Source organism: Pseudorhizobium tarimense (genome assembly GCF_022968135.1).
Lineage (GTDB): Bacteria > Pseudomonadota > Alphaproteobacteria > Rhizobiales > Rhizobiaceae > Neorhizobium > Neorhizobium tarimense.
In genome coordinates this window covers 1-51,573 of sequence record NZ_JALJRA010000026.1, presented here as the reverse complement: position 1 = coordinate 51,573, position 51,573 = coordinate 1, and the positions used below count along the sequence as shown (strand labels likewise).

Genomic DNA, 51,573 nt, shown 5'->3' with positions numbered 1-51,573 from the left:
AGGGTGATCCCGTGATCGACGTACCAGCCGTCACCATGAATGACGATCTGCTCGAAGGTCTTCTCCCCCGAAAGGACCGGTGAGAGCATGATGCGGTCGTAGTTTACCCGCGGCTCGGCATTGAAGATGGCCACCTTGTAGCGGCCCGGCGCCTGCTCGAAGAGGTGTTCCAGCATGCGGCCCGGAGCCATGCCATTGCCGATGATTACGAGTTTCTCAGTCATGGTGTTTCCTTACAACTATGCTGCGACGGCGGAGACGGCGGGGCGCTGCATCTGGCGGATGGAAAGGTGCATCCAGATCAGTGAGATGGCGACGACGACGAAAAGCAGCAGGAAGCAGCTCGACCACAGGCCGGTTGCATCCTTGAGGAGACCGAAGGCGATGGGCAGGATAAAACCGCCGAGGCCACCGACCATTCCGACGACACCTCCAACTGCGCCAACGCTGTCGGGATAATAGGCCGGGATGTGCTTGTAGACTGCCGCCTTGCCGAGGCTCATCACGAAGCCGAGAATAAAGACCACGACGATGAAAACCCCCGGCGTGATGCCTGACGGGAGCGACAGGATAAGCGTTGCCACTGCAGAGACTGCGAACACGCAATACATGACCGAGCGCGCACCCTTCCGGTCCGACAGCATGCCTCCCAGCGCCCGAAATATACTGCCGGGTACGGAATAGGCGGCGGCGACCATGCCAGCAGTAGCGATATCGAAGCCATAGACGCCGACGAGGTAGCGTGGCAGCCAGAGCGCCAGCGCAACAAACCCACCGAAGGCGAAAAAGTAATACAGTGAAAAACGCCAGACCTGGGCCTTCTTCAGCGGCGCAAGCTCTTGAAGGAGGCTGCGCTTGGGCGTCTTGCCGTCGCGACGGCTCCGGAAGGCCGGGTCGTCACTCGTGATGAACCAGAAGAGGCAGGCGGTGACGATCAGCACGACCGCCCAGACTTGCGCCACCATTTGCCAGCCGGCGGCGACGAGCACGAAGGGCGCGACGAATTTTGTGAGCGCTGCGCCGACATTTCCGGCCCCGAAGATGCCCAACACAGTACCCTGTTTCTCTGCCCGAAAGAACGGCGAGATATAGGCGACACCGACCGCAAAAGATCCACCGGCTAACCCCACACCGAGGCCGGCAAGCAGCATCTGCGGGAAGGTCGTGGCGTGAGAGAGCAGGAGCGTGGATACGGCCGCCGCCAGCATCGTCAGCGTGTACACGAGGCGTCCACCAAAACGCGGTGTCCACACACCGAGCAAAATGCGCACCAGCGACCCGCTCAGGATTGGCGTGCCAACGAGCAGGCCGAACTGCGCTTCCGACAGGCCGAGGTCTTGCTTGATGCGAATGCCGATGATCGCAAAGATCGTCCAGACGGCAAAACAGATGGTGAAGGCGAAGGTGGACAACCAAAGCGCGATAGCGGGTTCGCGTGGGGATGAGAGCTGTTTGATTTCAGACATGGCTTCTCCGAGGCCCGACAAGGTCGTGCCGCTCCATCTTGGGATTGAAAAACAAAAAGCCGCTGGCCAGATCCAACCCGCACGGTAAATCCATGCGTGTGGTCCTGGTCAGCGGCTTTGCTGGCGAAGCGCCCGTCGTTGGACGCCAATGTCGTGGCCCGAGGGCCTGATCCCCAAAAACGCAATCGGCGTGCCAGTTCGACAGGGCATTGATTTAAAACAAGAAAGGAAGGTCGATAGGTTCGAACATTCTCACAGCGGTTCACAGCCGTGCAACGCGGCGCCATTTTTTGTGCACTGCGCTTAAATCAAGCGCCGCTTATTCGTCCGCCAGACCGGCAGGGGATGATGACCGACCGAAGCGTGTAAAGCGAGTGGTACTAACGCCAGAGGCTCGGACTGGTGACGTGACGAAACAGCTCGCCCCCCTGAATCGAGGTAGAACGGGGTCGTGGCCATACCCGGCGTGGTCATCCTCTCCACCATCGCCAGCGAACCAGCTCCCGCGCCGAAGGCCTCGATGGGAGCATCCGCTGCACTGGGATGGCGGGTGGAAGATAGGTACTGGAGCAGTTCGATCACTGCCGCGCTCAACATCATCGCAGTAGCAGTGAGCAGCCAATGACGAGGGAAGGCGACCACGAACAACATCGCCATCACTGCGTATGCCCCGACCCAATCGATGGTCACCGACACGAGATCATTTGGCCGCACGTCGATAGGCGACACGGTCATGAACAGGACTGCGCCCAATGAGAGCAAAGCATGACTTTCAGAGCACGATCAGCCATTGTGTCGACCTTGCACAAGGGGGCGGTGCGGTACAATGCTGAAGGACTATGCCTGGTCATTGGCAGGCACGATAGAAGCGTTAACAAACCACCTCCACGCTCAAAGGGGCCGATGGGATGAATGTGGTTAGTCTCGAGCAACGCGCTTGTTAAGCGTCTTCGCTTTAAAGAAATCTGAACTCTTCCCCTGGCGGTGTTCGTCGTCCCAGACTTGAACACCCGCTTTACCCTTCTCGCGAGCCTCTCCACCCAATTCAGCGATTCAGACCCTCTCAGGATCAACGAACAGCTCCGAAAACTTTAGCCGGCGCGGCGTCATCTTCTGGTTGTCTGCGGCGCGAGCAAGGGCCTCGATGCTCGGCATGTTGTCCGCAAGCCCATAAGGCAGCGGATCCGGCCCAACGATCTTGCTGAGCTTCCTGTATTTCTCGTTGAGCTTCGAGCTGGAGGTGCCGGAGCGGAAATCCTCTAGCCACAGCACTTTGGCCTTGGTGAAGGCATCAAAAAGGGACCTTGCTACCCAAGGGTGCTCCGCAAGGACTGCGTCCTTCACAACGATCATACCGTGGATCGGGTAGATCCCCGTCCTCTGAAAATATTCCTGTTCCACAGAGGCAGCACTCGGGAAAAGCGGCGGATAATCGGTTTCGACGACCTGCCACCTTCCACCAGTCGGCGCACCGGTGCGCCCTACTCCGGCATTACCGGCGAAAGCAGCTATCAACTCGCCGTCAGCCATCATATCGGAAAGTGTACGCCCGTTCTGGGTGTGGATGACGTTCGGTGGCAAATCAAGTTCTAGCACGTGCTCCTCGTCGTCCACGACCCAGGTAACCTTCGAGCTGTCCAGACCGAAATCTTCGATCAAAGCTGCGCGAAGCCAAACGCCTGTCGTGACCGAATAGGCTCGCACGCCGACCTTGTGTCCTTCCAGGTCCTTCGGCACCTTGATCCCCGCATCTGGTCGAACCAGCAATGCGCTGTGGTTGAACTGACGCATCAGGAAGATCGGAAGCCCGACGAAAGGCGCGCCGTAGGCGCGGGCGATGATGTACGTCGTTGGGGCGATTTCGCACACGTCGAATTCGTGATTGCGAACCATCCGGCGGTAGGCGCCGATCTGCGGCTTGACGCTGATGAAGTTCGGCTCGACGCCTTCTATTTGTATTTCTCCGCTGATGATCTTTTCGGTATGCGGATATTCAGCAATCGAAATGTCGAGTTTGACTTTCGAAACCAAGACAACCTCCATATTTCTAAACAACGGCGGCGAGTTCTCCGAAGCCCACTTCGGGCGCGACGCACTTCGAGGCGAACCTTTCCTGACCGTCACTTCTCGCGAGTTCTTCGCCTGCCTCGGCGGCAAGGTGATTCACGTCTCCTCAAGGCACGACAGATGAAACCGTCTCTTTCAGCGCCTTGAGCGGCCCGAAATTGCGCGGTGCGGCGCACATCAGGAAGCGGAAGCCTTGCTCCACAAGGCGCGCAGCGTTGCCAGCACTGGCATGAGGATGGCCGGCGACTACCCCGTGCTCCTTGCAGATGCGGGCTATTGCATCGATAGCTTCAAGAACAGCCGGATGTTCGGCCTCGCGGGGATGTCCGAGTTCCTGGCTAAGGTCTCCCTCGCCAACGAGGATCACTCCTATACCTGGAACATTGCGCAGGATTTCCGGCAAGTTGTCGATCCCTGCGGTATCTTCGATCTGCAGAATCGTCAGGATCTCTCCCTCGCGATCCAGCGGCCATACATCCGACCGCCTGTAATACTCCTGCTGCGAGATCCCCCAGTAGCTTGCCGCGGCCATTGGCCCATCCCCACGCAGCCCGGCAGGCTGATGAAGGGCCCTGTCCTTCAGCCGCGGGTAGCGGCAGGCTGCGACCGCGTTGTAGGCCTCCCTCACAGTGCTCACGTGAGGCCAGACGACGCCGTAGCAGCCGATATCCAGAGCCTGTTTCGCAAGGAACTGGTTCCGCTCTGCCCCGTTGGCGGGAATGCGCGCAAGGGGCGTGATCGCCGGAGCAGGCGTCCCTTGTCGCAATATCTGCTGGCGGTTAAGCAGGTACTGCAGGCTGTCGCGCAGGCCGTTGATATCCCATCCACGGTGCTCCCCCTCAAAGACCACACCATCGTAAGATGAGACCTGCAGCTCCACGGCTACTTCGATGCTTGTGGGAGCGAAAAGGGAGTAGGCGACGTCGCCAGCCTCCAGCTTCGCGATCAGACCGTTTAACCGAGACTGACTGCTCATGCGGAGACGCCCTGTCTTCCACAGATGTTTTCCAAGCGTCGCTTCAGTCGGGGATAGACCCGGAGGGCGTTGCCTTCGAAGATCTTGTGGCGCTGCTCGTCATCTAGCCCCTGAAGGGCATCGATGTATCGCTTAGTGTCGTCGACGTGGTGCCCGGTATCCGGATCGATCCCCTTGACGGCGCCGAGCATCTCCGACGCGAACAGGATGTTGTCGATGGGGATTACACGTGCGAGGAGATCGATGCCCGCCTGGTGGTAGACGCAGGTATCGAAAAAACACGTTGTTGAGCAGGTGCTGGTCAAGTGTCGGCCGCTTCAATTCCTGCGCCAGGCCGCGGTACCGCCCCCAGTGATATGGAACTGCTCCGCCACCGTGGGGGATGATGAACCTGAGCGTCGGGAAATCCTTGAAGAGGTCGCCCTGGATGAGCTGCATGAACGCCGTGGTATCGGCGTTGATGTAATGCGCGCCGGTGGCATGGAAGTTGTGATTGCAGGACGACGACACGTGGATCATCGCCGGGACTTCCAGCTCGCAAAGCTTCTCGTAAAGGGGATACCAGGAGTGATGGGTGATCGGGTCACCTGACCAATGCCCGCCTGAAGGATCGGGATTGAGGTTGACACCGACAAACCCAAGTTCATTGACCAGATATGTTGCGTCATGCGGTTTAACGCAGATTATTTTGCCTGTTTGGCATCTACGGTAGTGTCAACGCGGGGTTGATCCGAACCTCCGGAAAAGCCGTTGCTTCAGGCACTGGCGTCAGCGCCAGCCCGCTCGAAAACCAACTCAGCACATTTTCGATCACGAGATTGGCGACGGCAGCTCTAGTGTCCACAGTAGCGGCAGCTATATGCGGCAGCAAAGTGACGTTGTGGAGGTCCAGCAATCGCTGCGGGACGTTGGGTTCATCGGCAGACACGTCCAATCCCGCAGCAGCGATGGTGCCATCGCGCAGCGCATCGATCAGCGCTTCCTCATCAACCGTTGATTCCCGTCCGACATCGAATGAACACCTCCCGCGGTCGGAGCGCCTGGAAAATCTCCCTGTTGATGATCCGGCCCGTCAATGCACTGCCGGGGATAAGTGAGATCAACGTGTCGCAGGCCTGAGCCAACCCCGCAGCTAGGAGTGATAGAGATAGCTCACCTCCCCCTATCGGACGCCTAGTATGATAAGCAATCGGAATTCCAAAGACCGCGGCCCCAATGGCCTGACCGAACCCAAGCCTCGGCCATTGGAAATTGCCGAACAGAGTTGATCAGCACCCCCATTGTCGCATCAGCCACCTCTTCGGTAAGGACGTCCGGCGTGTCGGTAACCACGACCCCTCTTGTCGCCGCTTGTCGTGCATCGATGCCGTCATAACCGACTCCAAAGGTGGCAATCAGCTCCAGGTTCGGCAGCTTTTCTAAGTGCGCCGTGTCGAACTGGCCGATGCAGTCCGCTGCCCGCACGCTTGCTGCCGCATTGGGCGGCAAGCGTGCGATGTCTGCCCCCTCGATTTCAATCAGGTTGAAGCGGTCTCGCAGACATGGCTTCACGGCGTCGCTTATAGATTGATGGATAAGAATGGTTGGTTTCGACCCAGTCTCCACAAGACCCTCCCAATGATCCGGACGGCAACAGCTTTCTAGCGGACTCCAAACAGATACAGAGACCCGAGGCTAATCATTGGAACGTAGGTAATGAACGCGAGGCAAAGCACGATGACGCCCACCAAAGGCACGAGGTAGGGCACCATCCTGTGAAGCGAGATCTTTGCAACGGCAGCGGCCGCGAATAGATTGACGCCGAATGGGGGCGTGATCATTCCGAGCGCGAGATTGGTGATCATGATCATTCCGAAATGGACAGGATCGACGCCATAACGGGCGGCGACCGGCGCCAATATCGGCGCGATCACGACAATCGAGGCAGACGTCTCCACGAACATACCGATCAAAAACAGCAGTATGTTGACCGCCAGCAGGAATGTGAGGCCGCTATCGAAAGTCTCAGCGATCCACGCGCTGATCGCTGCGGGCACGCCGGCACGCGTAAGCACGAAGGAGAACAAGCCCGCCATCGAAATGATGAACATGATGATGGCGGAGGAAAGGGTGGACCGTCGCAGAACGTCCAGAAGATCCCTCAGGCTCATCTCGCGATAAATCAGCAGGCTTACAGCCAGTGCGTAGAATACCGCAATGACAGAGGCTTCGGTTGGTGTGAACACGCCGCCGTAGATACCGCCGAGAATGATGACCGGCATCGCAAGCGCAAGGATCGAGCGGCGCAGACTTGGCAGGAACTCCTTCTTCGCCAGCTCAGAGACTACCGGCTGATGCCTGGTGCGCGCCCACATGATCACGAACAATCCGAGCGCCATAGCGATCAATACTCCGGGACCAAGCCCGGCAACGAAGAGATCGCCAACTGGCGCATTTGCCGAAACGCCGTAAAGAATCATCGGGATTGACGGCGGGATGATAACGCCCAACTCCGCAGAGGTGGCCTGAAGCGAGGCGGCAAACCCGACCGGGTAGTTCTGTCGCACCATGGCCGGGATCAAGATCGCCCCGATTGCGTAGGTGGTGGCGACACTCGATCCAGAGACAGCCGCAAATATCATGCAGACGACGATGCAGGTCAGCGGCAACCCGCCGCGGGTCTCGCCCATCACGCTTTCGACGAGGTCGACCAGCCGCGAGGATATACCGCCTGCCGCCATCAGGTTACCGGCCAGGATGAAGAAAGGAATGGCAGCGAGCGGAAATTTGTCGAGCGCAATGAATGCCTGCTGTGGCACGACAATTAGCGGCAGGTTCGAAAAGCTGACGGTTCCGAGAATTCCCGCTAGCCCTATGGCAACTGCTACCGGCACAGAGAGCGCCATCAGCAGCACCAGCGAAAAGATCATCAACAGAAGCATGGCGGTCTCCTAGCCGGCGTTTTCTGTGCGATGGTCGCCAGTTTCGCTCGGATCGAGAACGTGAGCGACGAGTGCAAGCGCCGAAAGGACCGAACCCACCGGAAGCGCGGCATAGGCCCAGGAGGCGGAAATGCCCAGCCCTGCCATCGTCTGAGAGCGAACCCGCCAAACGAGCATGGTGCCGAACCAGAACAGCACTGCCAGAAGAGCCAGAATGGAAACGGTGATGATCGCCTTGGTCAGCCGTCTCAATCTTCCAGTGCTGACGCTCAGCATCAGATCGACCGAAATCAAGGTTCCGGTGCGAATAGCGCCAGCAAGCGCAACATATGTCATCCAGATCAGGGTCGCTTGTACGAGCGGTTCTGACCACGATGCGGGAGCGTGAAGGACGAAGCGGGAGACAACCTGATAGAGACCGACGACAGATGCGATCGCAAGTCCGGCGGTGCCTAAGGCCACCGCCGCCTGCGTTACCCGGCCTTCCACGGCGAGGAAGGCCGAGACAAGAGAAGACCGGAGGGGCATCACTTGGTCTCGCTGATCGCGTCGAGCTTGTCCTGCCCAAATCGCTGCGCAAAGTCGCGATAGAGGTCATCCAACTCTGCACGGAAGGCCGCCTTATCGACGTCGGTGGTCACCGAGACACCTTGAGACTCAAGGGTCTCGATCCCGGTCTGCAGGACCGCGTCGACCTCCTTGCGATTGCGTTCCATGGCGTTCTTGGCCGCGGTCACGAAGATCGCCTTGTCCTCGTCCGACAGTGACGAGTAGACGCTCGGCGAGACGAGCAGAACCAGAGGCGTGAACGCGTGGTCGGTGAGGCTCATGTATTTTTGCACTTCGCCAAAGCGGTTGTTGATGATTGCCCCAACGGGGTTTTCCTGGCCATCCACCACACCCTGCTGAAGCGCCGAATACACCTCTGGTATTGCCATTGGCGTCGGCAGCACGCCGAGGTCTCTCCAGACGGCAATATGGAGGTCATTCTGCTGAGTGCGGATCTTCAGACCCTCAACGTCCGCGGGCGTCTTGACGGGACGAACATTATTGGTGAGCTGACGAAAACCCATTCCGCCGAAGGCGAGCCCGACCAGTCCCTTGTCCGGCAGCCCATCGAGCATCTCCTGTCCAACCGGGCCACCCAAAACGGCTTCGGCGTGGTCGAAGTCGCGAAACAGGAACGGAATGTCGAACAACGCGAACTCTGGAGCGAAGTTGACGACGATCGAGGTGCTTACGACGGTCATGTCAATGACGCCGAGCTGAACCCCTTCGATCACCTCCCGATCCCCACCAAGCGCGCCGCCACCCTGCAGGCGCACGGCAAGCCGTCCATTGGTTTTGTCCAGCACCTCTTCGGCGAATTGCCCCATCGCGATCGCCTCAGGCGCATTCGCCCCGCCGACGAAGCCGAGGTTCAGTGTTCTTACCGGATCAGCATGGGCTGCATTTGTCATCCCAAGGGCTAAGCAGGCTGCGATCAAATACCGTTTCATGTCGTTTCTCCTCCTCACAAAATTGCTGGACGATTGTCAAAGCTCCAGCACCCAATAATCCTTCACATGCTCGGCCAAACGGTCGATATCGATCTCCACGCCGAGTCCCGGCCCGTCCGGAATCGCAAGTCTGCCGTCAGCGTCCGGCATGGCGTCGTAGATCAGCGCCCGCAGCGGGTTGAAGCTCATGTCGTATTCAAACAGCGGAAACGGGATACGACCCTGGCGCGGGCTCAAGACAGCTGCGTACTGCAACGAGGCCAGAAAATTGACGCAAGATCCCCAGACGTGTGGCGCGACCGGCACTTCGAATGCATCGGCCAGACCGGCAATGCGCATGCCTTCAGTAATACCGCCACACAACGCCAGGTCTGGTTGCACGACGTCGAGCGAACCGTCGCAAAGCACATCACGGAAGGCCTGGACGCCGCAGAAGGATTCGCCGCCGGCGAGTGGGACCGGCAAAAGTTTTGACAGGCGTTTGTAGGCAGGAAGGTTGTCGTGCGAGACCGGCTCTTCGAGCCAACCGAGGTCGGCGTCGCTTGCAGCTTGAGCGAGCAGCACCGCATCCCTTACGTTCGACGATTCGTTGAGGTCGGCCATCAGGAAAGCTTCCTTACCAAGGATAGCGCGCGCTTCCCGGATCACCCGTAGATCCTCACGCATCGAGGCGCCGATGCGGATTTTAACCGCCTGAAATCCGGCTTGTACGTAACGCGTTATTTCGTCAGCGAAACCCGCGTACCGGTCATCACCCGCCGGCAGCAGCGGACCGCTGGCATAGGTCATGATCTTGTCGCGCACCGCGCCGCCAAGAAGCGCGTGGATTGGCCTTCCCACCACGTGTCCGAAGGCATCCCAAGCAGCGATATCGACGGCGCTGACGGCCATATGCGCCTGCCCGCGCCGATCCGGTACGGCGACCTTGAGCATCCGCGCCTGCAGGGCTCGCGGGTTGGTGGCATCTGCTCCCAAAACGATGGGTGCGAGAGACGTCTTGATCAAAACGCTCGCCGGACCTGGGTAGGCCCAGGTCTCCCCCCATCCCACGGCACCGGACGCTGTTGTCAGCTTGACAAGTAAGACTACGCGCTCCTTGAAGACCCGCAGCGCGTTCCCGGCTACAGTGGGCATCTTGCAACGAAGCTCGAAGCCTTCCACTTTGACAACACGCGCACTGTCCGACACTCAGCCCCTCCCGTCCGAACTTGTCCTCAGGGGCTTAGCGATTTAATTTTCCAGGAACAAATTAAATTATGTCCGCCCTTCCCATTGAGAAAGCCAATGAGTCGCATCACGGTAGCACAACTGGAAGCCTTCTATTGGACAGCGACTTTGCAGTCAGTAGACCAGGCTGCAAGGCGCCTCAATCTCTCACAGCCAACGATATCGCTTCGTCTGAAATCTTTGGAGACGGAGCTTGGAGCAAGTCTGTTCGACCGCATCGGACGGGGGATACGACTGTCTTCGAACGGATTGGCATTGCTTGAAGATGCCAGAGAGGTGTTGGATGGGGTGGAGAAGATCGCCTCGCAGAAACACGGGCAGCGGGTCGGGGGACGAATCCGCGTGGGCTTTTCCGAAGGCTTTGCCATCATTTGCCTCTCGCCGATCTTGGCAAAATTGCACCAGTACTATCCTGACCTCAGCCCAGAACTGATGGTTTCGACCACGCCGTTCATCGAGCCAGATCTTCATGCCCGCGAACTGGACCTCGCCTTCCTGGTCAACCCGACGGAACATGAGGATTTTCGGCTGGTGCCGCTGGGCGCTCAACCCACATCATGGGTGGCGTCCACGCGATGGAACCTCCCAGCAATGGTGACCCCCCGTGACCTGATGATACATCCGATCATCTCCAACCCGATAGGGAGCATCAACTATCGGCAGGTGAGAGGCTGGTTCGCCAGTGCCGGCCTCAGCCCAAAACGGCTCGACATCTGCAACAGCGTCGCCATGCTTGCCCATCTCGTCAATACGGGAGTGGCCATCGGCGTCTATCCAAGCAAGATGGCTGACCGGGAAGTTGAAGACGGGTCAGTCCGCCTGCTAACCACAAACCCTCCTATCCCAGACACTCCGGTATTCGCCAAGTTTCCCGCGCGCGCCGACAGCTCTAACATCCGTGCCTGCATCAACACAGTGCGCGAAGTCTTGACTGAGTTGGACTATCTTACGGCGACCGACATCTAAGTTCGCGCTCCCCAATCATTCCTCTATCGCGGGTATTTCCCGTGATGCTAGGATTTAGGAAGCGATGTGCCGGTTCTGGTCCTTCAGGCGGTGAGCGAAGGCGGCGGCTACAGCCAATTGTTGTTCATCTAAGGCTGTACAGTAGCCGAGATGGCGTAGAAGCGCGTCAACCTTAACAGTATCAAAGTTCCCTTTCGCTCCTGGTGCATAGGGGCAGCCCCCCAACCCAGCGATGGAACTGTCGAAGACACGCAGTCCCTTGATCAAGCTCACCTCGATGCTCTCTGCCGCACGACCATTGGTGTCGTGATAGTGGCCGGCAAGGCGGCTGACGGGTGCGATGGCAAGGACCGCATCCAGCAGCGATGCAATGGTATCCGGCCGGCCTTTGCCGAGAGTATCCCCGACTGACTTCGTGGCATCCAAGGGCAAAGAGGCCCCGACGACCCGCGCCACATGCCGGCTCGACTGGTCCTTCGAAGGGACATTCCACGACACACGAGACATAGCCTCGTAGCGGCAGCGCCGCAGCTTTCGCGGCGTCTGCAACTGGGCTAAAGCGCTTCAGGCTTTCTGCGATGGAGCAGTTGATGTTCTTCTGGCTAAATGTCTCAGAGGCTGATGCCAAGATCGCCACCTCATCGACAACATGTGCGGCGACGGCTGAGGTGAAGCCCTCGAGGTTAGGAACCAGCGCCGAATAGACGATGCCCGGCCTGCGGCTGATCCCTGCCATGACCTCGGCCGCATCTGCCATCTGAGGGACCCAGCGTGGTGAAACGAAACTCGCTGCCTCATCCGAGAGAAGCCGTAGCGGCTTAGCATGTTCAGAAGTTCGGCTTGATAGACCTTTCGTCCCAGTCACCGGCTGCCTGGGCAGAGGAGATTGATCAGGTGGCAGTGCCGGGCGTCGCCGGCTTCTGCGAGATCTGTTTCTATCAGCGAGCAAGCCGGACGCTTATCCTGACCGACCTGGTGCAAAACCTGGAACCAAAGCTCTCCGAGTTGTTCCGCGGGATGGCAAGAGCCGCCGGTGTAGTTGCTCCGACCGGAAAAGCGCCAACTACTTGCGCGCGATCCTGAGGCTCAAAGGACATGCGACGAAAGAAGCAGCGCGTCGGTTGGTGGCACTTGACCCAGCAGTCATCCTCTTTGCACACGGTCGACCGTTCGACCGGAATGCGAGGGAGCAACTGGAAAAGTCTTTGAGCTGGCTGCTTAGATGTTGCGCGGCGGGTGCCGCTGAGGCGCTTGCTTAGGCGCCCTGCCCCCAATTCATCACGAGGCTCGATCAATGGTAAAGCTTTGTCCCGTCAGGTAAGCGGCCTCGTCGGGCGCCGATAAGACGACCTAGGCAACGGTTGAGCCCCAACCTCGTCTAGGTTGTTAGCTATCGGCCAAGTAGATGCCACGCATGACAAGCACAAGTTTCAGACGGTTTGCGATCTGTTCCGTTTTTCGATGAGGATGTGTCCTGTGGGGCGCCTCAGCCGCTGCCTGCACTTCGTTCAGTCTCACCTTGCGTGCGCCACAACGATCTACCCCCGCATTCATGGCCTGCTTCAACTTTCAACCAAGCATCACCGACCGGACAGCTTAGCGGCGGGCGGCGATCAAGGGCGTGTCAGAACGCGGAGAGTGAGCTAAACTGCTCCCCACCTGACGCAGCGCCCAAGTGGCTGACGGAGCGGGTTGACCGTCGGCTGAGCGGCTTCTCGCGTATGCGCCAAACGGCACTAACCGCTAGAAAAGCATCCCTCCCATGTCACACCGTGCGATGCTGCCTCGTCATGTTGTCGTAACTCCAACAAAGGACATGACCATGACACCGAGACTTGATCCCTTTGCCGCATCTCCCGCCCTGATGAAGAAGTGGATGAGCCTGTCGATGGATGTAGCCGCAAGCCTGGAATGGAACCTCATAGAACTTGTGAAGATCCGCTCCTCGCAGCTCAACGGCTGCGCCAACTGCATCAACATGCATACGTCCGAGGCCCGTGCCAAGGGTGAGACGGAGCAGCGTATTTATCTGCTCTCGGCCTGGCACGAGGCGCCGTGCTACACGCATCGCGAACAGGCCGCGCTCGCCTGGACTGATGCTCTGACGCGGCTCTCGGAAGGTCCTGCGCTGGAGGCTGCACGCCAAGCGCTGGAGGCGGAGTTCACGCAGGAGGAACAGGTGAAGCTAACCCTGATGATCAATGTCATCAACGGCTGGAACCGATTGGCAGTCGGCTTTGGACTGTGGGTCGATACGCCCGCCATCCCCGACGCAGCGAAGGCCGTCGCCTGATGGAGAGCGTCGGCCGCCAAGATCTTCAGGAGGATGCCGCAGCAAGTTTCGCGCCGCTGCGTCCCAAGCTGATCCGCGTCGCCTATCGCATGCTGGGGTCGGTGGCCGATGCCGAGGACGTGGTGCAGGAGGCCTTCATCCGCTGGATGACGGCCGACAGGAGCGAGGTGCGCGAGCCAGAAGCCTTCCTGCGCCGCACTGTCACCCGGCTCTGCCTCGATCAGCTGAAGTCGGCGCGGAAGAAGCGGGAAACCTATATCGGCCCCTGGCTTCCCGATCCTGTCGTGGAGGAGGAGGAAGAGGAGGACGTGACCCTGCCGCTGATGCTGGCGCTGGAGCGTCTCTCGCCGTTGGAGCGCGCTGCTTTCCTGCTGCACGACGTCTTCGGGTTGGAATTCGAGGAGGTGGCAGCCTCCATCGGTCGTGGGCCGCCTGCCTGCCGCCAACTCGCGGCACGAGCACGCGCTCATGTGCGCGAGGCGCGCAGCCGGTTCAAGGTCGACAAGAAGCGTGGACTGGAAATTGCCCAGGCCTTCTTCGCTGCATCGCGTAGCGGCGACATGACGACGCTGTCCGCCATGCTCTCGGCCGATGTCAGCCTGCATTCCGATGGTGGCGGCAAGCGCCCGGCAGCCCTTAGGCTGCTCTTCGGCCTCGACGACGTCATGAAGGTCCAGCGTTCGCTGGTGCGCTTCTTCGAGAAAGGCGGCTGGGAACTTGTGCGGATCACCATGGTCAATGGCCTGCCCGGCTTCATCACCCGCGAGGCGGATGGCGAACTGCAGACCACGGCGCTCGACATCGAAGACGGCAAGGTGACTGCGATCTATGTGATGCGCAATCCGGACAAGCTGAGGCACCTTCACTGAGCGGCAGAGCGCCTAGGTTATCAGGTGCTCAAGCAGTGTGATGAGGGAACCCTTCCTCCGCCTGCTTCAAGGTCACTTACGGAGCGTCGGATCTGGCAGCCCACAGCACCGCATGAGCGCTCGCGCCGTTGATCAACCGTGCGGTGATGCTACAGGTTTCGCGCAATCACCATCCGCTGCACATAGCTGGCGCCTTCGTAGATTTGGCAGATGCGCACATCCCGGCAGATGCGCTCAATGGGATAGTCGCGCATGTAGCCGTAGCCACCATGGATCTGGATCGCATCCGAGCAATCTGTTGGAGGTCAGCCTGCCACCGTCGAACTGGCAGGAGCGGGCCGTAACGTTGAATCTACGATCGACGTAGTTCATCCAGTCGCGGACGTTGCCGAACAGCACGCCCAGATCGTACCGCACTCCAGGAGAAGCAGACGCCAGCTCATCCCTTCAGCTGGACGATCCTGCTGACGCATCAGGTTGTGGAGGAAATCCATCTTCGCAGTTGTTGAACGATGAAGATCAGGCACGGACTTAATGAGGCGCGAGGATGTTGTCGGCCCCAGAGGCTCTTGCCCCTCGACTTGCTGCAAAGCGGCCATTGCGCTTCCTCCTTCTTGATTTCGACATCCGCCGTGGATCAATACAGGTCAGGAAGATCGGTCGGTGGCTCTTCGGAATCTTCCCATGTACAGAAACATCTCGGAGACCAGTTGCGAAGCAAGACCGTGCTTCGCAATCACGGGGCCATGTGCAGGCGGTGACAGCAGAGCCTATCCTGACTTGCATAGGTATTTTACGGCAAAGTTAGTCCCAAGACCAGTCTCTCGGTGAGGCCGGCGGGGTAAGAGCCGTTCCGGACCACCTGACGAATTGCACTGGCGTCTCAGACGTCAAGCGGTGACCCATGCGCTGACTCCAGATTGGCGAGACGCACTCCACGTGCATTCAATGTGCAGTAACTCAATGCGCGGCCTGCTGAAGAGGAGTAAACCTATTCATGGTTCGATGATCGGGAATGCAAAGCCAGCCTTCACCCGGTCCATCACCACCATCGTCTTGAACCCTTTGATGTCATGATTTTCGTAGAAGAACCGGCGGGTGAAGGCTTCATAGTCCTCCATGTCCTTCGCGGTGATGACCAGAATGAAATCGGCGTCGCCCGTCACGTAGTAGCCGATCATCACTTCCTTCGTCGCACGGATCGCTGCCTTGAAACGGTCAACGATGTCTGCTCGCTCTCGCTCAAGCGATACAAGAACGATCATTGTGATGCTGCGCCCGGCAGCCTTGGGCGAAATGATGGATACGTCCGCCTCAATCACGCCCTCCTCACGCAGCCGCTTCAATCTTCGCTGGCAGGCGGTGGGTGAGAGATTGACGATCTGGGCCAGTTCTTCCGACGTCAGTCGGTTGTTCTTTTGAACAGCATCAAGAAGAGCCCTGTCAGCTCTATCGAGTACGGGCATGCGGAATTCCTGCGTCTAGCTCGGAAGTTAGCCAAATTCCTGCGCCTCCTAGCACGGACACGCAGCGCCATGATCATCACTCACAACTAGACTGCGTGTAAACCCTTGGAGGCCTCATGCACGGTATCGCTATAGCTGCCCTTAGAGATTTGAAGCGACCGGATCTGTTGGAGCGCCGCGCCTTCTTATGTGGGGGATGGGTGGAACGTCGCGAAACAATGCCGGTCATGGATCCCGCCACTCAGGATCATCTCGCCGACGTTGCTTCCTGCTCCCTGGAAGATGCGGACACTGCCGTGGAAACGGCCAAGCGCGCCTTTCTCGACTGGCGCGAGAGGCTACCGGCTGCACGCGGGAAGATCCTGCGAAAATGGGCCAGGCTGATGCGTGAGAATGCTCAGGACCTCGCCAGCATCATGACGTGCGAACAGGGCAAGCCCCTGGCGGAATCTCTGGGCGAGATTTCCTATGCTGCGAGTTATTTCGACTGGTTCGCTGCCGAAGGCGAGCGGGCCTATGGCGAGACGATTCCGAGCCATCTGCCCGGTAGCCGCCTTTCGGTGCAGATGCAGCCCCTGGGCGTTACCGTTGCCATCACACCCTGGAACTTCCCCGCCGCCATGATCACCCGCAAGGTCGGCGCCGCTCTCGCGGCAGGCTGTACGATGATAGTCAAACCGGCACCCGAAACACCACTCTCCGCGCTAGCCCTCGCGAAGCTCGCCGAACACGCTGGCATCCCTGTAGGCGTCTTTCAGGTTCTCACCGGCGAAGCTGCGCCACTTGCCCGGCGCCTTCTCGAGAATACCGACGTGCGAGCGTTTTCCTTCACCGGTTCGACGGAGGTGGGACGCATCCTTCTCGCCCAATCTGCAGCGACCGTGAAGAAAGCGTCGATGGAACTCGGGGGCCATGCGCCTTTCATCCTGTTCAACGATTACGATCTTTCCAGATCCGTCAGCGACTGCATCAAGGCAAAGTTCGCCACGTCCGGCCAAGACTGCCTTGCGGCCAACCGCATCTATGTCCAGCGCAGCATCTACGATCGTTTCGTTGATCGGTTCGCGAAGGCCACGCGCGAACTCAACGTCGGGCACGGCCTCGAGCCCGGCGTCGAAATCGGCCCGATGACGCGCCCCTCCGTTGCCGGAAAGTGCCGCCAGCAGATTGCGCAAGCCTTGTCGGCTGGCGCCCGTCTCGTTTGTGGCGGCCAAGACAGCCCGCTTGGCGGCAACTTCGTCACACCGACCGTGCTTGCCGACGTCACCGACGACATGGTGATCGCGCACGAGGAGACCTTTGGTCCCGTGGCTGCGATCCTCTCCTTCGATGACGAGACGGACGTGCTTTCCCGTGCCAATTTCACGGAGATGGGCCTCGCAGCCTATGTCTATACCAACGATCTCGGACGGGCGATGCGTCTGACCGACCGGCTCGAATACGGCATGGTTGCCGTCAACACACCGAAGTTCACCGGTGCACCGATCCCCTTTGGGGGCTGGAAGCAATCCGGCCTCGGCCGTGAAGGGTCACGCCACGGTCTGCTGGAATATCTCGAAGCAAAATACGTCTGCTTCGGCAACCTCGCTGCATAAAAGGAGCCTCCCCATGACCATCAACCTCGACCAGATCGCCGAAATGGACCGTAGTTCGGTCCTGCATCCTTTCACGCAGCTCAAGGACTTCGCCTCAGGCAAGATGGGCAACCCGACGATCGTAGAGACCGGCAAGGGCATCCGTATCCAGGATGCACATGGCAAGGAGCTGATCGACGGTTTCGCCGGGCTCTACTGCGTCAATGTCGGATACGGCCGGACGGAAGTCGCCGAAGCCATTTCCCGCCAGGCCTACCGGCTCGCCTACTACCACTCCTATGCCGCCCACACGACGGATGAACTGGCGATTCTCTCCGATCGCCTAGTGAGGATGGCACCGGGCAAGATGAGCAAGGTGTTCTATGGGATGTCCGGCTCGGACGCCAACGAGACCCAGGCCAAGCTCGTCTGGTACTACAGCAACCTGCGTGGCAAGCCGAACAAAAAGAAGATCATTTCCCGCGAGCGTGGCTATCACGGCTGCAGCGTCGTTTCCGGTTCGATGACCGGCATGAGCTTCTATCACGACCACATGGACCTGCCGCGGGCAGGGATTCTCCATACTGGAGCGCCACATCATTATTGGGGCGCGGAAGCGGGCGAGACGGAGCAGGAATTCTCCAAGCGCCGCGCAGATGAGCTCGAGGCTCTGATCCTGCGCGAGGATCCGGACATGATCGGCGCCTTCATCGCCGAACCGGTCCTCGGAACCGGGGGTATCACGCCGCCGCCGCAGGGCTATTGGGAGGAAGTCCAGACGGTCCTCAAGAAGTACGATATCCTGCTCATCGCCGACGAGGTCATTACCGGCTTCGGGCGCACCGGCTCCATGTTCGGATCGCAGCATTACGGCATCGAACCCGACCTGATCACCGTCGCCAAGGGGCTGACCTCCGCCTATTTCCCGCTCTCGGGCGCGATCGTCGGCGAGAAGGTGTTCAAGGTGCTGCAAGACGGGGCCGACGGCGTCGGCGCATTTTCCCATGGCTATACCTATTCGGGCCACCCGATCGGCGCCGCCGCGGCAAACGCCGTCCTCGACATTGTGGAGAAGGAGGACCTTCCGGGCAATGCCCGCACAGTGGGCAGCTATTTCCAGGAGCAGCTGAAGGCGAGGTTCGCCCAGCTTCCGATTGTCGGCGAAGTGCGCGGCGTCGGACTGATGGGCGCCATCGAATTCGTAGCGGACCGGGAGAAGAAGACGCGGTTCAAGCAGAACCTGTCGGTCGGAGCACGCGTGTCGAAGGCGGCGCGCGAGCGCGGCCTCATCGCCCGCGCCATGCCGCATGGCGACATCCTTGGTTTCGCTCCGCCGCTGGTGACGACGAAGGCCGAGGTCGACGAGATCGTTTCCATTGCCGAAGCCGCGGTTCGTGCCGTCATGGACGATCTGGTGCGAGTCGGGGAAGCGGTTTGACTAGACTAATCCGGACCGGCGGCCTTTCACCCCGGCCGCCATCTGCTCCATCCACAGCACATTGCTTATGAGGAAGGCAAAGACAATGTGCGACTGCATAGTGCTTCATCTTTTGCACTGAAGCATGCATAATGTCATGAAATTAGGTTCTCGAATAACGAGGCAATTTCATGCGTCGCCAAGCCAATCCCCACACCACCGGTCCCGTTCTCACGACGAGACCGGTGGTGTGGCGGCCGGACCTCATCAAGCAGAAGGGCGTGACGAAGCACGCGGCGCTGACCGAGCGCATCATCGCCGATATCGATGCTGGCGTGCTGAAGCCGATGGATCGCATGCCGACGCACCGCGACCTGGCTCGCGATCTCGGTCTTTCGGTCCAGACCGTCAGCTTATCATACAAGGAAGCGGAACGGCTGGGCTTCCTCAGCGGCGAGATCGGCCGGGGCACCTTCGTCAAGGCCCGCGTGACCGACCGCGCCGGGCGCATGATGCTCGATCACAGCCCCAACGAGGTGCTCGACCTTTCCATCATCCGCGGAGTGTATATCGACGAGCATGAGGCGGCCTGCCGCGAGATCTTCCACCAGCTTGCCGAAAGCGACACTGCAAGCTTCATGCGCCCCTGTCGGCCGATTGCAGGCCTTGACCGGCACCGCGAGACGGCGCGCCTCTGGCTGCGCAGACTGGGCGTCACGGCCGGTGCCGATCGCATCCTCGTCACCAATGGCGCAGCCCACGGCGTCTTTCTCGCGCTCAGCTGTATCGCGCGCCCGGGCGACGTGATCCTGTGCGAAAACCTGACCGATCACGGCATCATCGGCCTGTCCAACGTCCTGGGCTTCAGCCTGAAGGGCCTGCCCACGGACGGCGAAGGCATCTTGCCTGACGCACTGGAGTCGGCCTGTGCTGCCGGCGGAGTACGCGCGATGGTCCTGATCCCCACCCTCAACAATCCCACGGGGCACGTCATGGGAGCCGTACGGCGGAAGGAGATCGCCGCCATTGCCGCTCGTTACGGTATTTTCGTCGTGGAGGACGAGGTGTGCCGCCCGATGGTCGACGAGGATCTCCCGTCGATGGCAGAAATGCTGCCGGAGCTCGGCTTCTTCGTCACCAGCTTCACCAAGACGGTGCTGACGGGACTGCGCGTCGGCTATCTGGTGGTCCCCCCGTCCTATTCGATCCGCGCTGCGTCGATCCTGCGCGTGTCGAGCTGGAGCGGCACCTATCTGAGCGGTGAGATCGCGACCCGCTGGATCGAGAACGGTACGGCCCAGAGGCTGCTCGACGTCCAGCGCCGAGAGGCGCGCGCACGCCAGTCAGTCGCGGCGACAGTCCTTGAGGGGCATATCGCCTCCAGCCACCCGCTCGCGCTCTGCGCTTGGCTGAAGGTTCCGGCTCACTGGACGGAAGACAGGCTGGTGCGCGCCCTCGCAAATCAGAACGTCGCCGTTTCGCCGTCGGAACCCTTCATCGCCGGTGCCGGCCACGGCGGCGGCATCCGCATCTGTCTTGGCGGACGGATGAGCCATGCGACACTCAGCAATGCACTGACGACCGTGCGCAACACTTTCGAGCAGCTGCCGCCGGTCTATGATATAGGCTCCATCGGCTGACGCTCGCGATGAATCATTGCATCATGACAATATAACAATTGACTTGATTTTTCTTCGCTCGCAACATGACAATCATGAAGAGCGCGTGCCCGTCCAGAATGATCGAGAATACTGTTCTGCCGGTTTCGCTGGCGGACATTGAACGGGCTGCCACACGCATCGCGGGCCGGGTGGTGCGCACGCCTCTCACCCCTTCTCCCACCTTGTCCAAACGCGCCGGCCAGCCCGTTCATCTCAAGCTCGAGACGCTGCAGCCGATTGGCGCTTTCAAGCTGCGCGGCGCCATGAACGCGATTCTGTCGCGCGACAACGCGGCGAGGCGGCGCGGCCTCGTCACCGCCTCGACCGGAAATCACGGTCGCGCCGTCGCCTATGCCGCACGTGAACTCGGCGTGCCGGCCACCATCTGCATGTCGTCGCTGGTTCCGGCCAACAAGGTCGAGGCTATCCGTTCGCTCGGTGCCAATATCCGCATCGTCGGCGTCTCCCAGGACGATGCGCAGGATGAAGTAGAACGTCTGGTGCAGACTTTGGACCTCACTCCGATCCCGCCCTTTGACGACGTCGACGTTGTGGCCGGTCAGGGTACGATCGGCCTTGAACTCGTCGAGGACCTGCCGGATCTCGCGACCGTGCTCGTTCCCCTTTCCGGCGGCGGGTTGGCGGGTGGCATTGCCGTCGCGGCGAAGGCCTTGAAGCCGCAGGCACGCATCATTGGGATTTCCATGGAGCGGGGTGCGGCCATGTATGCCGCCGTCGCCGCCGGCAAGCCCGTAGCGGTCCGCGAGGAGGAGACGCTGGCGGACTCGCTCGGAGGCGGCATCGGGCTGTCAAACCGAGTCACCTTCGCGCTCTGCCGCGCCCTTCTCGATGACGTCGTCCTGCTGACCGAGGACGAGATCGCTGCTGGTATCCGGCATGCGGCACGAGAAGAAGACCAGGTCGTGGAGGGGGCGGGAGCAGTCGGCATGGCCGCCATCCTGGCGAACAAGGTTCAACTCCTTGGCCCTACTGCCGTCATCGTTTCCGGCCGCAACATTGATCCTGCGATACACCGGAGCCTCATCGGGAGGAGCACCCGATGAACCGTATACGCATCCTGACGGAAGGCGATCTCCGCGCCATCGTGAAGCTCGACGCTTCTGCCGTCGATTGCGTGGAGCAGGCTTTCGTGGCGCTTGCCACCAAACCTGTCGCAATGCCGCCGATCCTGCGCCTCGACATCCACGAATTTCGCGGCGAAGTGGACGTCAAGACCGCCTACGTACCGGGCTTCGACAGCTTCGCCATCAAGGTCAGCCCCGGGTTCTTCGACAATCCCAAGCTCGGCCTGCCCAGCCTCAACGGGCTGATGATCCTGCTGAGCGCCAAAACCGGGCTGGTCGAGGCCCTGCTGCTCGACAACGGCTATCTCACCGATGTGCGCACGGCCGCCGCGGGTGCTGTCGCGGCACGCAATTTGTCGCGCGAGGACTCCTCGGTTGCCGCAATCTTCGGCGCGGGGATGCAGGCGCGGTTGCAGCTTCAAGCCCTGGCGCTGGTGCGGCCGATCCGGTCGGCCCGCATCTGGGCACGTGATTCCGGGAAAGCGCATAGGCTTGCCGATGAATTCGAACGCCAGAACGGCATCGAGGTCACTGCCGTGGCCGACCCGCGCGAGGCGGCAAGCGGCGCCGACATCATCGTCACCACCACGCCGACGGATAAGCCGATCCTGATGGCGGAGTGGCTGGAGCCGGGCCAGCATTTGACTGCAATGGGCTCGGATGCCGAGCACAAGAACGAGATCGATCCAGCGGTTTTTGCTCGGGCAACCTATGTGGCAGACCGCATCACGCAGACCCGCATCCTCGGCGAATTGCATCATGCCATCGAGGCTGGGACCACAACCGTGGACCAGCCGTTTGCGGAACTTGGAGCCGTCATCGCCGGCAAGGCCAGGGGCCGGATCGGGCCCGACGACATCACCTTCGCCGACCTCACCGGAACCGGTGTGCAGGATACCGCAATTGCCAATCTCGCGCTCGCCCGCGCAGCAGATGCAGGATGTGGCCAAACAATCGAGAATGATGTGAACATGGGAGATGCGGCGTGAGCGTGACGCTGAACTTTACGCGCCAGGAATATGCCGAGCGCTTGTCCAAGACCCGTCGCGCCATGGAAAAGGACGGGATCGACCTCCTCATCGTCACCGATCCGTCCAACATGCACTGGCTGACCGGATATGACGGCTGGTCCTTCTACGTGCATCAATGCGTCCTGGTGCCGCCGAGCGGCGAGCCGATCTGGTATGGTCGTAAGCAGGATGCCAACGGCGCCAAGCGCACCGCCTATCTCGACCATGCCAACATCATCGGCTATCCCGACCATTACGTGCAGTCGACCGAGCGCCACCCGATGGATCTGCTGTCGCAGATCATCGACGAACGCAAATGGTCCAGCCTCACGGTCGGCGTCGAGATGGACAACTACTACTTCTCGGCGGCCGCCTTCGCTTCCCTCCAAAAGCATCTGCCGAATGCTCGCCTCAAGGATGCGGCTGGCCTCGTCAACTGGCAGCGCGCCGTGAAGAGCCCGACCGAGCTCGACTACATGCGCAAGGCTGGCAAGATCGTCGAACTGATGCACAAGCGGATCGTCGACGTCGTCGAGCCGGGTATGCGCAAGTGCGACCTCGTCGCCGAGATTTATGATGCGGGCATACGCGGCACCGCGGAGTTCGGTGGCGATTACCCGGCGATCGTCCCGCTTCTGCCTTCCGGGGCGGATGCATCCGCTCCTCACCTCACCTGGGACGACAAGCCAATGCGCTCGGGTGAGGGCACGTTCTTCGAGATTGCCGGCGCCTACAAGCGCTACCACTGCCCGCTCTCACGCACCGTCTTTCTCGGCAAGCCGACGCAGGCCTTCCTCGATGCGGAACAGGCGACCCTGGAAGGGATGGAGGCAGGCCTTGCCGCCGCAAAGCCCGGAAATTCCTGCGAGGACATCGCCAATGCCTTCTTCGCGGTGTTGAAGAAGTACGGGATCATTAAGGACAACCGCACCGGCTACCCGATCGGACTTTCCTACCCGCCGGACTGGGGCGAGCGCACGATGAGCCTGCGCCCCGGCGACCGGACGGAGTTGATGCCCGGCATGACGTTCCATTTCATGACAGGTCTCTGGCTCGAAGAAATGGGACTGGAAATCACCGAAAGCATTGCGATCACCGAAACCGGCGTCGAATGTTTCTCCAATGTGCCGCGCCAGCTGTTCGTGAAGGCATGACATAATGCTAACCACCGCGCCCCGCCCCTCTCCCATCGCTCCTTCAGTCGATTTCAACATGAAGGGTTCGCAGCACGGCCATCTGCGGTTGCCCTACAGCCGCGATGACAGCGCCTGGGGCTCGGTGATGATCCCGATCTGCGTCATCGCCAATGGCAGCGGGCCGACGGCGCTTCTCACCGGTGCCAACCATGGCGACGAGTATGAAGGCCCGGCCGCTCTCTTTGAACTGGCGCGGACACTTGATCCGTCGCAAGTGAGCGGGCGCATCATCATCGTGCCGGCGCTGAACTATCCGGCCTTCAGGGCCGGCACACGGACTTCGCCGATCGACCGAGGGAACCTGAACCGAAGTTTTCCGGGCCGGCCGGACGGCACTGTGACCGAGAAGATCGCGGACTACGTGACACGTCACCTGATCCCGTTGGCGGACATCGTGCTCGACTTCCATTCGGGCGGAAAAACCCTCGACTTCCTGCCCTATGCCGCCGCCCACGAACTGACGGACAAGGCGCAGGAGGCACGTTGCTTCGAGGCGGTCGCGGCCTTCTCCGCGCCGTACTCGATGAAGATGCTGGAGATCGATGCGGTCGGAATGTTGGATACGACAGCCGAGGAAATGGGCAAGGTCTTCGTCACCACAGAGCTCGGTGGTGCCGGCACGGCGAGCGCCCAATCGATCGACATCGCCCGCAAGGGCACCCTCAACCTCCTGCGCCACGGCGCAATACTGAAGGGTGCGCCGCAGATCCGGCCGACCCGTTGGCTGGACATGCCGTCGAGTGACTGCTTCACCTTCGCGGAAGACGACGGGCTGGTTGCATTCGTTCGCGATCTTGGCGATCCGGTCGCGGCGGGCGACGTGATCGCCCGCGTCTACCCCGTCAGCAGGACCGGCGTCCCACCCATTGATTACCGCGCCGCCATGGATGGCGTGCTCGCGGCCCGACACGTTCCCGGCCTTATCAAGGCCGGCGACTGCCTCTCCGTCATCGCAACGATCACGGAGTAGATTGACCGGAAGTACGACGTGAGACCCGAAAACGGGCCACGAAAAATGCTAACCAGAGGAGAATAGACATGCAGATCTCAAGACTCTCCGGGCTATCCGCCCTTGCGCTCGTGATGGGCGTCACGTCCGCCAACGCCCTTACCGTCGAAGAGGTGAAGGAGCAGGGCTATATTCGCGCCGCGACGGCGAACGAAGTCCCATATTCTTACATGCAGCCCGACGGCACCTCGGCCGGCATCGGACCGGACGTTGCGAACGCCGTCCTGAAATCCATGGGCATCGAGGAGGTCAACTGGACAGTCACGCCGTTTGGGACACTCATTCCGGGCCTCAAGGCGAAGCGTTTCGACTTCGTTGCGGCCGAGCAGAACATCTCTCCGGAGCGCTGCAAGCAGGTTGCCTTCACAGAGCCAAACTCGTCCTACGGTGAAGGGCTCCTGGTCAAGAAGGGCAATCCCAAGGGACTGACGACCTATGCCGACATTGCCAAGGATCCTTCGCTGACGGTTGCCGTGGTTTCCGGTGCCAACAACGTTGACTTCCTGCGCGCCGTGGGCGTCAAGGACGAGCAGATCGTCTTCATCCAGGCGAACGCGGACGCCATCCCGACCGTTCAGAGCCGGGTCGACGCCTATGCGGCCACTGAGCTGACGGTTTCCGAGCTCGCAAAGGGCCAGGAACAGGTTGAGCAGGTTTCGCCGTTCGAGGATCCGATCGTCGATGGTGCACCAGTGCGCAACTATGGCGGCTTTGCTTTCCGTCCGGAAGACAAGGATCTGCGCGATGCCTTCAACGCAGGCCTAGTCGAGTTCCGCAAGACGGACGAGTACAAGGCGATCCTTGGCAAATACGGCCTATCGGAGCAGAGCATTGCGGCCGCCGCCGCGAAGAACGTCGCAGATCTCTGCGCTGGGAACTAGCAACGGTCGGCGCCCGGGCCTCCCGGGCGCTACAGCTTGCAAGGGAGACACCCGAATGGACTGGAGTGCATACCTGCCGATGATCCTGCAAGGTGCTGGCGTCACCATGACGATCACGCTTGCCTCGATCGTTATCGGCGCGGTACTTGCGTTCTTCTTCGGCATCCTGCGCGTCGAAGGCGGGCCGGTGCTGTCTACGATAGCGCTGTGCTACACGGAGGTGTTTCGCGGCACCTCCCTGCTCGTCCAGCTGTTCTGGTTCTATTACGCGCTGCCGCTGGTCGGCCTTAGCTTCGAGCCTATCACGACCGGAATCTTGGTTCTCGCTGCCCATGCCGGCGGCTACGGTGCGGAAATCGTCCGCGGTGCCCTATCCTCCGTCTCCACGCAGCAGCTGGAGGCTGCCCGCGCCTTAAACTTCAATCGTTTTCAGACACTGTTCCGGATCTCACTGCCACAGGCGATCGTCGAGATGATGCCCGCCTTCGGCAATCTCGCGATCGAAACGCTGAAGCTGTCCTCGCTCGTCTCGCTGATCTCGATCGCCGATCTTACTTTCACGGCGCAGTCGATCCGCAATCTGACCTTGGACAGCGCAAGCATCTATTCCGTCACGCTCCTCTGCTACTTCGCGATGTCCCTAGTGCTGATGGTTGCCATCCGTATCATCGAACATGTCGTCAGGCGCGGCGATGTCTTCCCCCGCTCGGCCCATTCCTGAGGAAGTGTCGATATGATGTACGGCTACGAATGGGATACGACCACCTGGCTCACCTACACGATTTCGATCCTTCCGATCATCCTGATCGGCCTGACGGTGACCTTGAAGGCGGCGGCAGCGGGCTTTGCCATCGCGCTGGTGCTTGGCCTCGTGTTCGCGCTGCTACGCCGCAGCCGGGTAAAGGTCATCTCCTGGACGACAGCATTCGTGGTCGAATTCCTTCGCGACACGCCGCTCCTGGTGCAACTCTTCTTTCTTTACTACGTGCTGCCGAACTTCGGGATTGTCCTTCCCGCCTTCCTGACGGGGGCGCTGGCACTCGGGCTGCAATATGCCGCCTACACCTCCGAGGTCTATCGCGGCGGCATCGAGGCGGTGGGCCGGGGCCAGTGGGAAGCAGCCACCGCGCTGAACCTCACCCGGATGCAAACTTACCGCGACGTCATCATTCCGCAGGCCATCCCGCGCATCGTGCCGGCCATGGGCAATTACCTCGTCGCGATGATCAAGGAAACGCCGGTGCTTTCCGTCATCACGGTTCTTGAGATGATGGGGCTCGCAAACATGATCGGCGAACGCACCTTCGAATATCTCGTGCCGCTGACCCTCGTTGGCCTGATCTTCCTACTCCTGACGCTGATCTGCTCCGCCGGTCTTCACCGGCTGCAGAAGGCTCTCCCAAAAGCAGGAATTCCCTTGCGATGAACGAAACCAACGATCCGCACATCATCGAGTTTTCGGACGTCACGAAGCGTTTTGGCATCCTTACGGTGCTCGACAACTTCAACTTCTCGGTGGCGAAAGGGGAGAAGGTCACGCTCATTGGCCCCTCCGGCTCTGGCAAATCGACGGTGCTGCGCATTCTGATGACGCTCGAGCCGTTCCAGGAGGGCAAGCTGACGCTCGCGGGCACCTCCTACCACGAACCCGGTGGCAAAGGACCTTTCCAGGCGTCGGAGACGCACCTGCGACAGATCCGCAACCACGTCGGCATGGTCTTCCAGAGCTTTAATCTCTTTCCGCACATGACCGTCCTTCGCAATGTTGTCGAGGCCCCTGTTCGGGTCCTCGGGATGGCGCGGGCGGAGGCAGAGGCGCGGGCGATCAAACTGCTGCAGATGGTGGGACTGGCAGACAAGAGGGACCACTACCCGGTGCAGCTATCGGGCGGACAGCAGCAGCGGGTGGCGATCGCCCGGGCGATGGCCATGCGGCCACGCGTGCTGCTGTTCGACGAGCCGACCTCCGCACTCGATCCGCAGCTGGTCGGCGAGGTGCTGTCGGTCATACGCGACCTGGCGCACGAGCATGACCTGACCATGTTGCTCGTGACCCACGAAATGCGATTTGCGCGCGAAGTGTCCGACCGGGTCTGTTTCTTCGATAAGGGGCGGATCTGCGAACAGGGCGCGCCGGACGAAATCTTTGGCCAGCCTAAGAACGAGCGGACACGCGAGTTTCTAGCTTCGGTGTTGGGTTAGGCAGCCCCGTCTTCCGGCCCTTACTAGTGCCTGATTCGTTCGCATTGTTCAAATGTAACCACAATTGTAGCACTTGGCGGAACCCGATTATGCTAAGGTATAAGGGGCGTATCGGATGAACGGGAGATTACCATGATTGAGATGAGCCCTCTACGCCAGCGGATGATCGAGGACATGACGATCCGCAATCTGTCGTCCGCCACACAGCGATCCTATCTGTATGCGGCGGTAACGAAGTTCTCGCGCTATTTTGGGCGATCGCCAGACCGTCTTGGGCTGGAAGACGTGCGCGCATACCAGGTGCATCTGGTGTCGATTGGTCTCTCCTGGCCGACTCTGAACCAGACAGTCTGCGCGCCGCGGTTCTTTTTTGGCGTAACACATGGGCATGATGAGATACCGGAGCGCATCGCCTATGCCTGTACGCCATCCAAACTGCCGACAATCTTGCATGGTGACGTGCGCTTTCTCGAAGCGATACCAAGCCTGAAGACAAGAACGGCGCTGACGACGGCTTAGGCGGCAGGGCTGACATGCCATTCATACGTTAAAGTCGAGATCCGGCCCACATGCTGTGATGCGTACAAAAATGGTCTGGGCCGACTGACCGGTGACAAGCTCTGCGGGGGTTCGCGTGAACCCTCTGACGGATCATTGGGCAACTTTGACGTAAGCCATCGTCGTTCTGGCGGCCATCAGGAAGTCGCGTTGCCGTGAATGCTTTCACGCCCCATGCCATACGGGTCGCTCAAATAACCAGATGTATGTGCAGACGGTCAATGACCAGGGTTCGCGTACTCGATTGGCGTTGTATCAGACCAATATGCCTATGGACCTGGGATTCTCGAAGATACGAAAGCGACATCATTCTGGACGCTTGATCGAACGGAGCCAATAGATCCTCCGATAGCACTCCCGGATATGGCATCTATAGCGTTCTCGGCGGAACGGACGAGAGTCCGGGCTGCTTCCAGCCTGGCCGCCTCAAGCCTGTCCAAAATCGCCAGTCAAGGCGGCTGTCTCTTTCGCAAGGCACAGGTTTTCAACACAACCGTCTCTGTCGGCGATTATGAGCAGGGTTGCGAGGCAGCGCAAGGTGGGCGCCGCGGCTTCTTCTGTCACGGCGGGAAGATATAGATCGGAGCCCGCCTTCGGCTGAAGACGGGCTTTGGTGAACGGAAGCTTAGAAGTCCATTCCGCCGGCAGGCATTGCCGGGGCGGCTTCCTTCTTCGGCTTCTCGGCGATCATGGCTTCCGTCGTGACAAGAAGGCCAGCAACTGACGCCGCGTCTTGTAAAGCGGTGCGAACAACCTTGGCCGGATCGATCACGCCCATGGTGTACAGGTCACCATACTCGTTGGTCTGGGCGTTCCAGCCAAAGGAGAAGTCTGCCTTCTCGCGCAGCTTCCCGACGATGATGGAGCCTTCAGCCCCAGCGTTCTCGGCGATCTGGCGCACCGGAGCCTCTATCGCCCGGCGGACGATCTCTACGCCCACACGCTGGTCGGCGTTCGGCGTCTGCAAGTTGTCCAAGGCCTTCACAGCGCGCAGCAGTGCAACGCCACCGCCCGGCAGTATGCCTTCCTCGACGGCAGCGCGGGTCGCATGCAGAGCGTCGTCCACGCGATCCTTCTTCTCCTTCACCTCGACTTCGGTCGAGCCACCAACGCGGATCACGGCAACGCCGCCCGCGAGCTTGGCAAGACGTTCCTGCAGCTTCTCCCGATCGTAATCGGACGTCGTCTCCTCGATCTGGGCGCGGATCTGGTTGGCACGACCATCGATCTCGGCCTTGGAGCCGGCGCCGTCGATGATGGTCGTGTTTTCCTTTTCGATCGACACCTTCTTGGCGCGGCCGAGCATGTTGAGCGTCACGTTTTCGAGCTTGATGCCGAGGTCTTCGGAGATGACAGTGCCGCCCGTCAGGATCGCGATGTCTTCGAGCATGGCCTTGCGGCGGTCGCCGAAGCCCGGAGCCTTAACGGCAGCGACTTTGAGTCCACCGCGCAGCTTGTTGACGACGAGCGTTGCAAGAGCTTCGCCTTCGACGTCTTCCGCGATGATGAGCAGCGGCTTACCGGACTGAACGATAGCTTCCAGAACCGGCAGCATAGCCTGGAGGTTGGAGAGCTTCTTCTCGTGGATAAGGATATATGGATCCTCGAGCTCTACGCGCATCTTGTCCTGGTTAGTGACGAAGTAAGGCGAGAGGTAGCCGCGGTCGAACTGCATGCCTTCGACGACTTCCAGTTCGGTCTCGGCGGTCTTGGCTTCTTCGACGGTGATGACGCCCTCGTTGCCGACCTTCTCCATGGCTTCTGCAAGGTAGCGGCCGATCTCAGTGTCGCCGTTCGCGGAAATGGTGCCGACCTGGGCGATCTCCGAATTGTTGGAGATCTTGCGTGCGTTACTCTTGAGCTCGGCGACCACTGCGTCCACCGCAAGATCAATGCCACGCTTCAGGTCCATCGGATTCATTCCCGAAGCAACAGCCTTCGCACCTTCCTTGACGATGGCCTGTGCAAGAACCGTCGCGGTTGTGGTGCCATCACCTGCCAGATCGTTGGTCTTTGACGCGACCTCGCGCAGCATCTGCGCACCCATGTTCTCGAACTTGTCTTCCAGCTCGATTTCCTTGGCGACGGAAACACCGTCCTTGGTAATGCGCGGTGCGCCGAAGGATTTGTCGATTACGACGTTACGACCTTTCGGTCCAAGCGTCACCTTCACGGCATTGGCAAGAACGTCGACCCCACGCAGCATGCGTTCACGGGCATCGATGTTGAACTTGACGTCTTTAGCAGCCATGGTTCACTCCTCTATAGGCAGCTGGTTATGACTGAAACTGCGGCGCCCTCAGGCGGCCTTCTTCTCGGCGACCTGGGCTTCGATAACACCCATCACGTCACTTTCCTTCATGATCAGAAGGTCCTCACCATCGATCTTGATCTCGGTGCCGGACCACTTGCCGAACAGGATCCGGTCGCCGACCTTTACGTCGAGAGCGACGACCTGCCCCTGTTCGTTGCGGGCACCCGGACCCACGGCGATGACCTCGCCTTCCTGCGGCTTTTCCTTGGCAGTGTCGGGAATGATGATGCCGCCTTTGGTCTTCTCCTGCGAGTCAACTCGGCGCACCAGAATGCGATCATGCAGCGGTCGGAACGTCATGTTTTCCTCCTGGACAAACGATGATGATCAATCCCCCTACCGGACCGGATGACCAATCCGGGCGGGTGCCGTCCTCTATGTGAGCAACCAGCGGCAATCGATTTGGTTGGGCGAGAGTCAGGATTCAAGATGATGAAGCTAAAAAAGTTAGCAGTCCAGGAGATCTGCTGACAAGTGCCTGACGGCTATCGTCTTTTTATGCTTGCTTTGGCTCTGCCAGTTGAAAATCGCTTGCCTTTGCGGCAGGCTTGTCTGTCGTGGCAAGGAGATACAAGAATGCGATTTTCGTCCGATATCGAATGCCAGCTGAGCGGCTACGGGCTGACCACCGCCCATATTCTCTATCATATCCCGGATTTTGAATCGGTACTGCAGACCTATGTCTGGCAGGACTATGATCGGGCACCGGACTTCCCGGAGATGCGACGTTTCCTTGACTTCTGGGCCAGCGAGCTAGACGGGCCGCTGCACTCGGTGCGCTACACCCACCGGCGGCTGATCGGCCCTCAGGAGTGGCGGCAGATCAACGGCGAATTCAAGATTCACTAAGGGAAGAATGCGGCCTGCTCCCATTCAAACCGGCAGTTGCTGCATGGCGCTTATCCAGTTTCAGCTGTTGCCGCGACCGCGGACGGAGGGACCTCTTATTCAAGCAGGTCGTAGCTGCGAACAATGACGACATGCTCCCGTTCGATGCTGGCTTGTCCACCACTTCGCATCGAGCGCTTTCGCCGGCGCGGCGATGGCCGCGGTCGAAGGAGGAGGCAACGTGTGATTGATGACCGAGAACCACCGAAGCCTGCGTGCTACGCTGGGCTAACGTTGGAGGACAGCGAGCCTTCGCCTTGAACGGAATTGAACGCGCGAGCGATCGTCTAGCCGCCAATCTAGAAGGCGGCTTTTTCAAAGAGTGATCCGATCACCTCACGCAGCCAGCGCTGTGCGGGGTGAACGTCGTTGCGCCTGTGCCATGCCATGTCGAACTTCGCTGTACCAAGCTCCATGGCGGCTTTAGGACACGAAGCTGTTCGCGATACCCGAAGCGTAAACGACGCCCTTCATCAGCGTCGCTATAAGGTCGAACGACGCGACGAGCGGGGGCGCCGCGTACATCTGCGGCAGGGTCAGCGCGAGGCGCCGCCGCAGCCCAGCTTCCCAAGCGCGGCATCCACCATCCCGAAGCGCTCGTTTCCCGGGGATACCAACAGATGCGACATCTGAAGAAAGACATCGAGCGTCAGCTCAGCGTCTGCTTGCGGATGCTCCTTGCGAAGGAGCAGACGAAAGCTTCCTCGAACAGATGTTCGCTCAGGATGCGGCCGGCAGGCGTGTGCGGCACTCCGACCGTCAGATCTAACTCTCCTGAATCCAGGAGCGAGATGACCTCGTTGCGGTGGTCGAAATTGCGGATCCGCAAAACGATGCCCGGCGCCCGAGCCAAGATGGCAAGCAGTTTTGGCAGCACAACGAATGCTGCGTGCTCGGAAAGGCCAATCGATAGGTTCACTGTTGACTTCGAGGGGTAGAACACCTGCGTAAACTCCAGCGTTCGCTGAATTTCCGCCAGCGCGCATGGCCAAGCGGTTCGGCCAGATCAAGCGCCCGCGGCGTTGGCTGCAACCCCTCTGGGCCACGGATAAACAACTCATCCTGCAAGAGAGCACGCAGACGAGACGCTTGTCCCCTCCCCTTTCTCGAGCAAAAAACCTCTTCCATGCCCGAGTTACATTTACTGACCTTCTTAACGTGTTTACCGGGCCCGCTCAGCGTGGAACGGCTGAACTGGCAAACGCAGTGCAACGGTCGCATTCCCATCATTAGCTGCCAAGCGACACCTGTCGATCCGTCCAAAGATGGAAAAGCCGATCCAGTCTCTGGTGAAGCGCCGACGCCTCGCCGCCGGTCGAGCGCTTACGCCCCCGCCAGCCCCCTAGGCCGCGCATCCGGTTCGCGTGAAACACGTTTTTGTCTGACCTCTGCCAAATGCTCCGCCAGCCGAAGGGCGAGCGCCACGGCGGGCAGCGTTGGATTGGCATGTCCTCCGGTGGGAAACACGCAGGCGCCGGCTAGATACAGATTGCTGATCCGGTAAATCCGGCAGTTCGTGTCAACGACCCCATCCTTCGGATCGGAGGCCATACGGGCGAGTCCAATCTGGTGATACCCGTCGAAGGCTTGAGCAAGCACGCTGCGAAACCGCTCCTCTTCGGGTTGGAGATAGTCCAGCTTGCCGTAGCCTTTCGCCCTCAGCCACTGGTCGAGAAGATGGTGCGCGTGAAGGACGGAAAGGATATCCGCATCCTGGACGCGATAATCGACCTCCAGAGTTAATGCTTCTCCGGGCTCCCCTTTCAGCTGAACGCGACTGACCGGATTGGGCGCCTGTTCGGCGTGGTATCGCAGGAGAAATCGACCGGAAGGGTTGGTCAGCATGCCGCGCTCGCCGTCCTTCCAGATCTGCCGAAGCATCCCAATCATTCGCGCCGCCGATGCATCCTGGCTGCGGATGTTTCGCAGATGCCGGAGGAACTCGCCTTTCCTTCGTGGCCCGGAACGCGGCGCGAGCCCTCTGGAGAGCCAGCGATAGGTGCCGCTTGCCTTAGCGAGAAGGTAGAGGAGCGAGAGGCTTCCGGAGCCGTGGGACGGATCCGAGATCGAGATTGCGTCGAGCCAGAAGACAATGTTGAGGAGCCGCTCGCTTTTCTGGTGCTCCGGAGCAGGCTGCAGCCGCCGGCGGTAAAGATAGCCATTGGCATCTACGACGAGAGACATGTCGGCAATTGTCTGCTCGTCATTCAGATGAGCCACCGCAAGATAGCCGGTCAGATGGCCCTGATAGAAGCGGCCGAGCGGCCCTTCCAGGCCGCCGAACAGGGCAGGATGGTCCCTCTGCATCCCCAGCAGAAGCCGCGCGATTTCAAGGCCGCCCGCGGCGAAGACGACCTCATGGGGCGTAACAACCTCCCTCCCATCGTCCAGTCGGAGCGCATCCACGCGACCGTCCTCCCCAAGCGCCACGCCGATGACGCTGGCGTTGGTGAGCACGGTGATGCTCTGAGACCGAGTCAGCCTCTGCTCATAGACTGGCGCGATAACAGGGGTCCTGCTCCATCGCTCCACCGCATCGAGCGTAAATGCCTCGCCCGCGAGTTCCGTTACCGACGGCAAGTCGCCCTGCCCCGCCTGCAGGAACTTCGCTGCAGCGGGATAATGCGTAGAGAGAGAAGCGTGCGGTATGGGCCATCCAGAATGAGGCACATGCTCCCGCTCCTCGAAGTCGAGGTCGTCGAAGGGAACGCAGCGTCCGCCCCACAAGGCAGAGGTCCCACCGATCCCGCGATACGTGGATGCGCGCGGGTGAGCGTGGTTCCCTGCGAGGAATTCCGTCGAGGTGGCTCTTGAGCCTGAGGGGCCGCTTTCGAGGATCAGAACCGAAAGACCCAGCTCCTCCAGCCTGAGCGCCAGTGCAAGACCGACAGGCCCCGCGCCGACAACGCAAACATCTGCCGTCGGAAGGGGAGCCGCTCGGTCAGACACGATCATCGAGCATCATTCTTGAAATGCATGGCCTCGGCCACCTGGTGAGTTTGGTTCCGCTGGTATCTAACGGAGGATCGATAGCAGGAAATGCGTTCTTCAGTGGATATCGTTTGAACGACCGCGAAATGTAGAGCTTCGGCTGAAGCTTGGGGCTCATCTTTTCCAATATTCCACCCTACGAAGAACCCGTCCACAGCCGACCGCGCCGGCTATATGAGGAGGTAGCACACCGACAAGGTCTTCAATAACCTGCCATCTCGCGCGATCCTAATATGGACAGCATGCACTTGCCACGAAATTGCAACGGCGCTTGATGCGATGGCCCTTACCGACTCCATGGAACAGAACGACATCTTTTGCTTTTTGCTTGCTGAGGTCGCGTGCTGTGTCGACTCGACCGGACGTGACAGGGACGACGAACTCCTCATCGCGGCCAACGGATTGGCAGCCGAGAGTCAAACCTGTCCGGCCGCGCCTCATCCCCGTCGTCATCCGACACGGGAGGCGGATTTGTACCGGGACTGCCATGCCCAGCGACAAGCTCTCGACCTATACGCAGAAGCGCGATTTTCAGAGAACGCAGGAGCCGAGCGGTGCAGCGAAACTGAAGGCATCGAACCGTAGGCGCTTCGTCATCCAGAAGCATGATGCGACGCGGCTTCATTATGACTTGCGGCTCGAACTCGACGGTGTCTTCAAGTCCTGGGCGGTGACCAAGGGGCCATCGCTCGATCCGCACGACAAGCGTCTCGCCGTCGAGGTCGAGGACCATCCGTTAGACTACGGGGACTTCGAAGGTACTATTCCGAAAGGCCAATATGGCGGCGGCACGGTCATGCTCTGGGACCGGGGCTATTGGGAGCCGGAGGGCAATAAGACCCCGGAGCAGGCACTCGCCAAAGGCGATTTCAAGTTTACGCTGGAGGGCGAGCGGCTGCATGGCAGCTTTGTGCTGGTGCGCATGCGCAACGATCGCGACGGCGGCAAGCGGACTAATTGGCTGCTGATCAAGCATCATGACGATTTCTCGGTCGAGGAGAACGGCGCCGCCGTGCTTGAGGAGAATGCAACGTCAGTCGCGTCTGGCCGGACGATGGAAGCGATCGCTGCCGGGAAGGGGAAGAAACCGCAACCGTTCATGGTGCAGAGTGGGAACATTAAGGCGGACACCGTCTGGGACAGCAATCACGGAATGGCGGCAGAGGAACGTGCCGCGGATACGAAGACAAAGCGGAAGCCAGCACGGCCGAAAGCGGCGAGGCCTGCAATGCCGGAGTTCATTCCTCCGCAGCTCTGCGAAACGCTTGAGCGCCCACCCTCGGCCGACGGATGGATCCACGAGATCAAGTTCGACGGTTATCGCATCCAGATGCGCATCGAAAACGGTGAGGTGACGCTGAAGACCCGCAAGGGCTTGGACTGGACCGCAAATTATCCGGCGATTGCCAGCACCGGCGCTGCCCTTCCCGACGCGATCATCGACGGGGAGATCTGCGCCCTAGACGAGAACGGTGCGCCGGACTTCGCCGCGCTGCAGGCGGCGCTGTCGGAGAGTAAGACCGACGCCCTAGTCTACTTTGCCTTCGACCTGCTGTTCGAGGGCAATGAGGATCTGCGGCAACTGCCGCTGACCGAGCGGAAGGAACGGCTGCAAAAACTATTTGATGATACTGGCGAGGATCCGCGCCTGCGGTTCGTCGAACATTTCGAGACTGGTGGCGATGCAGTCCTTAAGTCGGCGTGCAAGCTCTCGTTGGAAGGCATTGTCTCCAAGCAAGCCGACGCGGCCTATCAATCCGGCCGCACCGAGACCTGGGTGAAGTCCAAATGCCGTGCTGGCCATGAAGTCGTTATCGGCGCCTATGCCAAGACCAACGGCAAGTTTCGCTCCTTGTTGGTCGGCGTCTTCAGAGATGACCACTTCGTCTATGTCGGTCGGGTCGGGACCGGCTATGGTGCAAAGACAGTCGATGCGATCCTGCCGAGGCTACGGGAGATCGAGGCGGGCAAATCACCGTTTACCGGCATCGGCGCTCCGAAGAAGGATCCCAACATCGTCTGGGTCAAACCCGAACTGGTCGCCGAGATCCAATTCGCCGGGTGGACGGCGGACGGCCTGGTCCGCCAGGCGGCATTCAAGGGATTGCGCGAAGATAAATCTGCAGTCGAAGTCGAGGCCGAAAAGCCGGCTTCGCCGGGAAAGTCGGACACGCCGGCGCCGGCTGTGACAAAGCCATCGGGACCGGCACGTGGCAAGAATGCCAAGGCGCAGGTGATGGGCGTGATGATCTCCAACCCGGACAAGCCCCTCTGGCCGGATGCCAATGACGAAGAGCCGGTCACCAAGGAAAATCTCGCCCGCTATCATGAAGCCGTCGGTCCATGGCTGATCGACCATATCAAGGGACGGCCATGCTCGATCATTCGGACGCCGGATGGCATCGGCGGGGAGCAATTCTTCCAGCGGCATGCGATGCCGGGAACGTCGAACCTGCTCGAACTGGTCAAGGTGTTCGGCGACAAGAAGCCCTATCTCCAGATCGATCGGGTCGAGGGCCTTGCCGCCATTGCCCAGATCGGCGGCGTCGAGCTGCATCCCTGGAATTGCGAACCGGGTCAGCCGGAGGTTCCGGGGCGTCTCGTCTTCGACCTTGATCCCGGACCTGACGTCCCCTTCTCCACCGTCGTCCAAGCCGCTCGGGAAATGCGCGATCGGTTGGAGGAACTGGGCCTCGTCAGCTTCTGCAAGACGACCGGTGGCAAGGGTCTGCACGTGGTCACGCCGCTGGCCGTGGCAAAGGGCAAGAAGCTGACCTGGGCGGAGGCAAAAGGGTTCGCTCACGATGTCTGCCAGCAGATGGCACGCGAGAACCCTGACCTTTATCTGATCAAGATGGCCAAGAACCAGCGCAACGGCCGGATCTTCCTCGATTACCTGCGCAACGACCGCATGGCGACGGCGGTCGCGCCGCTGTCGCCCCGTGCCCGGCCGGGTGCGCCTGTATCAATGCCGCTCACTTGGAGCCAAGTGAAGACGGATCTTGATCCGAAACGCTTCACCATCCGCACCGTCCCGGCGCTCTTGTCGAAGACGACGGCCTGGCAGGATTACTGGAGCGGGCAGCGCTCGCTGGAGCAGGCCATCAAGCGGCTGGCGAAGTCGATGAAACAAGCCGCCTGACGCGCAGTCTGTCAGATACCATAGCGTCGATCGAGTTCATTGAGCGCCGATTGCACTTCATCGATGGAAACCGGTTCCGGTGCTCCAGGAAGAGCGGATACCGGCTTCGAATCCACCGCGTAGAAGTCCGAGGCCATGCAGCCAGGATAGTCCGCTTGTCGTCTGCGCAGAGTGCAGTCGCTCCCACCACATCTGTCGGCGGCTCAATCTCGTGCCCTGAAGCAGGGATCGTCGGTCCCCACGCCCTTGCATTGCTCGCGCCCTGCTGAAGCATTCCGTGCATGTCAGCCTCCTTAGCGAACGTGCGGATCTTTGTCGTGCCGGCGATGGGAGGCGATGATGACTTCAGGGTCTGGCGCTAGCAAATCATGCTTTTCTGCAAAGGCTGCGAAGAGGCCCCGCGCAGTCTCCGCTTCAATCTCGCCGCGCAGTGCTGCGCCACAAGCTCTCAGCGCGATCGAATGCACCGCATCCTCCATCGACGCGGGCCATTCTGCGAGATGCCGGTAGGCATCCATGACGGTGCGGACCTCAGCCGGAAAGCCAAGGCCGACAAGGATGGTAACAGGTTCTTTGAACACATCGGGTTTCATGACGCTCTCCTTCCCAACCCGCGATGTCGGCGGGCGCCGTCACGACGGCACCCGTTCTTTCAAAGTTGCGATTAGGCAGCCTTCTGCGCTTCGATTTGCGCTGGGGCGACCTCTTGCGCGAGAGCCGGGTTGGTCTGGATATCGATCCTCCGCGGCTTCAGTGCCTCCGGGATTTCGCGAACGAGATCGATCGACAGCAGACCGTTGTGCAGATCGGCGCCGTTCACTTTGACATGGTCGTCAAGCTCGAACCGGTGCTCGAAGGGCCTGCCGGCAAGACCGCGGTGCAGATAGCATTCGCCGGAAGCTTCCTGCTTCTTGCCGGCGACCGTCAGCAGATTGGACTGGAAGGTGATGTCGAGATCGTCCTGCGCATAGCCTGCGACCGCGATGGAAATCCGGTAGCTGTCGTCACCATTCTTGACGATGTCATAGGGCGGCCAGTCGCTGATCGGCCGGGCACGCTGGGCGTTTTCCAGAAGATTGAAGACCCGGTCGAAGCCGACGGTCCAGCGGAACAGGGGTGCATAGTCGTAAGATGTTGCCATAGCCATATCCTCCTTGAAGCAACATGGATACAGAAGCGCCGAAAGGCGGCGCTCCCAGCAAGGCCAGCCCTGTCTTCAGCAACTGGCGGCGACCGATTTGGTTTTGGCGAATTTCCGATTCAAGAGCGCCAGCGGGAAAAAATTTGGAGTGGCAACAGCCGCCAACATCTGCTCAGTCGAGTTCATATCATCCATATCCTGCATGGTGCCACCGACAGGATCCGAGTGTGAGAAAGTCTGGCGCGCGATTGCCTGCACGAGCGCAAACCCATTCTTTATGCGATGCGCAAGTTCACGCATCAGCAGGGTCCGCTCCTCCTCCGCCTCCACGTGCGGCGGCGGCGGTCCTCGAGCTCGTTTAGAAGACGGTCCAGTGTCGCCCCGACATTGGCTAGCAGGGATATCAAGGCCACGCCAACCTGGCTGGCAGCGCAGGCCAAGTGCGTCTTACGCAAGTCTGACCTTGGAAAAGCCCTGGCGTCTATGCTGACGCGGCAGGACGGCTTCCAGTTGTTCCTGGACGACGGCCACGTCGATATCGACTCCAACCTGGTGGAAAACGAGATCCGCCGACCCGCCATGAACCGCCGAAATGCGCTCTTTGCGGGGCACGATGAAGGGGGTCGCAATTGGGCCCGGTTTGCCAGCCTGATCGGCACTTGTAAAATGAACGGCGTTGAGCCCTACGCTTATCTGTGCGACCTCTTCACCCGCCTCGCAAACTACCACCTCGCCAAAGACATCGATGCCCTGATGCCGTGGGCTTATGCCACCCGCATCAAGGCCTCACAAGGAGCTCGTCAGATACTATCCGGTGAGCTCGTTTGATGGCTCGTAGATCAACCTCAGATCGCTGCAACTGAAAAATCTACGGGACTTAGACGCCGCATACAGTTGAGATACAGTGGCGACGCGACGGAAGCGACATCGTGCTCACTTGGAGCGAGAGTGGAGGCCCGCCTGTATTGGAACCAACGAGGGAAGGGTTCGGGTCCGTTTTGATCGAAAGGGCGTACCCCCGTGTCACGTGCACGAACCTCTAAGGAGTTTCGCACCGAGGGCCTCATTTTCAAGCTCGCTTTTTTACCGGAACCTGATGCACCTTCCGGAGTTATCTCGCCTTCGGGTGGGATAGAACATGAGAGCCAAAGTACTGATTGTCGAAGATGAGCCTCTTCTCCTGATGCTCGCAGCAGAACTCGTTGAGGAAGCTGGCATGGAGTCCGTGACGGCGAGCAATGCCGACGACGCGATCGTACTTCTGGAGCAGGATCCCGGCATCCGGATCCTTATGACCGACATCGACATGCCTGGCAGCATGGACGGGTTAAAGCTAGCTGCGGCGGTGCGCGACCGCTGGCCACCGATTCAGATCGTTGTGGTGTCGGGAAAGCAGCGTCCACGCGTTAGCGACCTTCCAGCACAAAGCGTGTTCCTTTCCAAGCCCTATGACATCTACAGGCTCTCAGAAACTCTTATGAAAATGGCAGCCTGAGGCGGAAGCAAAATCAGCAGGGTTCCGCCTTCCTCTTGCAGGCACAGTGCCCTACATAGATCGCGCAATCAGCGATTGGTTTCATGGCGCTTCACGAATTTGACTTCCTCGCCGCCGACGGCGAACTTGCCACCTTGATGAAAGAGATCAACTGGGCGTCCACCACTCTTGGGGCGCCGCGGCAGTGGCATCCGTCCCTCAAGATGGCGGTCGCAATGATCCTGAAATCACCAGTCCCCATGGCCACAATGTGGGGCGATGACGGCGTGATGGTCTACAATGATGCTTATGCGGCGATAGCTGGAACAAGACATCCGGGCTTGCTTGGAGCCAAGGTCCGGGATGCCTGGCCGGAGGCGGCAGATTTCAACCAGCATGTGATGACGACTGTTCTCGGCGGTGGAACGCTGTCCTATCGCGAGCAGCATCTGACCCTTCACCGCCAGGGACATGACGTCGACGCCTGTTTCGACCTCGACTATTCCCCCATTCCCGACGAGAACGGACGGCCGTTAGGTGTGCTAGCGATCGTCATCGAAACGACCGACAAGGTGAGGTCGGAACGGTGGCGAACAAGTGAGCTTGCTCGCCTCCGGGCAATGTTCGAACAGGCTCCTGGCTTTGTTTCACTGATGCGGGGGCAGGATCACGTATTTGAGCTGGTCAATGAAGCCTATTTGAGACTTGTCGGATTTCGAGACGTCATCGGCAAGACCGCTCGAGAGGCCCACCCCGATTTGGAGGGGCAAGGCTTCTTCGACATGCTCGACCAGGTATTCTCCACCGGCACACCATTCATCGGCACCGCTTTGCCGATCACCTTCAACGAACCAGACGGAGCCGAGGATAAGTTCATCGACCTCATCTACCAAGCTGTTCGCGACCCGGAAGGCAAGATCACCGGCGTGTTCGCACAGGGCCACGATGTCACGGACAGGGTGCTTGCTGAAAAAGCTCTGAAGGCTGGCGAACGTCAGAGCCGGCAGATTTTCGATGGCGCTGTGGATTACGTTATCCTCTCACTGGATCTGGACGGGCGGATCCAACGCTGGAACGAAGGCGCGCGCCGCATCTTCGGATGGGGTGAGGACGAGATCCGTGGACAACACTGGGACATCTTGTTCACACCGGAAGATCGGTCAGCCGGGGCGTCAAGCCAAGCAATGGACGCGGCCCTAAAAGCCGGCACGGCACACCATGACCGCTGGCACGTGCGCAAGTGCGGAGAGCGGTTCTGGGCCAGCGGCTCCATCAGCAGCTTAGTTGACGAACAAGGACAGCCCGCCGGATTCGTGAAGGTTCTTCGCGATCGGACGGAAGAGCACCTCGCCGCGGCCGCTCTTAATGAAGCTGAAGCTCGTTTGAGACGGGCGCAGGAGGCGGGCGGCGTCGGCGTCTTCTCGCTCGATCTGAACACGAACATCCTCAGTCCTTCGCCGGAATTCTGCAAGATTTTTGGGCTGCAACCCGTCGACGCCATCTCGGTTGAAGATGTTCAGACGCTGATCTTTCCCGAAGACTTCCGTGTTGCGTCCGATCCGGACTCGAGGAGAGCTGGCACAGCACCGCTGGATGTAGAATACCGGATCCGTCGTGCCGGCGACGGCGAGGAACGTTTGATCGCGCGCAGGGGAGAGTATGACTACGGCCCCGAGGGCAGACCAATTCGCCTTGCCGGCGTAATCCAGGACGTGACCGAGAAGTACAAGGCACAGCGGGACCTGCGCGAGAGCGAGGAACGATTTGGAGCGCTCGCGCAAGCACTGCCGAACCACGTCTGGACGGCGCGGGCTAATGGCGAGCTCGACTGGTTCAACGAGCGCGTCCACGATTACTCAGGCAAGTCATATGACGAGCTCCATGGTAACGGCTGGGTCTCTATGGTTCATCCGGAGGACCTGCCCGAGGCCGCTGCGCGCTGGGAATCTGCCCTTTCTAGCGGGGAGACCTACGAGGCAGAGTTTCGCCTCAGACAGGCGAATGGAAGCTACCGGTGGCATATCGCGCGGGCAGTTCCCGTCAAGGATGAGCGCGGCCAAATCCTCAGGTGGATCGGGACAAACACCGACATTGAGGAGCAGAGGGAAACGCGGGCAAAGCTTGAGGAGCTCAACAAGACGCTGCAGCAGCGCGTTGCCGAACGGACTGCAGACCGGGATCGCATGTGGCGTTTGTCCACGGACATCATGTTGGTCGCGGACTTCGATGCCACCATCGTAGCCGTCAACCCGGCATGGGGAGCGATCTTCGGCTGGGAGGAAGACGAACTGATCGGCCTGTCCTTCATGAACCTTGTTCATCCGGACGATGTTGCCGCAACGCTTGTGGAAGTTGGCAAGCTCAGCGAAGGCGTCACGACATTCTCCTTCGAGAACAGGTATCAAACCCGACATGGTACCTATCGCACCATCTCCTGGACGGCTGTGCCGGACGACGCGTTCATTCATGCAGTGGGTCGTGACGTAACGGAAGAACGCGCGGCTGCCGAGGCTCTCAGGAAGACCGAGGCTGCCCTGCAGCAGGCGCAGAAGATGGAATCCATCGGCAATCTGACTGGCGGCGTCGCGCATGACTTCAACAACCTCCTTCAGGTCGTCGCCGGCAACCTTCAGCTTTTGGCCGCAGACATCACCGGAAACGAGAAGGCGCAGCGGAGAATTGCCAACGCGCTTGCAGGTGTGGATCGAGGTTCGAAACTCGCATCTCAACTTTTGGCCTTCGGCCGCAGGCAGGCTCTCGACCCCCGTGTAGTCAACATAGGCCGTCTCATCGGCGGCATGGATGAGATGCTCCGCAGAACGATTGGCGAGGGCATCGAGGTCGAAAGCATCGTGTCTGGGGGGCTGTGGAACACATTGGTGGACCCAACTCAGATCGAAAACGCACTTCTCAACCTCGCTATCAACGCGCGCGATGCGATGGACGGTTTCGGCAAGCTGACGATTGAGGTCGGCAACGCGTATCTCGACGATGTCTACGCACGTTCTCACGAGGACGTCGTGCCGGGACAGTATGTGGCCCTTTCCGTCACCGACACCGGAACCGGCATGTCACCTGAGATCGTCGCTAAGGTGTTCGAGCCATTCTTCTCGACCAAGCCCGATGGAAAGGGAACGGGTCTTGGCCTATCGATGGTCTACGGCTTCGTCAAACAAAGCGGCGGACACGTCAAGATCTACAGCGAGCTTGGCCAAGGAACCACCGTCAAGGTCTACCTCCCGCGCTCGATGGAACAGGAAGACATCCAGGTCGATCACGGAGAGGAGCGGGTTCAGGGGGGACAGGAGACGATCCTCGTTGCCGAAGACGACGATGCAGTCCGTGCCACCGTCGTCGAGATGCTTCAAGATCTGGGCTACCGCGTTTTGAAGGCACCGGATGCGAGCGCAGCTCTTTCAATTATCGAGAGCGGGATCGCGATCGACATGTTGTTTACCGACGTCGTTATGCCAGGTCCTCTCAAGAGTCCTGAATTGGCACGCAAGGCGAAGGAAAGGCTCCCTAACATTGGGATTCTGTTTACCTCCGGCTACACTGAAAATTCAATCGTGCATGGTGGAAGACTCGATCCGGGCGTGCAGCTCCTGTCTAAACCCTATACGCGCGAGGCGCTGGCTCGAAAGATACGCCATGTTCTTGCAAATGAAGAGCAGGTCGCAACCGCAGTGAAACAGCTTGCGAGAGTGGAAGCAAGGCCACCTCAGCAGAGGTCGGCCCACCTCAAGGTGCTGCTCGTCGAGGATGACGTGCTGATCCGGATGGGTACGGCTGACATGCTGACCGAGCTCCAGTACGAGGCGCTCGAAGCTGGCTCTGCAGAAGAGGCACTCGATCTCCTTCAGAACGAGCAGGTGGACATCGTTGTAAGCGACCTGGGCCTTCCTGGGCTATCGGGAGAAGAGCTCTGTCGCGAGATCCGTCGTCGCTGGCCGCAGATCGGTATTGTCGTCGCAACTGGTGCAAACAAAGCTCCGGTGTTGGACGATCCTAGGAGAACTGCCCTATTGCCTAAGCCACATGGGGTAGATGAACTGAGACAGGCGCTTGAGGCTGTGGTTCCAGACGCCCAGTCGCGGGATGGTCTTGAACGCCGTTGATGGTGGCCTTGACGATGACGGGGCGGCTACTACAGGCATCGAAGTCACTCAGTTTCGAGCTGTCCAGCACCTCCGGGACACCACCAGAGTTTGCTCTGCTCATCATTGCAGAAGGTGCTGAAGCCGTGGGGATTGCCCTAGATCGGCAGCGCCTTGAGGTGAGCTTTCGCCAAACTAAGCGTGTCGGTCCGCGCGGCGTCAGTCGTACAAGCTGCCAAAGGGCTGCCTACTCCAACGGACGCGGCGGAAGGTTGGCTGCCTATTCTTCAGCTATGGGAAAAATGGCGCTTCAGGGTCTATACTGAGGTAGATTGCTTTGGCAGGATGAGGGGGACTGCGGCGAGAATGATCAGAACTATCGCCGTCGATAAGATAGCGGTCGCTTCCAATCCGAGACCGGCGATCACCCCAATCCCGGCTGTTGCCCATACGTTTGCCGCCGTCGTCAGCCCCTCGACCTGACGCTGTCTTGATCGGACCATGATAGCGCCGGCGCCCAGAAAGCCAATCCCCTGCACGATGCCCTGCAGTACACGTGAGAGGTCCCCAATTCCCATGCCGCTCTGCAGCGGACCTATGACGAAAAGTGCCGCGCCAACGGCCACAAGCATATGAGTTCTAACGCCAGCGCTTCTCCCTTTGCGCTCGCGCTCGTATCCGAGAATCCCCCCAAGTGCCGCCGCGATCGCGAGGCGCACTGTGATGAGGGTTATGGTAGACGCGTCCGGAAGGTCAGAGAATTCGCCGACGAGCGTCGACCATATTTCCTCTCCCATGGCAGCATCCTAATCCTTCGCAGAGTCGGCAACTCAGGTTGACTGCCATACAACAATGGAAGTCGCAAATCCAAAGATGATGCTCCAGTCTTGTCTTCTGCGCTGGCAACTGGACGGACCACTTTTTGGAGCGCTAGCTGTCGGTGTTGGAATGGAGGCGCGAAGCGGCGACTGTTTCCGCTGTTGGCACAAACAGCTATGGCTTCGCTCCGGTGAATGGCATTTGAGGAATTCGACCCCGAACTAAATGGCTGAGCTGTCACATCGGTCAGTTTGCCAAGGTTGAGGATGCAGGCAAAAAGTGGTCACGAGTAAGCTCCGCAGAATTGTATGCACTGCCTGCAAGTCAGGATATCTTACAGGTGGGCCGGATATCAGCAATCCTGATCAACCGGAACGTTTCAATCAGCTTCTTGTTGAATCCGAAGTTGAGTTCGGAGTGCCGTGTCATGCGTGGCGCGTAGAGAATCGCTATCGAGGTCGAGTTAGGCGCCGTCGGCTCCTACCGAGTGATATCCGACACCGTCCAGGCAGCGGAAGCGCTGGCATATCAATGGCCTGTGAGGACGGGGCCTCAGTGGCTTACTGCGATGCAGGCTTGCCTAGATGCATTAGAGGTTCAGGTCGACGCGGAGGTTGCGCGTAAGTCGTTCATTGCGAGCCGTCAACGTTGGTGTGAGCATTAGGCCGTGGCAAAGGGACTTCCCGCAGGGCAAGTCAGTCAAAAGCCGCTGGACGAAACGCCGTCGTGACTGACACTAATGTGATATCCGCCGCATGATGACGCCAGCAGGTTCGTCGCCTGTACATTTGTCCAGCAGCAGTTCAGCCATGCTCCGACCTTCTCTGCTGGAAGGTTCAATTTGTTGCTCCGCGCACAGAACACGATGCACTTCTGACAACCGCTTGATCTGCTCAGCCGTATAAACGGATTTCTGCATCGTCATGATACCTCCGATCCGCCCTTATTCAGTCATCGCGAACTGGGGCTGTCAAGAAAGTTGTCGCACAGTGATCATCGTCGTCTCCCGTACGCTCGCTTCGGCCTTCTAACGCACGCCTGCAGAAAGTTTGAAGACCATAGCCTCTGCCTTGGATGCAAACTCCACGTCTGCACCTGGCTCGTCGCCGGAATGGATGCGAACAACGTTCGCCCATCTGAGCCCCGCGAGCATGTGGTAGATGTAGATCGAGATCACCGCTTGCCTTAAATAGGTCTGCCCAAGGATGGACAGGTCCTCGTTCTCGTTCTCAGGGTCCATCAGGGCGCTGAAATGAAGATCGGCACAAAGCGGGCGTTGAAGCACACCAAAGGTCGCGCCACGTATGGCATCTTCATCGACCTTGACGAACACGGTGCAGCGTTCAGGCATTCACACCCTCACAGACAAAGACCTTCACAACTTATGCGGGACGCATAGACTATGTGCCACCGTCTTCGTTCCAGCTACGCTGGCGGGTTTCCTTAACGCGCCTCCAATCTTGCTTCTACCTAACACCAATCGTCCTCGACTGCTTCCTCTTGCGAAGCTGCCTTGCAAATGGCAGAGGGAATTGTCTTACTGCCCCTGGCGTGAGCGGGTAACTGGCTACGAGAGGCGGAGCTGGCGAACTGTTACTGTTAGCTCGGAGACAACGTTTGGATCGGTCACTTCGTGTACCGTGACAATATCTTTGAGGCGAGAGAAGGGGATAAACGTCCCCAGACGTTGATCACAGCGACACAACCGCAATCCGTCATACTCAGTTCGCTTGCAAGGAAGTTTCGCTCTTCTTCTTTGTCGTATACAGCAATAACGTACATCTTTGTTCCCCTAGTACAGGCTCTGTAACCTCTAGAGTAGAATTATTGCCTGTAGCTTACCGAGCGGCAGTGCCGCCAGCCCATCCATCTCAAAAGAAATGCTGTAGCAGTGGTTGAACGATAGTGCTTTCGCGTTCTGCTCCACATCACTGTTCGCCACTGGCTTTTAAGCACATCTGTTCTTCAGCCGCCTTATTTGACGCCGAGATTGAAATCAGCTTCGACGTGGGAACTATGATCGGACTGGTGACTTAACGATGCCTGGAGGACCGATGAAGGGCGATTGGGATAACCGATATCAGATGCGGCAGGAAGATGACGGCACCTGGACAGTGTTCGACACGACTGCGACTTCAGGGCGGGAGAACCGAATGATGGTCGGACTGACGGAGGTCCGGGCGCAAACTTATGCCGACCGCTTGAATGCTCGGCAACCGTACCATGGTCGCGAAAAGCGTGATAACGGCTTAGCTTGAAGCTTCTTCGGAACACAATGAATTGCTGGCGGTGCGCGTTGGATGGCAGCTGAGATTTTGTCTCCACTGAGGGAAACCATTTTTACTTTGGAACACTCGCGGCCAAGCCGGGTTCGATAATCGAGCCACGAGGGCGGTCTACCCTCCCGCCCACCCAATAACCGCCTTCGCGACTCCAACTCAAGTGTCACGATCTCCCAGTCCCCCGCTTCGGCGGGGTCTTTTTTGCCCCAACATCCGCGCTTGGGGCATCTCAAAGCTGCCGAGGGTGCTGCTGGCGTGCCGGTGCTGTAGCTAGCCATGACTTCTGCTGAAGCCTCTGCCGCTCAGCTGTCCACCTGCAGCGCGGCGGCGTTCTCTCGAGCTTATTCACGAAGGTTGGGCTCTTGCCCAAGCTCTAGCAAAGGCCGGCCAAAGGTCGGCAAGCGTTAACGATCGAGCAGTGTGAACATCCGCTATGAGGTTGAGCGGTCAATCGTGAGGACATCCCATTGAAGGCATCGCTGGCTTCAACTTTGTTGGGAAGAGGCCGCCAATCCACATGGTTACGCGATACGTCACGACAGAACCGGATCGTACTCCTCAAACCCAAGATAAGATCTCCATGGCAACGGCGCCGGCGAGGAGGGCTAGCGCTAGATAGCCAATCAATCCCCATCCCCGAAACACTGACAAAATCCTTTTCATCTTTGCCTCCTCCTGGGCGTTAGCAGCACGAGGTTATCGCTCAGAAATGACAGTCAGCCGGCACCTCGCTACGATCCCATTCTTCTTAAGATGTCTGGGATATCCGCCGCCGGAACCGGGCGAGAGAATAAATATCCCTGGGCTTCATCGAACCCTTCGGCATTGACTGCATCAAGCTGTTCCTGCGTCTCGACACCTTCCACCGTCGTCGTGATCCCCAGGCTGCGTCCGATGCCGGCAACCGCGCGGACGATCGCCAGCGATTCCTTTCCCTCTGGCAGGTCGCTTATAAAGCCGCGGTCGACTTTGATCTTGTCGAAGGGAAAGCTGCGAAGATAGCCAAGTGATGAGTAGCCGGTACCGAAGTCATCCATGGCGATCTTCACGCCGAGATGTCTGAGCTCCTGCAGAATGTGCAGGTTTGCTTCGTTCTCATCGAGCATAACCGACTCGGTGATCTCTAGCTGCAGGCGCGAGGGGGCCAGACCTGAAGCTTCCAGTGCATCGGAGACGATCTTCACAAGATCTCCATCCTTGAACTGCAATGGCGAGAGGTTGACGGCGACACCTATGTCTCCCTCCCAACCTGACGCCTGCTCGCATGCCGTTCGCAACACCCATTCCCCGATCGGGATGATAAGGCCGGTCTCCTCGGCGACCGGAATGAAATCTGCGGGCGAAACCATGCCCTTATCAGGATGGCGCCAACGAACGAGGGCTTCACAGCTGCTCACCCTACTGGAGGATAAATCGACAAGCGGCTGGAAAAACAGATCGAGCTCATTGCGCGCAAGCGCGTTCCTCAGCGCCACCTTCAGCTCCTGCCGCGCCTGCATATGAACATCCATACCAGCGGCGTAGCGCCGGAACGTTCCCCTGCCATCCGCTTTCGCGCGATACAGGGCCACATCGGACGCCCGAATGAGATCATCGACCGTTGTCCCGGCCGCCGGTGCGAAGGCTAGCCCGACACTGGTGCCTATACTGACCACCAATCCTTCGAGGTCGAAGGGCTTCTGCAGGTTTTCGATGATGCGCTTGGCGAGCAGATCAGCATCTTCGCTCCGCCGTACCACTGGCTGAACAATGACAAACTCATCTCCGCCAACGCGTGCGACTGTATCCTCCTCCCGAATGCAGCCATGCAGCCGATCGGCTACCTGGCGCAGTAGCATGTCGCCGACAGGATGCCCGTAGGTATCATTGACAGGCTTAAACCCGTCCAGATCCAGGGTCAGCACCGCGAGTTGCGCGCCCGGCGCCATCGCAGATAGGCTGCGTTCCAGCCGCTCCCGCAACAGCAGACGGTTCGGCAGGTTGGTTAGAGCGTCGTGGCGGGACATGTGAAGAATTTGTGCCTGTGCCTGAAAGCGCTCCTGCTCTGCCCGCCTGCGCTCGGAGGTGTCCCTGAAGAAGATTGACAACCCCTCTTCTGTCGGCGACGCATGGACCTCAAGCCACAGTCCAAGAGACGGCAGATACTCCTCGAATGTTACCGGCTGGTTCGCCGCCAGAGCCCTTTTGTATTGGGTCGCAAAGACACCGTTCCGCTCTTCGGGATAGAGGGACCACAGATTTTGGCCGATCGCCTCGTCCCCGAGCCCCAGCAATCGTTTGGAGTTGGAATTGAGATACGTCAGCTGCCAATCGTGATCGACCACGACCACGCAATCCAGGGTGCTTTCCAACACCACTGCTAGCGTGTCGGCGGCTACCTCAGCGGCCGCCCGCGCCTCTTCCGTCGCGTCACGAGCGGCCTTGGCGTCGGTAATGTCACGCCAGATCGTCAGTATACGGATGGGTGTGCCATCCTTGCCGAATACCGGCGCCGCAATGACGTCGACGCAAAGGTCCTTTTTGTTGATAGCTTTGACTGAGGCCTCGAACCGAGCGGTCTTGCCCTCGCGTGCCTGGGTAAGTGCTTCCTGAACCTTCGCGGCGTCTCCTGATGCGATCAGCCTGTCCCACCGCTGACCTTTCAGGTCCGCATCATCAGAGAGGCCAAACATCTCACGACCGGCCCTGTTCATGAGAAGCGGCTCACCGTGCAGGTCGAGGAGCCGAACGCAGTCCGGGCTGCTGTCGAAGATGCTCCGGATGAAGGCTTCGCTCTCCTCCAGAGCAACCTCGGAGGCCCGCCGCTCCGAAAGATCAAGAACCGAGCCCGCATAACCAAGCAACCTGCCATCTGGTGCCAGCCGCGGCTCTCCGACATCGATGACCCAGGCCCAGCTTCCGTCCTTGCGACGCAGCCGATATTCCGCCTGCACGCTGGCGCGAGTTCTGCTTGCCTCCTCAAAGCTCGTCGACACGATGTCCCGGTCGTCAGGATGCACCGCATCCAGCCACCCTTGCCCTAGCGCCTGCTCTTCCGTCTGCCCGGTGGTTTCTAGCCAATTGCGGTTGAGGTACGTCGTTGAACCGTTCGCGTCCGTCATCCAGATCATCACCGGGACACTGTCGGCGATCAGTCGGAAGCGAGACTCGCTTTCTCGCATTGCCTCTTCAGCACTTTTACGCTCGTGAACGTCCTCAAGCAGCCCATACCATCTGACGACGCGTCCGTGCTCATCCCGCCGAGCGGCGGCACGATTTCTGACCCAGCGAAAGCCGCCATCGGGCCCGCAAATGCGGCATTCCACATCGAACGAGTTGCCGGTGGTTACTGAGGCCACCCAAAGCTGTTGAACAGCCGGCAGATCATCAGGATGAACAGCGGTCTCCCAGCCCGAGCCATAGGCCGCTTCAGGCGCCCGACCGGAAAGACGAGACCACGTCGGGCCAACCTCAATGACCTCCCCAGCGGCGTTCGCAACCCAAGGCACCTGGGGATGAAGCTCTACCAGCGAGCGATAGTGCTCCTCACTTTCTCGCAGGACGCGCTCGGCTTGTCTTAGGTCTGTTACATCGGTCAATACCACGACCACCAGTTTCTCCCCCGATCCGGGAAGAGCAACGCGGTGCTTGTGTGTCACGAGGGTCCGGCTTCCGCCCTGAGAAGGGGTGATCGACTCCTCAAAGATGCGCTCTTCGCCGCTCGCGAGGATCACCTGATCTACCGCAACGATGGTGTCCGCTTCCTCCTTTGGCAGAAAATCATGATCGGTCCGACCAACGATCTGATCCGCAGAGACGCCAAGCAGAGCGCATGCTGGTGCGTTGACATGGACGAAGCGTGAATGCTCGTCTTTGACGATAACAGGGTGAATAAAGCCGGAGAAGATGGCCGAGATCACCTCGACAGCGCCACGTTCCCACGCAGGAAACTCGTCGCCTAGCTTTGCGGGCATGGCAATACCTTTCGGACTTCAAGTTGCCGCAATCTAGCCGGCATTACCAACTTAGAACGCGTTTCCGACGCGCCGGTTGTTTTCGAGACGCATGATGCAGCCATTCACCTTGGCCATCAGGAGGTCGAG

Annotated in this window: 41 protein-coding genes and 7 pseudogenes; 22 read left to right on the top strand and 26 right to left on the bottom strand. The window is 59.6% G+C overall.

Features of this window, described 5'->3' with window-relative positions; translation table 11 throughout:
* The 12 genes and pseudogenes from MUU54_RS22370 to MUU54_RS22315 all read right to left on the bottom strand — a co-directional run.
* Window positions 1-224: hypothetical protein (locus tag MUU54_RS22370; RefSeq protein WP_247246167.1), on the bottom strand; the 224-nt coding region annotated here is incomplete at its 3' end.
* A gap of 15 nt (window positions 225-239) precedes the next feature.
* Window positions 240-1,466 (bottom strand): MFS transporter, encoded by a 1,227-nt coding sequence (locus tag MUU54_RS22365; RefSeq protein WP_247246166.1) that lies wholly within the window; start codon window positions 1,464-1,466, stop codon window positions 240-242.
* Window positions 1,467-1,769: 303 nt separating this feature from the next.
* A complete protein-coding gene (locus tag MUU54_RS22360; RefSeq protein ID WP_247246165.1) occupies window positions 1,770-2,201 on the bottom strand; it encodes a VanZ family protein in 432 nt (143 codons plus the stop codon).
* A 318-nt stretch (window positions 2,202-2,519) separates the two neighbouring features.
* Window positions 2,520-3,497: an ABC transporter substrate-binding protein gene (locus MUU54_RS22355; protein WP_247246164.1), complete on the bottom strand. Its 978-nt coding sequence runs from the start codon at window positions 3,495-3,497 to the stop codon at window positions 2,520-2,522.
* Window positions 3,498-3,639: 142 nt separating this feature from the next.
* Window positions 3,640-4,509 carry an HpcH/HpaI aldolase family protein gene (locus tag MUU54_RS22350; RefSeq protein WP_247246163.1) on the bottom strand — a complete coding sequence of 290 codons (870 nt, stop codon included), beginning with the start codon at window positions 4,507-4,509 and terminating at the stop codon, window positions 3,640-3,642.
* Window positions 4,506-5,160: pseudogene (locus MUU54_RS22345) on the bottom strand (amidohydrolase family protein); the annotation flags it as partial. The pseudogene MUU54_RS22345 and the gene MUU54_RS22350, both read right to left, overlap by 4 nt.
* 52 nt (window positions 5,161-5,212) lie before the next feature.
* The gene (locus MUU54_RS22340) at window positions 5,213-5,473 is read right to left on the bottom strand and encodes an NAD(P)-dependent oxidoreductase (RefSeq protein ID WP_247246169.1); all 261 of its coding nucleotides are present in this window, start codon (window positions 5,471-5,473) and stop codon (window positions 5,213-5,215) included.
* Window positions 5,474-5,682: 209 nt separating this feature from the next.
* Window positions 5,683-6,060 carry a Rossmann-fold NAD(P)-binding domain-containing protein gene (locus tag MUU54_RS22335; protein WP_247246162.1) on the bottom strand — a complete coding sequence of 126 codons (378 nt, stop codon included), beginning with the start codon at window positions 6,058-6,060 and terminating at the stop codon, window positions 5,683-5,685.
* Window positions 6,061-6,149: 89 nt separating this feature from the next.
* The gene (locus MUU54_RS22330) at window positions 6,150-7,430 is read right to left on the bottom strand and encodes a TRAP transporter large permease (protein WP_247246161.1); all 1,281 of its coding nucleotides are present in this window, start codon (window positions 7,428-7,430) and stop codon (window positions 6,150-6,152) included.
* A gap of 9 nt (window positions 7,431-7,439) precedes the next feature.
* Window positions 7,440-7,958 carry a TRAP transporter small permease gene (locus MUU54_RS22325; protein ID WP_247246160.1) on the bottom strand — a complete coding sequence of 173 codons (519 nt, stop codon included), beginning with the start codon at window positions 7,956-7,958 and terminating at the stop codon, window positions 7,440-7,442.
* Window positions 7,958-8,929 carry a TRAP transporter substrate-binding protein DctP gene (gene dctP, locus MUU54_RS22320; protein ID WP_247246159.1) on the bottom strand — a complete coding sequence of 324 codons (972 nt, stop codon included), beginning with the start codon at window positions 8,927-8,929 and terminating at the stop codon, window positions 7,958-7,960. Before dctP ends, MUU54_RS22325 begins: the two co-directional genes overlap by 1 nt.
* Before the next feature lie 36 nt (window positions 8,930-8,965).
* Window positions 8,966-10,063, bottom strand: a complete 1,098-nt coding sequence (locus MUU54_RS22315) for a mandelate racemase/muconate lactonizing enzyme family protein (protein ID WP_247246168.1) — start codon at window positions 10,061-10,063, stop codon at window positions 8,966-8,968.
* Between the two features lie 150 nt (window positions 10,064-10,213).
* Between MUU54_RS22315 and MUU54_RS22310 the strand changes: the two genes are divergently transcribed.
* Window positions 10,214-11,122, top strand: a complete 909-nt coding sequence (locus MUU54_RS22310) for a LysR family transcriptional regulator (protein WP_247246158.1) — start codon at window positions 10,214-10,216, stop codon at window positions 11,120-11,122.
* 54 nt (window positions 11,123-11,176) lie between these two features.
* Here the strand turns inward: MUU54_RS22310 and MUU54_RS22305 are convergent.
* Window positions 11,177-11,956, bottom strand: a pseudogene (locus MUU54_RS22305) (hydroxymethylglutaryl-CoA lyase); the annotation flags it as partial.
* Window positions 11,957-12,944: 988 nt separating this feature from the next.
* Here MUU54_RS22305 and MUU54_RS22300 point away from each other — a divergent pair.
* Both MUU54_RS22300 and MUU54_RS22295 read left to right on the top strand, forming a co-directional pair.
* Entirely contained in the window at window positions 12,945-13,415 is a 471-nt protein-coding gene (locus MUU54_RS22300) for a carboxymuconolactone decarboxylase family protein (protein ID WP_247246157.1), read from the top strand.
* Window positions 13,415-14,284, top strand: a complete 870-nt coding sequence (locus MUU54_RS22295; protein ID WP_247246156.1) for a sigma-70 family RNA polymerase sigma factor — start codon at window positions 13,415-13,417, stop codon at window positions 14,282-14,284. The genes MUU54_RS22300 and MUU54_RS22295 overlap by 1 nt, the downstream gene beginning before the upstream one ends.
* Before the next feature lie 149 nt (window positions 14,285-14,433).
* On the opposite strand, the pseudogene MUU54_RS22290 reads toward MUU54_RS22295, so the two are convergent.
* Both MUU54_RS22290 and MUU54_RS22285 read right to left on the bottom strand, forming a co-directional pair.
* Window positions 14,434-14,577, bottom strand: a pseudogene (locus MUU54_RS22290) (acyl-CoA dehydrogenase family protein); the annotation flags it as partial.
* A gap of 702 nt (window positions 14,578-15,279) precedes the next feature.
* Entirely contained in the window at window positions 15,280-15,750 is a 471-nt protein-coding gene (locus tag MUU54_RS22285) for an Lrp/AsnC family transcriptional regulator (protein ID WP_247246155.1), read from the bottom strand.
* A 116-nt stretch (window positions 15,751-15,866) separates the two neighbouring features.
* On the opposite strand from MUU54_RS22285, the gene MUU54_RS22280 reads away from it, so the two are divergent.
* From MUU54_RS22280 to MUU54_RS22225, 12 genes and pseudogenes are all read left to right on the top strand, one after another.
* Window positions 15,867-17,345, top strand: a complete 1,479-nt coding sequence (locus MUU54_RS22280; protein ID WP_247246154.1) for an NAD-dependent succinate-semialdehyde dehydrogenase — start codon at window positions 15,867-15,869, stop codon at window positions 17,343-17,345.
* A gap of 13 nt (window positions 17,346-17,358) precedes the next feature.
* Window positions 17,359-18,762 (top strand): aspartate aminotransferase family protein, encoded by a 1,404-nt coding sequence (locus tag MUU54_RS22275; RefSeq protein ID WP_247246153.1) that lies wholly within the window; start codon window positions 17,359-17,361, stop codon window positions 18,760-18,762.
* Window positions 18,763-18,932: 170 nt separating this feature from the next.
* Window positions 18,933-20,381 carry a MocR-like ectoine utilization transcription factor EhuR gene (ehuR, locus tag MUU54_RS22270; protein ID WP_247246152.1) on the top strand — a complete coding sequence of 483 codons (1,449 nt, stop codon included), beginning with the start codon at window positions 18,933-18,935 and terminating at the stop codon, window positions 20,379-20,381.
* Window positions 20,382-20,446: 65 nt separating this feature from the next.
* Window positions 20,447-21,466, top strand: coding sequence for a hydroxyectoine utilization dehydratase EutB (gene eutB, locus MUU54_RS22265; protein ID WP_247246151.1), 1,020 nt, complete (start codon window positions 20,447-20,449; stop codon window positions 21,464-21,466).
* Window positions 21,463-22,476, top strand: a complete 1,014-nt coding sequence (eutC, locus tag MUU54_RS22260; RefSeq protein WP_247246150.1) for an ectoine utilization protein EutC — start codon at window positions 21,463-21,465, stop codon at window positions 22,474-22,476. Before eutB ends, eutC begins: the two co-directional genes overlap by 4 nt.
* On the top strand, window positions 22,473-23,651 hold the full coding sequence (gene doeA, locus MUU54_RS22255) for an ectoine hydrolase DoeA (protein ID WP_247246149.1): 1,179 nt from the start codon (window positions 22,473-22,475) through the stop codon (window positions 23,649-23,651). The genes eutC and doeA overlap by 4 nt, the downstream gene beginning before the upstream one ends.
* A gap of 4 nt (window positions 23,652-23,655) precedes the next feature.
* Window positions 23,656-24,663, top strand: a complete 1,008-nt coding sequence (gene doeB / locus MUU54_RS22250; RefSeq protein WP_247246148.1) for a N(2)-acetyl-L-2,4-diaminobutanoate deacetylase DoeB — start codon at window positions 23,656-23,658, stop codon at window positions 24,661-24,663.
* Window positions 24,664-24,731: 68 nt separating this feature from the next.
* Window positions 24,732-25,583: an ectoine/hydroxyectoine ABC transporter substrate-binding protein EhuB gene (gene ehuB / locus MUU54_RS22245; protein ID WP_247246147.1), complete on the top strand. Its 852-nt coding sequence runs from the start codon at window positions 24,732-24,734 to the stop codon at window positions 25,581-25,583.
* A 55-nt stretch (window positions 25,584-25,638) separates the two neighbouring features.
* Complete coding sequence (ehuC, locus tag MUU54_RS22240) at window positions 25,639-26,304, top strand: ectoine/hydroxyectoine ABC transporter permease subunit EhuC (protein WP_247246146.1); 666 nt, start codon at window positions 25,639-25,641, stop codon at window positions 26,302-26,304.
* Between the two features lie 12 nt (window positions 26,305-26,316).
* On the top strand, window positions 26,317-27,009 hold the full coding sequence (gene ehuD, locus MUU54_RS22235; protein ID WP_247246145.1) for an ectoine/hydroxyectoine ABC transporter permease subunit EhuD: 693 nt from the start codon (window positions 26,317-26,319) through the stop codon (window positions 27,007-27,009).
* Window positions 27,006-27,785, top strand: a complete 780-nt coding sequence (gene ehuA, locus MUU54_RS22230; RefSeq protein WP_247246144.1) for an ectoine/hydroxyectoine ABC transporter ATP-binding protein EhuA — start codon at window positions 27,006-27,008, stop codon at window positions 27,783-27,785. Before ehuD ends, ehuA begins: the two co-directional genes overlap by 4 nt.
* A 132-nt stretch (window positions 27,786-27,917) precedes the next feature.
* Window positions 27,918-28,301, top strand: a pseudogene (locus tag MUU54_RS22225) (phage integrase N-terminal SAM-like domain-containing protein); the annotation flags it as partial.
* A gap of 667 nt (window positions 28,302-28,968) precedes the next feature.
* On the opposite strand, the gene groL reads toward MUU54_RS22225, so the two are convergent.
* Window positions 28,969-30,594: a chaperonin GroEL gene (groL, locus tag MUU54_RS22220; RefSeq protein WP_247246143.1), complete on the bottom strand. Its 1,626-nt coding sequence runs from the start codon at window positions 30,592-30,594 to the stop codon at window positions 28,969-28,971.
* 48 nt (window positions 30,595-30,642) lie between these two features.
* A complete protein-coding gene (gene groES, locus MUU54_RS22215) occupies window positions 30,643-30,957 on the bottom strand; it encodes a co-chaperone GroES (protein ID WP_247246142.1) in 315 nt (104 codons plus the stop codon).
* Between the two features lie 276 nt (window positions 30,958-31,233).
* Between groES and MUU54_RS22210 the strand changes: the two genes are divergently transcribed.
* Window positions 31,234-31,506, top strand: a complete 273-nt coding sequence (locus MUU54_RS22210; protein WP_247246141.1) for an usg protein — start codon at window positions 31,234-31,236, stop codon at window positions 31,504-31,506.
* 688 nt (window positions 31,507-32,194) lie between these two features.
* Here MUU54_RS22210 and MUU54_RS22205 read toward each other — a convergent pair.
* Window positions 32,195-32,464 carry a LysR substrate-binding domain-containing protein gene (locus MUU54_RS22205; RefSeq protein WP_247246140.1) on the bottom strand — a complete coding sequence of 90 codons (270 nt, stop codon included), beginning with the start codon at window positions 32,462-32,464 and terminating at the stop codon, window positions 32,195-32,197.
* A gap of 404 nt (window positions 32,465-32,868) precedes the next feature.
* Window positions 32,869-34,500 carry an FAD-dependent oxidoreductase gene (locus tag MUU54_RS22200; protein ID WP_247246139.1) on the bottom strand — a complete coding sequence of 544 codons (1,632 nt, stop codon included), beginning with the start codon at window positions 34,498-34,500 and terminating at the stop codon, window positions 32,869-32,871.
* A gap of 523 nt (window positions 34,501-35,023) precedes the next feature.
* On the opposite strand from MUU54_RS22200, the gene ligD reads away from it, so the two are divergent.
* Entirely contained in the window at window positions 35,024-37,678 is a 2,655-nt protein-coding gene (ligD, locus tag MUU54_RS22195) for a DNA ligase D (RefSeq protein ID WP_247246138.1), read from the top strand.
* Between the two features lie 293 nt (window positions 37,679-37,971).
* Here the strand turns inward: ligD and MUU54_RS22185 are convergent, their stop codons facing one another.
* The 3 genes and pseudogenes from MUU54_RS22185 to MUU54_RS22175 form a co-directional block, all read right to left on the bottom strand.
* Window positions 37,972-38,271 (bottom strand): DUF982 domain-containing protein, encoded by a 300-nt coding sequence (locus tag MUU54_RS22185; protein ID WP_247246137.1) that lies wholly within the window; start codon window positions 38,269-38,271, stop codon window positions 37,972-37,974.
* 71 nt (window positions 38,272-38,342) lie between these two features.
* Window positions 38,343-38,819, bottom strand: coding sequence for an Hsp20 family protein (locus MUU54_RS22180; RefSeq protein ID WP_247246136.1), 477 nt, complete (start codon window positions 38,817-38,819; stop codon window positions 38,343-38,345).
* Window positions 38,820-39,035: 216 nt separating this feature from the next.
* Window positions 39,036-39,214 (bottom strand): annotated as a pseudogene (locus MUU54_RS22175) (HWE histidine kinase domain-containing protein); the annotation flags it as partial.
* A gap of 22 nt (window positions 39,215-39,236) precedes the next feature.
* Between MUU54_RS22175 and MUU54_RS22170 the strand changes: the two are divergent.
* From MUU54_RS22170 to MUU54_RS25115, 4 genes and pseudogenes are all read left to right on the top strand, one after another.
* Window positions 39,237-39,647 (top strand): annotated as a pseudogene (locus tag MUU54_RS22170) (transposase domain-containing protein); the annotation flags it as partial.
* A 310-nt stretch (window positions 39,648-39,957) separates the two neighbouring features.
* Window positions 39,958-40,314 (top strand): response regulator, encoded by a 357-nt coding sequence (locus MUU54_RS22165; RefSeq protein WP_247246135.1) that lies wholly within the window; start codon window positions 39,958-39,960, stop codon window positions 40,312-40,314.
* 83 nt (window positions 40,315-40,397) lie between these two features.
* Window positions 40,398-42,026 (top strand): annotated as a pseudogene (locus MUU54_RS25120) (PAS domain S-box protein); the annotation flags it as partial.
* A complete protein-coding gene (locus MUU54_RS25115; protein WP_376742245.1) occupies window positions 42,006-44,411 on the top strand; it encodes a hybrid sensor histidine kinase/response regulator in 2,406 nt (801 codons plus the stop codon). The pseudogene MUU54_RS25120 and the gene MUU54_RS25115, both read left to right, overlap by 21 nt.
* 296 nt (window positions 44,412-44,707) lie before the next feature.
* Here MUU54_RS25115 and MUU54_RS22155 read toward each other — a convergent pair whose 3' ends face one another.
* A complete protein-coding gene (locus tag MUU54_RS22155; RefSeq protein WP_247246133.1) occupies window positions 44,708-45,187 on the bottom strand; it encodes an MgtC/SapB family protein in 480 nt (159 codons plus the stop codon).
* 467 nt (window positions 45,188-45,654) lie between these two features.
* On the opposite strand from MUU54_RS22155, the gene MUU54_RS25110 reads away from it, so the two are divergent.
* Window positions 45,655-45,873, top strand: a complete 219-nt coding sequence (locus MUU54_RS25110; protein ID WP_376742244.1) for a DUF982 domain-containing protein — start codon at window positions 45,655-45,657, stop codon at window positions 45,871-45,873.
* Between the two features lie 72 nt (window positions 45,874-45,945).
* On the opposite strand, the gene MUU54_RS22150 is transcribed toward MUU54_RS25110, so the two are convergent.
* The 3 genes from MUU54_RS22150 to MUU54_RS22140 all read right to left on the bottom strand — a co-directional run bounded on the left by MUU54_RS22150 (window position 45,946) and on the right by MUU54_RS22140 (window position 51,444).
* Window positions 45,946-46,134 (bottom strand): hypothetical protein, encoded by a 189-nt coding sequence (locus MUU54_RS22150; RefSeq protein ID WP_247246132.1) that lies wholly within the window; start codon window positions 46,132-46,134, stop codon window positions 45,946-45,948.
* A 102-nt stretch (window positions 46,135-46,236) separates the two neighbouring features.
* Window positions 46,237-46,560, bottom strand: coding sequence for a hypothetical protein (locus tag MUU54_RS22145; RefSeq protein WP_247246131.1), 324 nt, complete (start codon window positions 46,558-46,560; stop codon window positions 46,237-46,239).
* A 1,662-nt stretch (window positions 46,561-48,222) separates the two neighbouring features.
* Entirely contained in the window at window positions 48,223-51,444 is a 3,222-nt protein-coding gene (locus tag MUU54_RS22140; RefSeq protein WP_247246130.1) for a PAS domain S-box protein, read from the bottom strand.
* Between the last annotated feature and the right edge of the window lie 129 nt (window positions 51,445-51,573).

Coding starts and splice junctions, on each gene's coding strand:
- ehuR (WP_247246152.1), top strand. CDS start 18,933: ATGCGTCGCCAAGCCAATCCCCACACCACCGGTCCCGTTCTCACGACG.
- MUU54_RS22295 (WP_247246156.1), top strand. CDS start 13,415: ATGGAGAGCGTCGGCCGCCAAGATCTTCAGGAGGATGCCGCAGCAAGT.
- MUU54_RS22155 (WP_247246133.1), bottom strand. CDS start 45,187: ATGGGAGAGGAAATATGGTCGACGCTCGTCGGCGAATTCTCTGACCTT.
- MUU54_RS22180 (WP_247246136.1), bottom strand. CDS start 38,819: ATGGCAACATCTTACGACTATGCACCCCTGTTCCGCTGGACCGTCGGC.
- doeB (WP_247246148.1), top strand. CDS start 23,656: ATGCTAACCACCGCGCCCCGCCCCTCTCCCATCGCTCCTTCAGTCGAT.
- MUU54_RS22150 (WP_247246132.1), bottom strand. CDS start 46,134: ATGACGATGCAGAAATCCGTTTATACGGCTGAGCAGATCAAGCGGTTG.
- groL (WP_247246143.1), bottom strand. CDS start 30,594: ATGGCTGCTAAAGACGTCAAGTTCAACATCGATGCCCGTGAACGCATG.
- MUU54_RS22275 (WP_247246153.1), top strand. CDS start 17,359: ATGACCATCAACCTCGACCAGATCGCCGAAATGGACCGTAGTTCGGTC.
- MUU54_RS22145 (WP_247246131.1), bottom strand. CDS start 46,560: ATGCCTGAACGCTGCACCGTGTTCGTCAAGGTCGATGAAGATGCCATA.
- eutB (WP_247246151.1), top strand. CDS start 20,447: ATGACAATCATGAAGAGCGCGTGCCCGTCCAGAATGATCGAGAATACT.
- MUU54_RS22200 (WP_247246139.1), bottom strand. CDS start 34,500: ATGATCGTGTCTGACCGAGCGGCTCCCCTTCCGACGGCAGATGTTTGC.
- ehuB (WP_247246147.1), top strand. CDS start 24,732: ATGCAGATCTCAAGACTCTCCGGGCTATCCGCCCTTGCGCTCGTGATG.
- MUU54_RS22310 (WP_247246158.1), top strand. CDS start 10,214: ATGAGTCGCATCACGGTAGCACAACTGGAAGCCTTCTATTGGACAGCG.
- MUU54_RS22365 (WP_247246166.1), bottom strand. CDS start 1,466: ATGTCTGAAATCAAACAGCTCTCATCCCCACGCGAACCCGCTATCGCG.
- MUU54_RS22165 (WP_247246135.1), top strand. CDS start 39,958: ATGAGAGCCAAAGTACTGATTGTCGAAGATGAGCCTCTTCTCCTGATG.
- MUU54_RS22360 (WP_247246165.1), bottom strand. CDS start 2,201: ATGACCGTGTCGCCTATCGACGTGCGGCCAAATGATCTCGTGTCGGTG.
- ligD (WP_247246138.1), top strand. CDS start 35,024: ATGCCCAGCGACAAGCTCTCGACCTATACGCAGAAGCGCGATTTTCAG.
- groES (WP_247246142.1), bottom strand. CDS start 30,957: ATGACGTTCCGACCGCTGCATGATCGCATTCTGGTGCGCCGAGTTGAC.
- MUU54_RS22210 (WP_247246141.1), top strand. CDS start 31,234: ATGCGATTTTCGTCCGATATCGAATGCCAGCTGAGCGGCTACGGGCTG.
- MUU54_RS22330 (WP_247246161.1), bottom strand. CDS start 7,430: ATGCTTCTGTTGATGATCTTTTCGCTGGTGCTGCTGATGGCGCTCTCT.
- dctP (WP_247246159.1), bottom strand. CDS start 8,929: ATGAAACGGTATTTGATCGCAGCCTGCTTAGCCCTTGGGATGACAAAT.
- ehuA (WP_247246144.1), top strand. CDS start 27,006: ATGAACGAAACCAACGATCCGCACATCATCGAGTTTTCGGACGTCACG.
- MUU54_RS22300 (WP_247246157.1), top strand. CDS start 12,945: ATGACACCGAGACTTGATCCCTTTGCCGCATCTCCCGCCCTGATGAAG.
- ehuD (WP_247246145.1), top strand. CDS start 26,317: ATGATGTACGGCTACGAATGGGATACGACCACCTGGCTCACCTACACG.
- MUU54_RS22285 (WP_247246155.1), bottom strand. CDS start 15,750: ATGCCCGTACTCGATAGAGCTGACAGGGCTCTTCTTGATGCTGTTCAA.
- eutC (WP_247246150.1), top strand. CDS start 21,463: ATGAACCGTATACGCATCCTGACGGAAGGCGATCTCCGCGCCATCGTG.
- MUU54_RS22140 (WP_247246130.1), bottom strand. CDS start 51,444: ATGCCCGCAAAGCTAGGCGACGAGTTTCCTGCGTGGGAACGTGGCGCT.
- MUU54_RS22350 (WP_247246163.1), bottom strand. CDS start 4,509: ATGAGCAGTCAGTCTCGGTTAAACGGTCTGATCGCGAAGCTGGAGGCT.
- MUU54_RS22185 (WP_247246137.1), bottom strand. CDS start 38,271: ATGAAACCCGATGTGTTCAAAGAACCTGTTACCATCCTTGTCGGCCTT.
- ehuC (WP_247246146.1), top strand. CDS start 25,639: ATGGACTGGAGTGCATACCTGCCGATGATCCTGCAAGGTGCTGGCGTC.
- MUU54_RS22325 (WP_247246160.1), bottom strand. CDS start 7,958: ATGCCCCTCCGGTCTTCTCTTGTCTCGGCCTTCCTCGCCGTGGAAGGC.
- MUU54_RS22315 (WP_247246168.1), bottom strand. CDS start 10,063: ATGCCCACTGTAGCCGGGAACGCGCTGCGGGTCTTCAAGGAGCGCGTA.
- MUU54_RS22280 (WP_247246154.1), top strand. CDS start 15,867: ATGCACGGTATCGCTATAGCTGCCCTTAGAGATTTGAAGCGACCGGAT.